Origin of the sequence: Arthrobacter rhizophilus, assembly GCF_026241105.1 — a bacterium.
In the GTDB taxonomy this organism is placed as follows: domain Bacteria; phylum Actinomycetota; class Actinomycetes; order Actinomycetales; family Micrococcaceae; genus Arthrobacter.
The window spans coordinates 1-55,538 of sequence record NZ_JAPFFT010000017.1 but is presented as its reverse complement, the minus strand read 5'-3'; the positions used below and the strand labels follow the sequence as shown (position 1 = coordinate 55,538).

The 55,538-nt window shown below is 64.3% G+C and carries 58 protein-coding genes and 2 riboswitches (1 of these 60 running past the window's edge); of the genes, 39 read left to right on the top strand and 19 right to left on the bottom strand.

Annotation, left to right across the window (positions count from 1 at the left end; translation table 11 throughout):
* The 7 genes in view from OOZ51_RS14705 to OOZ51_RS14675 are tightly spaced (at most 46 nt apart) and all read left to right on the top strand, a layout consistent with a single transcriptional unit that may run on beyond the window.
* On the top strand, positions 1-102 hold the 3' end of the coding sequence (locus tag OOZ51_RS14705) for a FliH/SctL family protein (protein WP_265980491.1). The gene continues 519 nt to the left of window position 1, outside the view; the window shows 102 of its 621 coding nt (coding positions 520-621); its start codon lies beyond the left edge, outside the window; the stop codon is at positions 100-102.
* Positions 99-1,430, top strand: a complete 1,332-nt coding sequence (locus tag OOZ51_RS14700; protein ID WP_265980489.1) for a FliI/YscN family ATPase — start codon at positions 99-101, stop codon at positions 1,428-1,430. The genes OOZ51_RS14705 and OOZ51_RS14700 overlap by 4 nt, the downstream gene beginning before the upstream one ends.
* The gene (fliJ, locus tag OOZ51_RS14695; RefSeq protein WP_265980487.1) at positions 1,427-1,903 is read left to right on the top strand and encodes a flagellar export protein FliJ; all 477 of its coding nucleotides are present in this window, start codon (positions 1,427-1,429) and stop codon (positions 1,901-1,903) included. Before OOZ51_RS14700 ends, fliJ begins: the two co-directional genes overlap by 4 nt.
* Complete coding sequence (locus OOZ51_RS22405) at positions 1,900-2,568, top strand: C40 family peptidase (RefSeq protein ID WP_323054760.1); 669 nt, start codon at positions 1,900-1,902, stop codon at positions 2,566-2,568. Before fliJ ends, OOZ51_RS22405 begins: the two co-directional genes overlap by 4 nt.
* Positions 2,568-4,088 (top strand): flagellar hook-length control protein FliK, encoded by a 1,521-nt coding sequence (locus OOZ51_RS14685; RefSeq protein ID WP_265980486.1) that lies wholly within the window; start codon positions 2,568-2,570, stop codon positions 4,086-4,088. The genes OOZ51_RS22405 and OOZ51_RS14685 overlap by 1 nt, the downstream gene beginning before the upstream one ends.
* Positions 4,089-4,104: 16 nt before the next feature.
* Complete coding sequence (locus OOZ51_RS14680) at positions 4,105-4,581, top strand: flagellar hook assembly protein FlgD (protein ID WP_265980485.1); 477 nt, start codon at positions 4,105-4,107, stop codon at positions 4,579-4,581.
* 46 nt (positions 4,582-4,627) lie between these two features.
* The gene (locus OOZ51_RS14675; protein ID WP_265980484.1) at positions 4,628-5,800 is read left to right on the top strand and encodes a flagellar hook protein FlgE; all 1,173 of its coding nucleotides are present in this window, start codon (positions 4,628-4,630) and stop codon (positions 5,798-5,800) included.
* Between the two features lie 38 nt (positions 5,801-5,838).
* On the opposite strand, the gene OOZ51_RS14670 is transcribed toward OOZ51_RS14675, so the two are convergent.
* Positions 5,839-7,113 carry a type II toxin-antitoxin system HipA family toxin gene (locus tag OOZ51_RS14670; protein WP_265980482.1) on the bottom strand — a complete coding sequence of 425 codons (1,275 nt, stop codon included), beginning with the start codon at positions 7,111-7,113 and terminating at the stop codon, positions 5,839-5,841.
* Positions 7,110-7,358, bottom strand: a complete 249-nt coding sequence (locus OOZ51_RS14665) for a helix-turn-helix transcriptional regulator (RefSeq protein WP_265980480.1) — start codon at positions 7,356-7,358, stop codon at positions 7,110-7,112. Before OOZ51_RS14665 ends, OOZ51_RS14670 begins: the two co-directional genes overlap by 4 nt.
* A 407-nt stretch (positions 7,359-7,765) precedes the next feature.
* Between OOZ51_RS14665 and OOZ51_RS14660 the strand changes: the two genes are divergently transcribed.
* Positions 7,766-9,247: an arylsulfotransferase family protein gene (locus OOZ51_RS14660; RefSeq protein ID WP_265980479.1), complete on the top strand. Its 1,482-nt coding sequence runs from the start codon at positions 7,766-7,768 to the stop codon at positions 9,245-9,247.
* Between the two features lie 27 nt (positions 9,248-9,274).
* Here OOZ51_RS14660 and OOZ51_RS14655 read toward each other — a convergent pair whose 3' ends face one another.
* The 4 genes from OOZ51_RS14655 to OOZ51_RS14640 all read right to left on the bottom strand — a co-directional run bounded on the left by OOZ51_RS14655 (position 9,275) and on the right by OOZ51_RS14640 (position 13,941).
* On the bottom strand, positions 9,275-10,726 hold the full coding sequence (locus OOZ51_RS14655) for a purine-cytosine permease family protein (protein WP_265980478.1): 1,452 nt from the start codon (positions 10,724-10,726) through the stop codon (positions 9,275-9,277).
* 147 nt (positions 10,727-10,873) lie between these two features.
* Positions 10,874-11,674: a carbon-nitrogen hydrolase family protein gene (locus OOZ51_RS14650; protein ID WP_265980477.1), complete on the bottom strand. Its 801-nt coding sequence runs from the start codon at positions 11,672-11,674 to the stop codon at positions 10,874-10,876.
* Between the two features lie 28 nt (positions 11,675-11,702).
* Positions 11,703-13,052, bottom strand: coding sequence for an APC family permease (locus OOZ51_RS14645; RefSeq protein ID WP_265980476.1), 1,350 nt, complete (start codon positions 13,050-13,052; stop codon positions 11,703-11,705).
* 10 nt (positions 13,053-13,062) lie between these two features.
* Positions 13,063-13,941, bottom strand: a complete 879-nt coding sequence (locus OOZ51_RS14640) for a carbon-nitrogen hydrolase family protein (protein ID WP_265980475.1) — start codon at positions 13,939-13,941, stop codon at positions 13,063-13,065.
* Positions 13,942-14,035: 94 nt separating this feature from the next.
* Here OOZ51_RS14640 and OOZ51_RS14635 point away from each other — a divergent pair, with 94 nt between their 5' ends.
* Both OOZ51_RS14635 and OOZ51_RS14630 read left to right on the top strand, forming a co-directional pair.
* Complete coding sequence (locus tag OOZ51_RS14635; protein ID WP_265980474.1) at positions 14,036-14,797, top strand: FadR/GntR family transcriptional regulator; 762 nt, start codon at positions 14,036-14,038, stop codon at positions 14,795-14,797.
* 135 nt (positions 14,798-14,932) lie between these two features.
* Positions 14,933-16,414, top strand: a complete 1,482-nt coding sequence (locus tag OOZ51_RS14630; RefSeq protein WP_265980472.1) for a purine-cytosine permease family protein — start codon at positions 14,933-14,935, stop codon at positions 16,412-16,414.
* A 178-nt stretch (positions 16,415-16,592) separates the two neighbouring features.
* Here OOZ51_RS14630 and OOZ51_RS14625 read toward each other — a convergent pair whose 3' ends face one another.
* Genes OOZ51_RS14625 through OOZ51_RS14615 form a run of 3 tightly spaced genes read right to left on the bottom strand, consistent with a single transcriptional unit; the run spans position 16,593 to position 19,170 of the window.
* Positions 16,593-17,435 carry an IclR family transcriptional regulator gene (locus OOZ51_RS14625; protein ID WP_265980470.1) on the bottom strand — a complete coding sequence of 281 codons (843 nt, stop codon included), beginning with the start codon at positions 17,433-17,435 and terminating at the stop codon, positions 16,593-16,595.
* A 54-nt stretch (positions 17,436-17,489) separates the two neighbouring features.
* Positions 17,490-18,440, bottom strand: a complete 951-nt coding sequence (locus tag OOZ51_RS14620) for a coiled-coil domain-containing protein (protein ID WP_265980469.1) — start codon at positions 18,438-18,440, stop codon at positions 17,490-17,492.
* A complete protein-coding gene (locus OOZ51_RS14615; protein WP_265980468.1) occupies positions 18,385-19,170 on the bottom strand; it encodes an alpha/beta fold hydrolase in 786 nt (261 codons plus the stop codon). Before OOZ51_RS14615 ends, OOZ51_RS14620 begins: the two co-directional genes overlap by 56 nt.
* A gap of 171 nt (positions 19,171-19,341) precedes the next feature.
* On the opposite strand from OOZ51_RS14615, the gene OOZ51_RS14610 reads away from it, so the two are divergent.
* The 4 genes from OOZ51_RS14610 to OOZ51_RS14595 are packed head-to-tail and all read left to right on the top strand — an operon-like array spanning position 19,342 to position 22,512.
* The gene (locus OOZ51_RS14610; RefSeq protein ID WP_265980467.1) at positions 19,342-20,154 is read left to right on the top strand and encodes a phosphatase PAP2 family protein; all 813 of its coding nucleotides are present in this window, start codon (positions 19,342-19,344) and stop codon (positions 20,152-20,154) included.
* 9 nt (positions 20,155-20,163) lie between these two features.
* Positions 20,164-20,817, top strand: a complete 654-nt coding sequence (locus OOZ51_RS14605) for a DedA family protein (RefSeq protein WP_265980465.1) — start codon at positions 20,164-20,166, stop codon at positions 20,815-20,817.
* 5 nt (positions 20,818-20,822) lie between these two features.
* On the top strand, positions 20,823-21,497 hold the full coding sequence (locus OOZ51_RS14600; RefSeq protein WP_265980464.1) for a response regulator transcription factor: 675 nt from the start codon (positions 20,823-20,825) through the stop codon (positions 21,495-21,497).
* Entirely contained in the window at positions 21,490-22,512 is a 1,023-nt protein-coding gene (locus tag OOZ51_RS14595; RefSeq protein WP_265980463.1) for a sensor histidine kinase, read from the top strand. Before OOZ51_RS14600 ends, OOZ51_RS14595 begins: the two co-directional genes overlap by 8 nt.
* A gap of 87 nt (positions 22,513-22,599) precedes the next feature.
* Here OOZ51_RS14595 and OOZ51_RS14590 read toward each other — a convergent pair whose 3' ends face one another.
* Complete coding sequence (locus tag OOZ51_RS14590) at positions 22,600-24,252, bottom strand: HNH endonuclease (RefSeq protein ID WP_265980461.1); 1,653 nt, start codon at positions 24,250-24,252, stop codon at positions 22,600-22,602.
* 263 nt (positions 24,253-24,515) lie between these two features.
* Between OOZ51_RS14590 and OOZ51_RS14585 the strand changes: the two genes are divergently transcribed.
* Positions 24,516-25,790, top strand: a complete 1,275-nt coding sequence (locus tag OOZ51_RS14585; protein WP_265980590.1) for an MFS transporter — start codon at positions 24,516-24,518, stop codon at positions 25,788-25,790.
* An 8-nt stretch (positions 25,791-25,798) separates the two neighbouring features.
* Here the strand turns inward: OOZ51_RS14585 and OOZ51_RS14580 are convergent, their stop codons facing one another.
* Entirely contained in the window at positions 25,799-26,371 is a 573-nt protein-coding gene (locus OOZ51_RS14580; protein ID WP_265980459.1) for an MOSC domain-containing protein, read from the bottom strand.
* A gap of 177 nt (positions 26,372-26,548) precedes the next feature.
* Here OOZ51_RS14580 and OOZ51_RS14575 point away from each other — a divergent pair, with 177 nt between their 5' ends.
* A complete protein-coding gene (locus OOZ51_RS14575) occupies positions 26,549-27,778 on the top strand; it encodes a S53 family peptidase (RefSeq protein WP_265980457.1) in 1,230 nt (409 codons plus the stop codon).
* A gap of 108 nt (positions 27,779-27,886) precedes the next feature.
* On the opposite strand, the gene OOZ51_RS14570 is transcribed toward OOZ51_RS14575, so the two are convergent.
* From OOZ51_RS14570 to OOZ51_RS14555, 4 genes are all read right to left on the bottom strand, one after another.
* Positions 27,887-29,041, bottom strand: coding sequence for an ABC transporter ATP-binding protein (locus OOZ51_RS14570; protein ID WP_265980456.1), 1,155 nt, complete (start codon positions 29,039-29,041; stop codon positions 27,887-27,889).
* Complete coding sequence (locus OOZ51_RS14565; protein ID WP_265980454.1) at positions 29,038-30,639, bottom strand: ABC transporter permease; 1,602 nt, start codon at positions 30,637-30,639, stop codon at positions 29,038-29,040. Before OOZ51_RS14565 ends, OOZ51_RS14570 begins: the two co-directional genes overlap by 4 nt.
* A 4-nt stretch (positions 30,640-30,643) precedes the next feature.
* Complete coding sequence (locus OOZ51_RS14560; RefSeq protein WP_265980452.1) at positions 30,644-31,714, bottom strand: iron ABC transporter substrate-binding protein; 1,071 nt, start codon at positions 31,712-31,714, stop codon at positions 30,644-30,646.
* Between the two features lie 178 nt (positions 31,715-31,892).
* Positions 31,893-32,465, bottom strand: a complete 573-nt coding sequence (locus tag OOZ51_RS14555; RefSeq protein WP_265980451.1) for a Chromate resistance protein ChrB — start codon at positions 32,463-32,465, stop codon at positions 31,893-31,895.
* 192 nt (positions 32,466-32,657) lie between these two features.
* Here OOZ51_RS14555 and OOZ51_RS14550 point away from each other — a divergent pair, with 192 nt between their 5' ends.
* The 8 genes from OOZ51_RS14550 to OOZ51_RS14515 all read left to right on the top strand — a co-directional run bounded on the left by OOZ51_RS14550 (position 32,658) and on the right by OOZ51_RS14515 (position 38,351).
* The gene (locus OOZ51_RS14550) at positions 32,658-33,767 is read left to right on the top strand and encodes a COG4280 domain-containing protein (protein ID WP_265980450.1); all 1,110 of its coding nucleotides are present in this window, start codon (positions 32,658-32,660) and stop codon (positions 33,765-33,767) included.
* Positions 33,768-33,908: 141 nt separating this feature from the next.
* Positions 33,909-34,163, top strand: coding sequence for a flagellar FlbD family protein (locus OOZ51_RS14545; protein ID WP_265980448.1), 255 nt, complete (start codon positions 33,909-33,911; stop codon positions 34,161-34,163).
* A 3-nt stretch (positions 34,164-34,166) separates the two neighbouring features.
* Positions 34,167-34,994, top strand: a complete 828-nt coding sequence (locus OOZ51_RS14540; protein WP_265980447.1) for a motility protein A — start codon at positions 34,167-34,169, stop codon at positions 34,992-34,994.
* Positions 34,995-35,050: 56 nt separating this feature from the next.
* The gene (locus tag OOZ51_RS14535; protein WP_416346387.1) at positions 35,051-35,785 is read left to right on the top strand and encodes an OmpA/MotB family protein; all 735 of its coding nucleotides are present in this window, start codon (positions 35,051-35,053) and stop codon (positions 35,783-35,785) included.
* Between the two features lie 71 nt (positions 35,786-35,856).
* Positions 35,857-36,315 (top strand): helix-turn-helix transcriptional regulator, encoded by a 459-nt coding sequence (locus OOZ51_RS14530; RefSeq protein WP_265980444.1) that lies wholly within the window; start codon positions 35,857-35,859, stop codon positions 36,313-36,315.
* A 10-nt stretch (positions 36,316-36,325) separates the two neighbouring features.
* The gene (locus OOZ51_RS14525; RefSeq protein WP_265980443.1) at positions 36,326-36,736 is read left to right on the top strand and encodes a VOC family protein; all 411 of its coding nucleotides are present in this window, start codon (positions 36,326-36,328) and stop codon (positions 36,734-36,736) included.
* Positions 36,737-36,875: 139 nt separating this feature from the next.
* On the top strand, positions 36,876-37,628 hold the full coding sequence (locus OOZ51_RS14520) for a GAF and ANTAR domain-containing protein (RefSeq protein ID WP_323054759.1): 753 nt from the start codon (positions 36,876-36,878) through the stop codon (positions 37,626-37,628).
* A gap of 9 nt (positions 37,629-37,637) precedes the next feature.
* Positions 37,638-38,351 (top strand): GAF and ANTAR domain-containing protein, encoded by a 714-nt coding sequence (locus OOZ51_RS14515; RefSeq protein WP_265980441.1) that lies wholly within the window; start codon positions 37,638-37,640, stop codon positions 38,349-38,351.
* Between the two features lie 55 nt (positions 38,352-38,406).
* Here OOZ51_RS14515 and OOZ51_RS14510 read toward each other — a convergent pair whose 3' ends face one another.
* The gene (locus tag OOZ51_RS14510) at positions 38,407-38,667 is read right to left on the bottom strand and encodes a hypothetical protein (RefSeq protein ID WP_265980440.1); all 261 of its coding nucleotides are present in this window, start codon (positions 38,665-38,667) and stop codon (positions 38,407-38,409) included.
* Entirely contained in the window at positions 38,664-39,086 is a 423-nt protein-coding gene (locus OOZ51_RS14505) for a hypothetical protein (protein WP_265980439.1), read from the bottom strand. Before OOZ51_RS14505 ends, OOZ51_RS14510 begins: the two co-directional genes overlap by 4 nt.
* A gap of 150 nt (positions 39,087-39,236) precedes the next feature.
* Between OOZ51_RS14505 and OOZ51_RS14500 the strand changes: the two genes are divergently transcribed.
* The 10 genes from OOZ51_RS14500 to csrA are packed head-to-tail and all read left to right on the top strand — an operon-like array spanning position 39,237 to position 47,801.
* Positions 39,237-40,133, top strand: a complete 897-nt coding sequence (locus tag OOZ51_RS14500) for a flagellar motor switch protein FliM (protein WP_265980438.1) — start codon at positions 39,237-39,239, stop codon at positions 40,131-40,133.
* A complete protein-coding gene (fliN, locus tag OOZ51_RS14495) occupies positions 40,130-40,876 on the top strand; it encodes a flagellar motor switch protein FliN (protein WP_265980437.1) in 747 nt (248 codons plus the stop codon). Before OOZ51_RS14500 ends, fliN begins: the two co-directional genes overlap by 4 nt.
* Positions 40,877-41,449, top strand: a complete 573-nt coding sequence (gene fliO / locus OOZ51_RS14490) for a flagellar biosynthetic protein FliO (protein ID WP_265980435.1) — start codon at positions 40,877-40,879, stop codon at positions 41,447-41,449.
* Between the two features lie 32 nt (positions 41,450-41,481).
* Positions 41,482-42,291 carry a flagellar type III secretion system pore protein FliP gene (fliP, locus tag OOZ51_RS14485; protein WP_265980434.1) on the top strand — a complete coding sequence of 270 codons (810 nt, stop codon included), beginning with the start codon at positions 41,482-41,484 and terminating at the stop codon, positions 42,289-42,291.
* Positions 42,291-42,566 carry a flagellar biosynthesis protein FliQ gene (gene fliQ, locus OOZ51_RS14480; protein ID WP_265980433.1) on the top strand — a complete coding sequence of 92 codons (276 nt, stop codon included), beginning with the start codon at positions 42,291-42,293 and terminating at the stop codon, positions 42,564-42,566. The genes fliP and fliQ overlap by 1 nt, the downstream gene beginning before the upstream one ends.
* Before the next feature lies 1 nt (position 42,567).
* Positions 42,568-43,326, top strand: a complete 759-nt coding sequence (locus OOZ51_RS14475) for a flagellar biosynthetic protein FliR (RefSeq protein WP_265980432.1) — start codon at positions 42,568-42,570, stop codon at positions 43,324-43,326.
* On the top strand, positions 43,326-44,441 hold the full coding sequence (locus OOZ51_RS14470; RefSeq protein WP_265980431.1) for an EscU/YscU/HrcU family type III secretion system export apparatus switch protein: 1,116 nt from the start codon (positions 43,326-43,328) through the stop codon (positions 44,439-44,441). The genes OOZ51_RS14475 and OOZ51_RS14470 overlap by 1 nt, the downstream gene beginning before the upstream one ends.
* Before the next feature lie 55 nt (positions 44,442-44,496).
* Positions 44,497-46,545 (top strand): flagellar biosynthesis protein FlhA, encoded by a 2,049-nt coding sequence (locus OOZ51_RS14465; protein ID WP_265980429.1) that lies wholly within the window; start codon positions 44,497-44,499, stop codon positions 46,543-46,545.
* Positions 46,523-47,548, top strand: coding sequence for a hypothetical protein (locus OOZ51_RS14460; protein ID WP_265980428.1), 1,026 nt, complete (start codon positions 46,523-46,525; stop codon positions 47,546-47,548). Before OOZ51_RS14465 ends, OOZ51_RS14460 begins: the two co-directional genes overlap by 23 nt.
* 4 nt (positions 47,549-47,552) lie before the next feature.
* Positions 47,553-47,801 carry a carbon storage regulator CsrA gene (gene csrA / locus OOZ51_RS14455; RefSeq protein WP_265980427.1) on the top strand — a complete coding sequence of 83 codons (249 nt, stop codon included), beginning with the start codon at positions 47,553-47,555 and terminating at the stop codon, positions 47,799-47,801.
* 194 nt (positions 47,802-47,995) lie between these two features.
* Here the strand turns inward: csrA and OOZ51_RS14450 are convergent, their stop codons facing one another.
* The gene (locus OOZ51_RS14450) at positions 47,996-48,559 is read right to left on the bottom strand and encodes a flagellar protein FlgN (protein WP_265980426.1); all 564 of its coding nucleotides are present in this window, start codon (positions 48,557-48,559) and stop codon (positions 47,996-47,998) included.
* A gap of 224 nt (positions 48,560-48,783) precedes the next feature.
* Between OOZ51_RS14450 and OOZ51_RS14445 the strand changes: the two genes are divergently transcribed.
* The 3 genes from OOZ51_RS14445 (at position 48,784) to OOZ51_RS14435 (ending at position 50,489) form a co-directional block, all read left to right on the top strand.
* Positions 48,784-49,602, top strand: coding sequence for a sigma-70 family RNA polymerase sigma factor (locus OOZ51_RS14445; RefSeq protein WP_416346388.1), 819 nt, complete (start codon positions 48,784-48,786; stop codon positions 49,600-49,602).
* A gap of 72 nt (positions 49,603-49,674) precedes the next feature.
* Positions 49,675-50,022 carry an ArsR/SmtB family transcription factor gene (locus OOZ51_RS14440; protein ID WP_265980423.1) on the top strand — a complete coding sequence of 116 codons (348 nt, stop codon included), beginning with the start codon at positions 49,675-49,677 and terminating at the stop codon, positions 50,020-50,022.
* 8 nt (positions 50,023-50,030) lie between these two features.
* A complete protein-coding gene (locus tag OOZ51_RS14435; protein WP_265980421.1) occupies positions 50,031-50,489 on the top strand; it encodes an SRPBCC family protein in 459 nt (152 codons plus the stop codon).
* A 4-nt stretch (positions 50,490-50,493) separates the two neighbouring features.
* On the opposite strand, the gene OOZ51_RS14430 is transcribed toward OOZ51_RS14435, so the two are convergent.
* Complete coding sequence (locus OOZ51_RS14430) at positions 50,494-52,035, bottom strand: MFS transporter (protein ID WP_265980420.1); 1,542 nt, start codon at positions 52,033-52,035, stop codon at positions 50,494-50,496.
* Positions 52,036-52,118: 83 nt separating this feature from the next.
* Between OOZ51_RS14430 and OOZ51_RS14425 the strand changes: the two genes are divergently transcribed.
* Positions 52,119-52,658, top strand: coding sequence for a TetR/AcrR family transcriptional regulator (locus OOZ51_RS14425; protein ID WP_265980419.1), 540 nt, complete (start codon positions 52,119-52,121; stop codon positions 52,656-52,658).
* 189 nt (positions 52,659-52,847) lie between these two features.
* Positions 52,848-52,945, top strand: a riboswitch (glycine riboswitch).
* A gap of 1 nt (position 52,946) precedes the next feature.
* Positions 52,947-53,082, top strand: a riboswitch (glycine riboswitch).
* Between the two features lie 51 nt (positions 53,083-53,133).
* A partial coding sequence (gcvP, locus tag OOZ51_RS14420) for an aminomethyl-transferring glycine dehydrogenase (RefSeq protein ID WP_265980417.1) occupies positions 53,134-55,538 on the top strand: 2,405 nt, incomplete at its 3' end.

Genomic DNA, 55,538 nt, shown 5'->3' with positions numbered 1-55,538 from the left:
CCCGGAGACGCGATCGCGGAATATCCGCAGGGCTGGATCGACGCCCGGCTCAACACCGCTTTGGACAGGGCCAAAGCGGCCCTGCGGGGGAACGACGCATGAGCCTCACGGCGTACCGGCCGCACGCTGGCCGGTTCGGCGCAGCCCTCGCCGCCGCGGCCCCACAGCGCGTGGGCACGGTGACATCCGTGCTTGGCCTCGGCCTGGAAGTTTCCGGCTTGGACTGTGCCGTGGGAGATCTGGTGACCGTGGGCGAGGCCCCCGGGCTCGACGCCGAAGTGGTCGCCTCGCTCAGCGGCGCCGTGCGCTGCATGCCGCTGGGACGGTTGACCGGAGTGGCCGCGGGAGACGCGGCACGTGCCAAGGGCAGCCCGATCCTGGTCCCGACCGGACGCGGTCTGTTCGGACGCGTGCTGGATGCGCTGGGGCGTCCGATCGACGGCAAAGCCCCGTTGCCTGCCAGTCCCATGGTCCCCTTGGACAACGAGGCGCCGTCAGCCATGCACCGCGCGCGGGTAGACACCCCGCTGCAGACCGGCGTCCGCGTCCTGGACACCATGGCCACGCTTGGCCGCGGACAGCGCATGGGGTTGTTCGCAGGCTCGGGCGTTGGCAAGTCCTCGCTGCTGTCCATGATCGCCCGCGGCACGGATGCCGAAGTCTCCGTGATTGCCTTGGTGGGGGAGCGTGGCCGTGAAGTTCGCGAATTCCTGGAGGACGACCTTGGCCCGGAAGGCCTGGCACGTTCCGTGGTTGTTGTTGCGACGTCCGACGAGCCCGCCCTCATGCGCTTGCGCGCCGCCGTCACGGCCACCAGGATCGCCGAATCGTTCCGTGAAGCCGGCCAGGACGTGGTGCTCATGATGGATTCGCTCACCCGCGTTGCCATGGCCCAGCGCGAAATCGGCCTCTCTGCCGGTGAGCCGCCCGCCACGCGCGGCTACCCGCCGTCGACCTTTTCCGTGCTGGCCCGGCTCTTGGAACGTTCCGGCACTGCCGAAACCGGCTCCGTGACCGGTATCTACACGGTGCTGGTGGACGGCGACGACCACAACGAACCGATCGCCGACGCAGCCCGCTCCATCCTGGACGGACACGTGGTTTTGGACAGGAAGCTCGCCGTCACGGGGCACTTCCCGTCAGTGGACGTGCTCGGTTCCGTGTCCCGTGTAGCCTCCAAGGTCAACACGGCCGATCGCACGGCGCTCGCAGCATCCTTGCGCAGGGTCCTCGCCGCGCGGCGCAGCGCCCAGGACCTGATCGACGTCGGCGCCTACCACCGTGGCAGCAATCCCTTGGTTGATGCGGCGCTGGACCACGAAGCCGCCATCAACGGGTTCCTGCAGCAACGCATGGACGAATCCACCCCATACAGCGAGTCCTGGCCGGAACTCTTCCGACTCTCAGCAAGCCTCGAAGGAGCCGTGTGAACCGTCAATTCTCCTTGGCCGGGCTTCTGCGCCTGCGCCAGACCCAGCAGGACGCCGCCGCCAGTGGACTGGCCCGTGCCAACGCCCGGTCCGCATCCCTGCGGTCCCGCCGGGCCACTGCGCGCGAGGAACTAGCTGAGTCCACCGGAAATGCCGGCAGCTCCGCCGCATTGTTGGCGATCGCCGCCGCTCGTGCTTCTGCGCAAAGCATGTTGGCCGAACTTGACGCCTTGGCCGCCAGCGCGGAGGCGGAAGCAGCCGAGGCTCGCGAGGAATACACCGAAGCCAAGCGCCGAGCGGTGGGACTTGAGAAGCTCGAAGACCGTCACGGAGCCGCCTTCGAGGCTTCCGCGCTGCGCGCTGAACAAGGCGTGCTGGACGAGATTGCTTCTTCCGCGTGGCACCGCAGTTCGGCGCAGCCGGCTCCAGTCCATCCCGCTGCGGCTCCTGCAGCGCGGAAGGCTGGCTCATGAGCATGACCGAGGCCATCGGGCGCATCCAGAGCATCGAGTCGATGCTGCAGTCACTGACTCACGGTGTACGCCCGCAGTCCTCCACGGGGACGGCCGCCGCCTCAGCCAGTGCGGTTTCTTCCGGGGACGCGGCATCTTTCGCGCAGGCGCTGAGCACGGCCGTCGGGGGCTCGACGGCGCCGGACATGAGCCAACTCGCTTCGTCCCTGGGGCTCGGGAGCGCTGCAGGCCTCAGCGGTGTAGCGGGAGCGCGTGCGCTTTCGGGCGTCGGCACCGGAATAGCCACTGTCGGAGTCACGGGCGACGCCGTGGTGGCCGCCGCCAAGAAGTACGTCGGCGTGCCCTATGTCTGGGGCGGCACGAACCCCGCGGTAGGCATGGATTGTTCTGGCTTTGTGCAACGCGTCTTCAAGGACCTGGGCGTCGACCTGCCCCGCGTGGTCAGCGACCAAATGCAGAAGGGCACCCCGGTGGCGTCCTTGGCCCAAGCCAAACCCGGCGACCTCCTGGTGAGTTTCGGCGGCGAACACATCTCCATCTATCTAGGCAACGGCAAAGCGATCGACGCCCCCGTCCCCGGACAGACCATCCAGATCCGTGATGCGTGGGAGCAGCAGTCCAATCTGACCGCGATCCGCCGCATTGTGCCCGCGGGAGGTTCGTGATGCAGTTGCCTCCCGCCACTGCAGCTCCCCGTCTGCCGTCTTCTGGAACTGCGTCGGCTCCGCATTCCGGCTCGGCCGCCGGTTTTGATTCCGTGATGGGCGGTGTGCTGGCGTCCGGCGCGACCGCTTCCGGCGGAAAGCCGTCCGGGGCGAAGGACCAGCCAGCGTCCGACGACGGCGGGCCGGGAAAGCCTGCCGCCGACGGTTCCGGGACGGTTGCGCGCTCTCTTGAGTCCCACCTGGTTGAACCCCGCCCTGTTGAACCCCGCCCTGATAAACAGGGAGAAGCGAAGGACGCCCAATGTACGGCCGATCCCGCGAATGCGGCGGCCGCTGCGGGAGCTTGTGCTCCCAGCGGACTCGCGATTTCCGGCCTCGCGTCCGGAAGTGCTGCGGCGCAAGGACTTGCATCGGGCCTCGGGCAGGGCCTCGCGCCGGGCAAAGAGGGTGTTTCTCCCGCCGCCGGTCCGCTCGAGTCGGTCGCGGGCACCGTGGCAACAGGCAATGTTGCGGCTGTGGCCGGGGGATCGGCTTCTGGCGGGCTCAGCTCGGCCATGCGGCCGGCTACGCTGCCGGTGAATGCGACAGTTCCTTCGGGGCCGGATGGTGTTGCGATAATTGCGGGGAACTTGCAGTCTTTGGGAAGCACCCTGCCTTCGGGGAACACTGCCCCTTGGAAGACCCCGGCTGCTTCCGTCCCTGCCTCTCCGGCGCCGGCAGCGCTCCCGGCCGGAAACCGGGGCCCAAGTACGGTCGAGCCGCGCGCAATTCTGCCGGGTCCTGTCCAGCCAATAGCTGCTTCAGCCGCCGGCCCTGCCCCCGCCAGCCCTGCGCCCGCCGGCCCGGCCCTCGCCAGCCCCGAAGCTGCCGCCAGCACCACCGCAGCCTTGGCAGGGGCGGCAGGCACCGCCGTCGTACTTCCTTCCGGGAAACCGGGGACGCAACAGGACCCGAAACTGCTCGGCGGCCAAGGTACTCCTGCCACGGCAGGCATTCCGGCCGGAATTCCGGCTGTCCTGCAGCCAGCGGCGCCCCTCCAACAGGTTCCTTCGGCCGCTACTCCGGGCGTGGCCACGACGGCACCGCAGGCAGATCCAGCCAAGCTGCTTCCCCAGGTAAGCGGACCGCTGTTCTCCCTTGCAGCGGGGGAGCCGGGAAGGCACGTGATGACGCTGAGGTTGTCCCCGGAAGACCTGGGTCCGCTGACTGTTCGGGCCCACATAGACGGCGCGGGTGTGCGGATCGAATTGTTCGCCCCCGGGGAAGCCGGCCGGGAGGCAGTGCGCAGCATCCTGCCGGAACTACGGCGCGGGCTCGGGGAATCCGGTTTCGGCGCCAGCCTCGACTTGTCCGAACACAACGCCCCGGCCGATTCCGGCGCGGGCTCGGATACACGCGACAGGCGTCCGGCGGAAAGCCCGGCCTTCCCACGGGGCAGCGACGGCGAGCCCGTTCGCTTGCCGCGCACCGCCGTCGTACTTCCCCGAAGCAGTACCAGCAGCCTGGACATTCTCGTCTGATGAAGGAGAACCAATAGTGACCATCCAAGCCATCGCGGCAAACAGCGGAGTCCAGCCTGCAACCGCAGCGCCTGCAACCGCAGCGCCTGGAACCGCAGCTTCTGGAACCACCGCGCCCAAACCGGCGCAGACCATGGACTCGAGCATGTTCATGTCCCTTCTGGTGACACAACTTAAGAACCAGGACCCTAGCGCGCCCATGGACACCAACCAGATGATGGGCCAGACCATCCAGCTGTCCATGATGGAGAAAATGACCGAGCTCTCCACGGGCGCGAAGGAGAGTTTCTCGCTTCAGATGCGGACTGCTGCGGCACAGATCATCGGCCACAACATCAGCTACGCGCTCGCCGACGGAACCAAGGGATCCGGCGTGGCGGGCTCGGTTTCCTTCGCCGGGGGAGTCCCCACCGTGGCGGTCGGCGGAGTGAACATTCCGCTCGATTCCATCAGCGGGATCACCGCTGCAGCCTCGCCCGCACCCACCGCCTGACGCTCCACAAACTTCCGCCCCGAACCACCCGAAGAAAGGCCACACCATGCTTCGTTCGCTGTACTCCGGAATCTCCGGCCTCCGAGCCCACCAGGCCATGCTGGACGTCACGGGCAACAACATCGCCAACGTGAACACGGCCGGTTTCAAGGCTTCTTCCACCCAGTTCCAGGACACGCTCTCCCAGATGACGCAGGGAGCCGGCGCTCCGCAGACCGAAACCGGCGGCACCAACCCGGCCCAGATCGGTTTGGGTGTGCGCGTGGCGGCGGTCAGCACCAACTTCAGCCAGGGTTCATCGCAGAACACCGGGCGTGCCACGGACATGATGATCTCCGGCGACGGATTCTTCATCACCAGCAAGGGCGGCCAGCAGCTCTACACGCGCGCCGGCGCCTTCGACATGGACGCCGCCGGCCGCCTTGTGAGCCCCGACGGCGGCATTCTCCAGGGGTGGTCCGCGGCCAACGGCGCCGTGAACGTGGGAGGTCCGGTCGGGCCCATCGCGCTCTCGCCCAACACCACGGCAGCCGCCGTCGCCACCACCAAGACTTCGCTGGACGGCAACCTGCCGTCCGACGCCGCCGTCGGGGCCAGTGTGGAGCGCCAGGTCAAGGTGTACGACGCCGACGGCGCCTCCCGCAGCCTGAAGCTGACGTTCAGCCGCTCTGCGGCCGGCTGGGATGTGGCCGGGTCAGACGCCAACGGCGCCGCAGGAAATTCGACGCTCGCGTTCACGAACGGTGCCCTGACCTCGGGCGGCACCATGACGGTCGGCGGGGTAACGGTGGACATGTCCACCGTTACCGGCTTCGCCGCCATGAGCACGCTCACCGTCGGCAGCCAGAACGGCTCCGAGGCCGGAAAGCTCGAGTCCTTCACCCTGGGCGGGGACGGCTCGCTCATCGGTTCGTTCAGCAACGGCAGCAAGCAGGTCCTTGCACGTGTGGCACTTGCCCGCTTCACCAACCCCGGTGGCCTCGAGAAAGCGGGCAACTCCACCTACGTGGCCAGCGCCAACTCCGGCACGGCCCAGTTGGGCGCACCGGGCGACGCCGGAATCGGCACCCTGACTGCCGGCTCACTAGAGATGTCCAACGTGGACCTGTCCCAGGAATTCACCAACCTGATCGTGGCCCAGCGCGGCTTCCAGGCCAACGCCCGCATCATCACTACTTCGGACGAGGTACTACAGGAGCTGAGCAACTTGAAGCGGTAATCCCGGCCGCCCTCAGCGCGCGGTCCGTGTCCGAAACGTCAGGTGGCCGCCGGCGTCTGACCGGCAAGGGCGCGGCGGGCCGTCCCGCCCTCAAGCAGTTCGCCGGCCCGCGCTGCGATGAGTTCGCCCAGGAAGCCAATCTCCTCCGGTGCGGGCACCTTGGCCGCCGCCGTGGCCGCCGACTCCAGCACGGCAACCGCCGTCGCCCGCGCATCCCCGGCGTCCATGCCCCACGCAACGCCTTCGCGGATGACGTGGTCCAGGGTGAGGTAGTTGAGCCTGGACTGGCCGCCCACGACATGGCCGGCGTTGTTGCTCGGGGCATAGAGCAGCAGGGTGGGGGCGATGTCGTAAAGCGGGGCGAGCATCACTTCGCCGCCGTCCCGGAGCAGCAACGAATAATTTTTCGAGTGCGCGTCCCCGTTGCCGATCACGAGGTTGAAGGTGATGGCCCGCAGCAGTCCGCGCCGGAACTCCCGGTCGTCCCTGGTGTGTGGTGCCGCGGCTCGCGCGAGCTGGGTCAGGCGGGACGGCGGGGCAGCGGAGGTTTCATATTTGGAGGTGCTGGCCAGCGCCAGAGCCTGGGTGAAGTCTTCCTGGTGCAGCCGGCCACCGTCCGGAGTCCGGTCGTACCGGGTCACGACGATTGCCTGGCGGGACCCGAAAGTCTCCAGATGTGCTTGTGCGGCGGGCAGTCCGGCGGCAGCGGCCACCTTCAGCGCCCAGTCTTCCGAGGCGAGCAGGTGCGGCACCGGCGAATCGAGCGGCTCCGGTTTGAAGATGTGGGTGGACACTGCCCCGCGGCCCGGCCACGCCCAGCCGTCACCGTGCCGGCTTAACAGCACCTTGGACTGAATGCCGCCCAGCGAAGCGGTAATCGCGAAGTCGTCGGGCAGATCCCAGGTCGGCAGCGCCTCGACGACGCCGACGACCTCCTCGACAGTCATCAGCTGGAAGTCGGCCGGGTCATCAGGGGACGTACCTGCCGGGAGCGCCTGGACGGCGCCGGCGCAGTCGGCGCCCAGGATGGCGAGCAGCCCCAAGGCATCCGGCGTCGAGAGTCTGTTCTCCGACGCGAGGTGGGAACGGACCTGGCCCTCGGGCAGGAGCCCGTCAAAGAAGTTGTACACCGCGGTGCCGTCGATCTTCTTCCGATCCACCGGCAGCGAGAGGGATAGCAGGATGGAAGAGGCGCCGTACTCGGCGACGACGTCCGGGTCGTACCGGAAGGACATCCTCAGGCCGCTTCCGGTCAGGACCCCGATGTGTTCCCCGTGCAGGAACACTTCCAGGCTATTATTCCGCGGGCTCACGGCTTGACCTGCAGCTTCGCGAACCGGGGGATCAGGGCGACGTCGCGGCCTAGCACCCGGATGGCGTCCATGGCGACGACGACGGAGACCGCTTCGCCGTGCTCGAGCCTGACTATGGTCCGGCGGGCGGTGCCGAGCCGGTCCGCCAGCTCCTGTTGGGTCAGGGACGCTTCCTTTCGGGCATCGCTGATGGCCCGCCCCAGGGAGACTGCGTCGACAGCCCGGTAAAACGGAGTTTGTGACATATATTGATCATACGCGCCTCACCTCCATTTGTGCCAGATATGGCCCATTTGCCCACAATGGTGATTTGTGACAGATCTGGCATACGCGCTGGACCGTGTCACGCGAGGCAACTTCTTGGCACCGCGACCTCGCTCAAACCCCGGAATCCCGGGCTCGCGGTCGATGAGAATCAACAAAAACCTGCTCTGCGTGACGCCGCGACAGCCTGCCCCACACACCCGAGTTCCCGCCCTGCCCTCTTACGGCAAACTTGCAGCTAACGCCCGGTTCCCGCACTGTGTTCCGGTTCTATCCTGAGGGGGTGGAGCGGAATACGGTGTCTGGGAGCGGCGACCGACCTGCCCCGCGGGAAGACAGCGAGACCCGCTTCAGGATGAGCCGTCGTAGGTTTCTTTCAGGGGCAGGGATGGCAGGCGCGGGCGTGGTTGCGGGGCTGGGCATCGCCAGGACAGGCGTGCTGCCGGGAGCCCCGGCCTCGGTCACAGCTCCCCGGCCTACCCCAGTAGCGTCACCGTCGCCGTCTTCGACCACGACGGCGTCCCCGCCTGTGATCCGCAGCTTCGTCTCTACTGCATTAACGGCTCCGCACGTTGCCAGTTGGTTTACCGGACCCACGGGTGCGGGCCTGTTGTTCATCGGGCCGATGGGCCACGGCGCCAACGGCCTGATCATGGACAACCGTGGGGAGCCTGTGTGGATGGAACCGACGGGCTCTGGAGTGACTGACCTTCGGGTGCAGGTCTTCGAGGGCCAAGCGGTGTTGAGCTATTGGACTGGCACCGGAACCGGGGGACACGGTGAAGGAAAGGGCATCATCAAGGACACCCGCTACCGCACCGTAGCCGAAGTCAATGCAGGCAACGGGCTGCAAGCGGATCTCCATGAGTTCACGATCACTCCTGCCGGGACGGCCTTGATGATCTCCTACCCAACCGTCGGGCGGGACCTGACGTCGGTGGGCGGACCCGCGCAGGGCTACATATTTGATTGCCATGTCCAGGAAATCGGCATCCGCTCCGGCGCCGTCCTCTTCGATTGGACTGCCTCAGACCACGTCGACGTGAGCGAGTCGTACCTGCGCCCGTCAGACAATCCAAAGGCCGATGGCTCCAGCGCCGCGAAAGCGTTCGATCCCTTCCACCTCAACTCCGTGGATGAGAGCGGGGACGCACTTCTCGTGTCGTCCCGCCACACGCACACCGCCTACTTGGTAGGCCGCCCGGACGGGGATATCCGGTGGCGTTTGGGCGGAAAACGCAGTGATTTCGCGATGACTCCGGAGTCTGTCTTCGCCTGGCAGCACGATGTTCGACGCCGGCCCAACGGCATCATCAGCATGTTTGACAACCATTACAACCAGGGCAACACAGGGACGTCCCGCGGGCTACTGCTCGCAGTCGACGAAAAGGCGCGCACCGCCGTCGTAATGCAAGAGTTCAGCAGGGGTGGCCACCGGGGTGACGCCGAAGGAAACCTGCAATTCCTGGACAACGGACACGTCTTGGTGGGTTGGGGAGCGGACCCTGCCGCCACCGAATTCACTCCAGATGGAAACGCGGTATTCGAGGCCACCGGGCTGGGCGATGCTTCCTATCGCACCTACCGCTCGCCATGGACCGGCCGGCCCGGCACCGTCCCCGATATCGCCGCAATTCCGGGCAACGGATCCACGATGCAGCTCTACGCGAGCTGGAATGGTGCAACCGAGGTTGCCAAGTGGAGGTTCCTGACCGGAACCGGCCCCGGCTCGATGTCCGAAGCCGTGACTGTTCCGCGCCGCGGCTTTGAAACGTCGACGGCGGTTGCCGCCGCGCCGAGGGCGGCCGTGGAGGCTTTGGACAAGTCCGGCGCTGTTTTGGCGAGTTCCGCGGTCATCGCGACGGCGTGACTCCCGCCGTCGTAACTCCCGACGGCGTTACGGCAGGATGTGTTCGTGCGCGGCAGCCTCCAAGGCGTCTGCCTCCGCCTTGGCCAAGCGGGTCTCGGCGTCGACGTCGATACGCCGGGTCATCAGCCAGTACAGCCCAGCGGAGACGGGGAGTCCGATGAACAGGGAGATGTCGGCGCCGTCGATGGCGTGGGCTATGAACCCGACGAAGAGCTTCCCGGCGGAGAAGAACGGAATCATCACCACAAAGCCGACGAGGTAGGAAATGATGCCGGCCCAACCCCACCGGCCGTAGATTCCATCGGGCTTGAAGATCTCCGCGATGGCGTAGTGGCCCTTGCGCACAATGAAGTAGTCGGTGAGGTTCACTGCCGTCCACGGAATGAAGAAGTACAGCACCAGTAGCAGGAAGTCGTTGAAGTTGGCCAGGAAGTCGGCCGAGGCAAGGTTCGCCAGGACCACGGAAATCAGGGCGGTGATGGAGATCGTGATGATCCGGAGCCTCAGCGTCGGCCGGATCTGCCGCACGCTGTCGATGGACGATATCAGGGTCAGCGAACCGCCGTACATGTTCAAGGCAGTCACGGAAAGCAAGCCCAAGGCGGCGACGAACAACGCGATGCCACCGAATCCGCCGAAGAGTTGGTCGGCAGTGGATTTGATTGAGCCGATGGTTTCGAAGTTCTCCCCGGCTGCGGCGCCAATGTACGCGCCCAGGAACATCACCCAAATACCACCGAGGGCGCTGCCCCAGAACGTCCATCGGAAGGTGCCGCGACCACTGGCTGGCGGGAGGTAGCGGGAGTAGTCCGAGACGTAGATGGCCCAGGAGATCTGGTAGCCGGCCGCGACGCCCAGTTGGCCAAGGAACGGCACCAGATGGAAGTCGGCCAGGTTGTATGCGCCGGCAGGTATGGCCAGCTTTACGGCTGCAATCGTGAGCAGGGCCAGCATGACGATGGTGAGGTACGTCAGGTAGCGCTCGAAGGCATGGATGAGGTCGTAGCCGAACAAGGCGATGACGACGGCCACAATGGTCACCACCCAGAACCAGAGGTTTTGGGATCCGAAGTTCACTGATTCCGAGATGGCCTGGCCGGCCAGGATGGTGTTGAAGATGTTGAATCCGGCGTACTGAAGGTAGGCAAAGAGCCAAACCAGCAGGGCGCCGATATAGCCGAATTGCGGCCGGGACTGGATCATCTGGGGCAGGCCGAGCTGGGGACCTTGCGAGGAGTGCGCGGCCATGAACAGTGTGCCGACCAGGACGCCGATGGCGATCGCCAGCAGCGACCAGATGAGGTTTCCGCCGGTGGTGATGCTGATCAGGCCCACGGCCAGGGTAGCGATCTGGGCGTTGCTGACGAACCACAGCGGTCCGATGTGGGAGACCTTGCCGTGCCGCTCATTTAGCGGAACGTAGTCGATCGACCGGATCTCCAGCCCGCGGCCCGATCCTTTATCCGTGGTTGTGCTCATGGCGTTTCTCCTTCGATGCGTGGGTGCATCTTGACTTTGGTTTAGCACAGTGTGCGGCCGCCCAAAAGAGCAGCGAGATTCGTGTTTGGACGGATCAGGGAGTCCCGCTGCGACAGCGGGCCGCACTTCAGAGGAGCGGGCTGCACTTCAGAGGAGCCGGTGGTGCTTCAAGGTGGGGAACTGCTCCCGGGCTTCCTGGACCGCATCCGGTGAAAGGTCCAGCGTTGCAATGGCGGGCCCGGTGCCGAGGTTCTGCAGCACGGTGCCCAGCGGATCGACGAACATGCTGTGGCCGATAGACACGGGCGGAGTTTGGGAGACAGCAGCCACGTACATGCCGTTCTCTATCGCCCGGGCCTTGGCCAAGGTGGCCCATTGCTCGGTCTTTGCCGTGCCCGGAACCCATGACGAGCAGACGAGGAGCACCTGGGCCCCTGCCTCGGCCAGGATGCGCGCCAACTCGGGGAAGCGCAAGTCGTAGCAGGTCATCAATCCGAACGTCATTCCGCCACAGGAAAAGGTGACGGGTACGGGTTCCGGCGCCGGTTTGATGTACTCCGACTCGCGGAATCCCTGGCAGTCAAACAGATGGATCTTCCGGTAGCTGGCAAGGCGTGTGCCGTCTGGACCGATGGCCACCAGAGTGTTGAAGGCCCGGTCCTGTGCCTCGGGTGCCTCCGGTTCCTCGGAAGCTTCGAGGAGGCCCGCGACGACGGTGATCCCGTGACGTGCCGCCGTCGCGTAGAGCTTTGTGGCCACCGGACCGTCAAGGGGTTCGGCCATGTCCACGAAGCTCCGGTCCACCCGGTTCTTCTCATACGTCGAGTACTCCGGGAACACAATGAGGTCGGACCCTTCTTGGGCGGCCCGGGCACAGTAGTCCTCGATGAGCTCGAGGTTGCGGTCGACGTCCGTGCCGGAATCGATCTGGGCTAGGGTGATGCGCACTGCACTCCTTCTTCTCAGTGATCCGCCATCACACCAGGGCGGCTTCTTTTTCCTCCATCACCATCTCCGGGGGTGCCTTCCGGAATCCCTTGGTGATGATTCCCAGGACCACGACGCCGACGCAGAGCCAGATCAGCCCAAGGGTGATGGCGTTCGAATCCAACTGGGAGAGCAGGAAACCGTCGATGATGGCTCCCACCGCCGGCATGACCACGTAGAACAATACGCTGAGCCGGTTCCTCGAGCGCCGTTGGCGCAGGTAGTAGGCAATAACCGAGACATTGACCAGGGTAAAGGCCGTAAAGGCGCCGAAGTTGATGAACGACGTCGAGGTGGCAACGTCCAGGAACATGGCGATGAGTCCAACTGCGCCGGTAATGACCAGGTTGAATACCGGCGTGTGGAAGGACTTGTTCAGCGCTCCGAAGACCTTCCTGGGCAGGACGGAATCCCGGCCCATGGCGTAGAGCAGGCGTGAGGCGCTGGCTTGTGCCGCGAGCCCGGAGGCAAACTGCGATACGACCAGTCCCGCCAGGAAAACGGCACCGAAGAGCTGCCCGCCGATCTTCAAGGCAATGTCCGAAGCCGCCGATGCCGAATCGTCGAAGACCCCGCCGGGATGGATCAGCTGCGTGGTGTAGGAAACGACGACGAAGATCGCGCCGCCGATAAGTGCCACCAGCATGATCGCCTTCGGGACGGTCTTCTTCGGCTCGATGGTCTCCTCGGTGAGGGTGGATACCGCGTCAAAGCCGAGGAACGAGTACGCGGCGATGGCGGCTCCGGCGGTGATCTTGTCGAAACTCGACGTGTCGTTGAAGAAGGGAGCTGTGCTGACCAGGGCGCTCGCACCGGAGGTTGAAAGCAGGGTTCCAACAGACAGGGCAACGAACAGTACGATCACCAGAAGCTGGAACGCCATCAGCAGGTAGTTGGCCTTGTCCGCCACCTTGACGCCAACCACGTTGAGCAGCGTGGTGATGGCGATGAACGCGACAATCCAGACCCCGATGGGGATATCGGGGAACTGCGCTGTGAGGTAGGAGCCCCCGATCAGCCAGATGACCATCGGCAGGAACAGGTAGTCCAGCAGGACAGCCCAACCTGCCAGGAATCCGATCCGGGAATCGATGGAGCGCCGGATATAGGTGTACGCGGAGCCGGCCACCGGATAGGCAACGGCCATGCGTCCATAGCTTTGGGCGGTGAAGAGCATGGCGACCATAGCCACCAGATACGCCGACGGCGATGCTCCGCCGGTAGTTTCGGCGATCACTCCGAATATCGCCAGCACGATCAGCGGGGTCAGATAAGCCAACCCGAACAGGACCAGGGAGGGCAGTTTGAGGGCGCGCGTGAGGCTCGGTTGCGTTGTCACCGGTGGTTCCTTAAAGGTTGGAGGACCGCGGGGTCCAGGTGGCCGGGTCGATGCGGCCTTGGTAGATGGGCAGGTCGATGGCGGGCTCGCCGGGGCGGAATTGGGACCAGGGGCGATTGAGGGTTTCGGTCCCGTGAGTGCGGACATGCTCGACGGCGGAAAGGTCCAGTTCCGCGGTGAGCAGGGTCGGCGCGTCGTCGTCGGCCTCGGCTATGGTGTTTCCCTCGGGGTCGACAATCAGGCTCAGGCCTTTGCCGGTCGGCCCCGCGCAGTTGACGCTGACCATGAAGACCTGGTTCACAATCGCGTTTGCCTTGGCGAGGACGAGTTCCTGCTTGCGGTCCGGCGTCGTGGTCTTGACGACGTTAAGGATGACTTCGGCGCCCATCCACGCCAGCTGACGGGATACCTCGGGGAACCAGGCGTCGTAGCAAATGTTCAGGCCCACCCTGCCGATCCCCTTCAGGTCAACAGTGCTGAATCGGTCGCCCGGGTCGTAGGGCTCAAAAGGGCGCCACGGGAAGACCTTGCGGTAGTAGCCGGCAAGCTCGCCTTCCGGGGAGAGGACCAACTGGGTATTGAACAACTGCCCCTCCGGGCCGCGCTCGCACACGCTGCCCGGAACCAGCCAGATACCTAGGTCTGCCGCCAGCCGCCGCAGTTCGCTGACTCGCGGACCGTCGAGCGGCTCTGCGGAGTCTTGCAGCACCTCCGTGCGCTGCTGGTCCGGGTAGGAATCCCCGAAAAGGTGCAGCTCCGGGAAGACCACAAGCTTGCTTTGCGGTTGGGTCGCGACGGCGGCGGCGACCTCGGCGGCGAAGGCTTGGATTGGCTCACCGATCAATCGCGGCGGCGCTTGTGCGGCGATGAGGGGAAGGATGCGTTGCACTGTTTTTCTCCACGTTGTCGTTGTGACTCGCCTCATATTAGATCATAATGATCAAATAAAAGGAAGATGGATTTTGCCCCGTAAAGTAGCGGATATGACCAGCCAGCTCGAGGACACCACCGGCGAATCACCCATCGGAGCCGCGCCGTTGCTCGGAATCGACCGCAGGAGCGCAATCGACGCCGTGCGGCTGCGAATCGGCATGGCAATTTCCCTTGGGCTGCTCCAGCCAGGGGAACGGCTGCCGGACCAACAGGACGTCGCGCTGGGTCTCTCCGTTAGTCCGATCACCGCACGCAGGGCCTTGGCAAGCCTCGCCGATCAGGGTGTAGTGGTCCGCCGTCGCGGACGCGGTGGCGGAACGTTTGTCGCAGACGAGCCGCCGCGAACTGTCCTGGATGAGCTTGCCGCGTCGCCCGCCGAATCCCGCGCCGTGAACCGGCTGGTGGACCGGCGGCTGCTGTTCGAATGCGCGGTCACGCATTTCGCCGTGGTCAATGCCACTGCCGAGCAACTCGACGAGCTGGAGCGGCTTACCCATGAAATGGCCGGATCGACCAACTGGTCCGAGTATCACCAGGCCGACGAGCGGTTTCACCAGCTGGTTGCGGTGTCCTCGGGATTGGGTCCGGCGGTGGACGCTTACAACGAGACATTGGCGGAGCTCTATGCCTATTTCATCCCGTACCCGATCGAGCTCCTGCACAAATCCAACCAGGACCACATTGCGCTCGTGAACGCGCTGCGGGCGCGGGACGATCGCGGTGCGGTGGAGGTGTCGCGGCGGCACGTAGACGTGTTGCACAAGACGATGTTCATGGGTCTGGCCGGCGAGGACGGCCGCCAAACGGGGTAAATCACAACTATGGCCTTAGCGTCCGGTATATCGGACTAAACATGCCCGCCTTTCGGTGATAGCCGTCACTTCGCATGCTCTGATTGATTCTCAGTTGGGGACATCGGACTTCGGTTGTCAAAGTGAGGAACAGGCATGCAGGCCACAGGAAAAGCGGGAACGGTTGGGCCGCGCGTTGAGCGTCGTTCCATTGACTTTGTCCCGGAAAATGAACGCCATGGTTCGCCTGGCCAGCAGTTCACGCTCTGGTTCGGCGCGAACATGCAGATTACGGCCATTGTCGACGGCGCCTTGGCCGTACTGTTCGGCGCGGATGCGTTGTGGGCGATCATCGGGCTCCTCATCGGAAACCTCGTGGGCGGCGCTGTCATGGCGCTTCATGCGGCCCAGGGGCCGAAGCTCGGCTTGCCGCAGATGATTTCCAGCCGGGCGCAGTTCGGAATCTTCGGGGCGGTGATTCCCTTGGTGCTGGTGGTCGTCATGTACCTCGGCTTCGCAGCAACCGGTACCGTCCTTTCCGGGCAGGCGATCAGCCTCATCCTCCACACGGGCACCCCGGCCGTGGGCATGATCGTCTTCGGGGTGCTGACCATCGTCGTGGCGACCCTGGGCTACAAGTACATCCACATGTTGGGCCGGATTGCGACCGTCGTGGGTATCCTCGGCTTCACTTACTTGGGCATCAGGCTGTTGACCAGCCAGGACGTGGGTGCACTCTTGGGAGCCGGCGGCTTCGAGTTTCCGACCTTCCTGCTCGCCATTTCGCTCGGCGCCGGATGGCAGCTGACGTACGGTCCGTACGTGGCCGACTACTCCCGGTACCTGCCTTCCAGCACCCCCGTACGCAAGACCTTCATGTCGGCATACTTCGGGACGGTGCTTGGTTCCCAATGGTCCATGACCCTCGGCGCGCTCTTCGCTGCCCTTGCCTTGCCTAAGGGTGCGAGGTTCCTGGACGGCCAAGTCGCCTTCCTCGGGAATTTGAGCGGCGGCGGACTGATCGCCGTGGTCATCTACCTAGTCGTCGTGACCGGAAAGCTGACCGTCAACACGCTGAACGCCTACGGCGGCTACATGACCATGCTTACTTCGGTCACGGCGTTCACTCGTAAGTCGGCAGTAGCCTCATGGACCCGGTTCGCCTATGTGATCGGCTTTATCGGACTCTCGGTACTCATCGCCGTGCTGGCTTCGCCTGATTTCATTGCCAACTTCAAGAACTTCGTCCTTCTCCTGCTGATGGTATTCATCCCGTGGAGCTCGATTAACCTCGTGGACTATTACCTGGTTTCCAAGGAAAAGGTTGACATTCCGGCCCTTTACGACGTGAACGGTCGCTATGGACGTTGGAACAAGACTGCGTTGTTCAGCTACGCGATCGGCATCGTCGTCCAGATCCCGTTCCTGGCCCAGACCCTCTACACGGGTCCGATGACCGAGCTGCTAGGCGGGGCGGATATCTCCTGGCTCGTAGGCCTCGTGGTCACGGCAATCGTGTTCTACCCGCTGGCGAAGAGGAATTCGAATGCTCCGGCCGAGATGGTCTATCCGACGGAACCCGGCTCGGAGGCAGTAGTTCCGCTGGCCGGCTCAGTGCCGAACACCGCAGTAGTTTAGCCACCTGAAGTAAGGAGACCCCTGACCGCAAGAGCGGCCGGGGGCTTCCTCAGACGCTCGCTCACTTATGGGGTGTTTTCGGCGATCGCTCGTTCACTTGAGGTGAGCGAGCGTCCTGGTATTTGGCGGCATATGTGAGCGAGCGTCCCCTCCGCTACCAGACGGAACGACGTCGGGATCAGGCTTGGGTGCCCAACCGGCGGGAAATTTCCCTGGCACATCTGGTCACTTCCGGAATCCACTCCCGGGCGACGTCTTCGATGCGGACGGCCCTTTCCTCGGCGGTCTCGGCGTCCTTGCCCCGGTGCCTGGCGCTTCCGCCAGGAAACGCCCGGTTCGACACCGTCAACGTCACGCTGGCCACCGGATAGCGCTGCCGGTCGAGGACAGCGACGGCAACAGAGGAAAACCCCTCCGTGACCTCGTCCTGCTCCCATGCATATCCGAGCGACCGTGCCCGCGCCAAGAGATCCTGCAACGCCGGCAAGGACTGTGGGCCGTTGCTGTGGCGCTCCGCGAAAGCCTCCGGTCCCGGGAAAAGCGCAGCCACCTGGGCGGAGTCCATCTGTGCCATCATCGCCCTCCCGCTGGCCGTCAGGTGGGCCGGAAGCCGGACCCCGGTGTCCGTGACCAAGGGCCGTTGCCGCGGCGCCCGCTCCTCGATCACGTAAACGACGTCTCGCCCGTGCATCACGGCAAGATGGGCAGTCCGGCGGGTTCGGGCGACGAGCCGGGACAGCGGGAACCGGGCAATCCGCTGGATCGGAGCTTGCCGCGAATACCCCGTCCCCAACTCATGGGCGGTCACACCCAAGGCATATTTGCGCTCCTCCGGAAGATGGACCAAAAAGCCGTCATCGATCAGGGAGGCTATGAGCTGATACGTGGTGGACCGAGGCAATCCAACATCGCGCGCAATGATGGACGCGCTAACCGGGCCGGCTTGTCCGGCGACGTATCTGAGAACCGCCAACACCTGGGCTGCAGCCGGCGCCTTGGGCCGCACGGAATGACTGTTCATTGTCCAAGAATACGCCCCCGATTGTCCGGTATATCGGACGCTTTGGTTGCCTGCCTAGCCCAACCCCTCCAACCGGGCCCGCGCCGTTTCCGCAGTCCGGCGTTCCCGGGCGGCTAGCCGGGTGGCCAGTTTGCGGTTCCGCTCGGCCAGGGTGATCGCCCACTCCGTGGCGGCAAGCTCCTGCTGCAACGCAGCCAGCTTGTCTTTGGCAGCTTTGACTTCGACGGCGAGTTGCTGGCTCCGGTGCACGGCCTCGGTCTTTTCACGCTCGGCCTTGGCGAGTTCCATGTCGGCCCTGTCCGCGTTCTGCTGTGCTTCGAGCAATGCAGTTTGGGCTTTCTCGCGTTCACGCTGTGAGTCTGCCCGCCCGCGCCGCCGTCCGCCGTCGTCGGGCCCTTCTTGGATGGTACCCACCGCGGGAAGTGCGCCTGCAACCGCCACTGCGCCCGAGAGGTCCACGGGTTCCAATCCGTTTGTGGCGAGCGAACGCACCAGCTGCCCGCTGCGGAGCGCCTCAGCGGCGGCGGGATCCGTCATGGCTGCCCTCAGCGTGGCCTCGATCTCCAGCGCGGCGGCGCCGCTCACTTTGACACCTAGGCTTTCGGCCACGGCACGGGCCTGCTCGACGGCGGCAGCCAGCACCCGCGGGCGCTGCTGGCCGAGCGTACGGAGACGGTCGTGATCCTGCTGCTCCTGGGCCCTCCCGAGTGATGCCCCAAGCTCCAGCACACCGGCGAATTCCTTGGTGCCGTGCCGCACAAGCATGTTGACCGCCCACGCCGCCGTCGACGGCTTGGGCAGCTGGGCGATCTGTTTCGCAAGCTCAGCGTCCCCGCTGGATTTCGCTTCCTTGGCCCGCGCAGTACGGGCCGCCGTGAACGCCGAGGGAACCAGTGTGTAGAGTTCGACGGCGATCCCGGCCAGGTCCATCGCGGAGGCCAGCGCCTTACTAACCGGCGAAGAACTCGGCCAGCGCGTCTGCCATGACTCCGGGTTCCCAGCCATGGTTGGCTCCTGGAATGGTGGCTTTGCGAGCACTCGGGATGTTGGCCACGATGGAGTCGGCCGCTTTCGGCATGATGGGTATGGTCTGCTCGCCGACGATCGCCAGGGTGGGCTGCGTGATGCCGGACCACAGTTCTGCCCTTGGCGCGGACTGGGTCCACGCGAGGGATTCGGCGTCGGCGGAAAGGCTGGGGCCCAGTTCGAGCATGATGGGCCATCCTGGACTGTTCTTGGCGCCGGCCAGCCATTCCGGCGGCATGTCCTTCATGTAGTACTCGATGGTGCTGGCCTTGTCCCCGGATGCGATCCGTTCCTGGAGCCCTGCGAAGAACTCGGCCCCGCCGGTACCGAGTTCATCGCTCAGGGGAGTCTCCCAGAGCGCCAGCTTCGTGACGGGTAGGCCTGCTGCCGCCGCTGCCAGGGAAATCGAGCCACCGGAAGAGCTCCCGAAGAGCGCAGCTTTGCCTCCTGCGATGTCGATCAGCGTGCCGAGATCGTCGATGTTGTCCTTCAGGGTGAATGACGGAGCGTCGGCGCTTTCCCCACGGCCGCGCCTGTCGAAGTTCAAGACCGTGAACCCCTTAGCGCCTAAGAGCTTGGCCATTTCCACCGTGTTGGGGTCGAAGCCCCTGAATTGCATCGCACCGCCAACCAAGATCACGGCGGGTCCTTCGCCGAGCTGGTCATACCCGATGCGGGTACCGTCTTTCGAGATCGCAAATTCGGACATCCCAGATCCTTCGATTTTGGCGGACAGTAGGTTCCTAACTCTGGGGCTCAGCCACCCACGGGTCAAGGGGCGAAGTACCCAAAAGCAGGAGTTCTTAAGAGCTTCTTAAATGCCCCGCGCGAGAGTGGAAACAGGCCGCACGACGGCCGCTACCCCCGAACCGGAGACACCATGCGATCACATGCCAAGCAGAACACTTCCGCGGAAGGCCGCAATTCCGCCGTCGTCCGTCACAGTGTGCCGTTGCTTCCGCAGCCCAGGTACTGGCTTCTGTGGGGCATTGCCCTCGCGGCAGTGGTCCTTGCCATTGGCTTCAGCGTGCAGTCGGTAACGGGCCTGACCAGCAGCGAACTTGGCGTTGACCAGGAACTCAGCCGCCACCACGTGGCAGGGTTGACGACGTTGGCCATGGCATTGAACTTTCTCTTCGCTCCTGTAGCAGGAGTCTGCATGGTCCTGGTGATCGGCTTGTACCAATTCCTGGTTCGCAAGTCCTTTGTGCGGGCTGTCATGTTTGTGCTCTTCGCATGCTCGGGCTGGGCTGCCAGCGAGGTATTCAAACTGATCGTTGCCCGCCATCGGCCTAACCCTGCGCTTCTTTTCGATCCGCTCTCCCCGGAAACGGGTTCCAACAGCTTTCCTAGCGGCCACACGGCCTTCGCCGTAGCGTTCGCGTTCGCCTTGTACCTCCTGGTCCGGGGCACCCGATGGGGCGTCATCACCGCGTGGGCCGGGGCAGCCCTGGCCGTAGTGGTTGCGTGGTCCCGGATCTATATCGGAGTCCATTACCCCAGCGATGTGGTGGCGTCTTTCCTGGCCACCAGCGCCGCGGTAATAGTCTTGGCCGGGCTCTGGAACCGGTACGCGCCGCGAATCATGGAGCGGCTCTCGCACCGAACGGTGTCAGAAGCGGTCGTTTCAGGAGCCGCCGCGTCAGAAGCAGCCACCTCGGAAGCACCCGCAACACAAGCACACGGATCCTGAGGAGGACCAATGCACGTACTTTCTGCCATGCCGTCATTCCTTGACCCCACCACCCTGCTCCAGGGCTTGGGCCCTGCAGCGTTGGGCGTCGTAGCCCTGATCGTGTTCATCGAATCTGGTCTCCTTTTCCCCTTCCTGCCTGGTGACTCCTTGCTGTTCACCACCGGACTGCTGCACCAGCAACTTCAGCTTGAATTGCCGGTGCTGATCGCCGTCGTATCGGCTGCTGCCATCGCCGGAGACCAGATCGGCTACATGCTTGGGCGCAAGTTCGGACGGCGCTGGTTCAAGGACGATGCCCGGGTCTTGAAGACCGCGCATCTGGACAAGGCCGAGGAATTCTTCAAACGCCGCGGCGGCCCCGCGATTGTCTTGGCCCGCTTCGTGCCCATTGTGCGGACATTTGCACCGCTGAGCGCAGGCATTGCCCGCTACAACTACAAATCCTTCACCCTGTGGAACATCGCCGGCGCCGTCATCTGGGGAACCTCCGTGACGCTCCTGGGTTCCTGGTTGGGACACTACGAGTTCATCGCAAACAATATTGACGCCATCGCCGTCATCATGGTTTTGGTCTCCGTGCTGCCCTGGGGAGTCGAGTTGCTCAAGAAGCGCCGCAAGGTCAAAGTAGGCGCCACGAATGGGCACGCCGGGGAAGAATAGACAGCATGACAACAGCTGAGCGGCCGGCCCTTCTCCTGGTCGAAGACGATGCCGCCCTGGGTCCGCTCATCAGCGAGCTCCTGGAGCCGGACTTCTCCGTCCGCTTGGCTGTCAATGGGCGCGACGGCCTCCACCTCGGCTTGACCCAGAGTTGGGACGCGATGGTCATTGACCGGGGGCTGCCCGTGATGGACGGCATTGCCCTGATCAAGGCCCTTCGCTCCAAAGGAATTGCCACCCCGATCCTCATCCTCACCGCGCTTGGTGCCACCGATGAGAAGATCCTGGGCCTCGACGCCGGGGCGAACGACTACATGAGCAAACCGTTCGACGCCATGGAGCTCGCCGCTCGCTTGCGAGCCCTCACCCGGACGTACGCCCAGCCGCCCACAACTCTGGGAATCGGGGATTGGGAGTTCGACGCCGGTGCCCGGTCCGTGCGCTCCGTGTACGGTTCTGTGGTCACGCTGACGGCGAAGGAAGCCGGACTCCTCGAGACCCTGGCCGGGGAACCGGAACGGGTCTTCACCCGTGAAGACCTCATCAGCGCCCTGTTCCACCCCACGGACCAACCGGGCGTGATCGACACCTACGTCCACCACCTGCGCCGTAAGATCTCCAAAACGGTGATCCGGACGGTCCACGGCCTCGGATACCAGATCGGCAATCCCCATGACTGATAACCCGGACCAGGCGACACTCCGCAGAGCCTCCCTGAAGATCGCAGTTCGGATCAGCGCGGCCTGCGCAGTTTTGGTGCTGTTCCTCCTGGCGGCCGCTGCGATCTACCTTTTCAACCAGGCGCGGCAGCCAGGACTCCCTGGACCAAGCGAGACTGACTCTGTCTACGCCTACCTGGATACCAAGGACCTCCTGAAGGCCATGATCGTTGCCGGCGTTGTGGGGATCCTCTTGGCCGGCGGCATTGGTTGGCTCAGCGCGCGGAGCGCCATCAGGCCGCTGGGAGACGCGCTCGCCTTGCAGCGACGGTTTGTACAGGACGCCAGCCATGAATTGCGCACACCCCTCGCCATCTTGGATGCCCGAGTCCAGCTTGCCCAACGCGATGCCGTCCCTGACTCGAAAACCGGGCAGGCACTCGCCCGTATCCGCAATGACACCGCGACCCTCACCGGCATCGTCAACGAATTGCTCGTGGCAGCCACCGGCTCGCCCTCGGATGCCACCGCGGAGGCGAGCGATCTCGCGAAAGTCGCGGCCGCCGTCGTCGAAAGCTTGCAGCAGCTCGCGGGTGAGAAGGACGTCCGCGTCACGTTGACTGAAAAGGATCACCCCTTCGCACTCATTGACGGCAATGGATTCCGCCGCGCGCTCCTTGCCTTGGCCGACAACGCGCTGGCACACACGCCCGCTGGCGGCCAGGTCGGGATCACGACGGCGGTGCTCGGCAGCCGTGCGGTGGTCACCGTCTCGGATTCCGGGGCCGGGATCAAGGGAGTGGACCAGACGAGGATCTTTGACCGCTTCGTGAGGACACAGAACCCGGAAAGGGCAATGGGCCAGCGCAGCTTCGGAATCGGCTTGGCGTTGGTCCGTGAAATCATCACGGGAGCTGGCGGCACGGTTGGGGTCGAGCGCAGCGGTCCGCGGGGAACCGTCATGAAGATCACGCTGCCGCTTGCTCCGAAAAGCCCCAACCCGAAGGCCGTAGGCTCCGGAAACGCGTCGAGCTAGGCCGCTGAAGCTTCGCCGCGTCTCATGCAGGATTGCCCGGCATGGCTTCCGCCAAGGATTGCCGCCGCCCGGATCGCCGTTCAATACTCAGGCAGCCCGCAGTTTGGCGGGGTGGGCGTATTTGAGGACCTTGGCTTGGTGTCGTAGCTTGCGTCGGTGGCGTATGGAATGCGGTGCCATAGTGGTCTTGGGCAGCCCGGTTCCTGCCAGCGTGGTTCCTGCCTGCGTGGTTCCTGCGAGCCCGGTTCCTGCCAGCGTGGTTCCGGGCGGGGGCGGTGCTGTTGATTGGTAGTGGTGTCCGGTGGGGGTGCGGATGTCGAAGTTGTGCCGTCTTCCGGGGCCGGTTTTTGCTGTAGGGGTTCGTGCTGTCCAGCCGGGGAGTTCTTTGGTGTGGTTGCAGGCTTCGCACAGGCCCGCCCCGTTGGTCAGGCTCGTGGGGCCGCCGGCGTGCCAGGGGATGATGTGGTCCAAATGCCTGATCGGTGCGTCGCAGTATGGGGTGCGGCAGGTGTCGTCGCGGGCTTGGATGAATCGCCGCAAACCTGCGGGGAAAAGGCGCGACCGGGAATCCACGGCGACAAGCTCCCCGGTTCCGGGGGCGGTGTAGAGGCGCCGGAGCCAGACCCTGAAGGCCGGCGTCTCTTCAGTTTGGCGGTGCCCGGGCTGGAGCGGTGCAGCTTGGCCGGGTTCGGCTTGGCCGGGCTGGCCGGGTGCGGCTTGATTGTGGTTTCCCGTGAGCATTGTCCTGGCCCAGGCGGCGGGGACGATGCCGTACTCGGGCAGGCGTGCGGGTTCGCTGTCGCCTTGGAAGAGCGTGCGGTCGGTCATGACGAGCTGGACTTCGATGCCCGTGATCCCGCCGGGGGTGCCGGTGGTGCGTTCGATGAGGGTGTCGGCCATGATCTGGTCCCGGCTGCGTGTCTCGCCGGCGGAGCGGAGGGTGTCGGCGTGCCGGCTCAGGGCCGTGTGCACGGCCACGCCTTGGGCGACGGGGAGAAGGGCGGTCAGGTAGGTCATGGTGTCCGGTGCCGGGCGGAGGCTGACGTGCCGGTCGGTGGCGGCGTGGCTGGCGCGTTGCGTGACGGAGCGGGGGTCCCGCCGGTAGGCTGCGGTCCGGGCCGCGGCGGTGATGGCCCGGTTTCCGGCGCCGTCGAAGGTTCCGGTGTTGGCGGCGAGCTCTTCGTCCACGGCGCGGCGGTCTTCGGCGGCGAGGCAGGCTGTTTCCTTCACGAGCAGGGTGGCGCGCCATTCGTTGAGCTGGCCGGTGTCCAGGGCGGCGAGGGTGCGGGGCATTTCGGTCACGAGGGCTTTCGCGAGTCCGAGGAGCCGGGATCCGCGGGCGGGGGATTCCCGGCGGGCCAAAGCAATTTGAGCTCCGACGCCGCGTCCCTGCTCGTCGGCCGGGACGCCCAGATCTTTCTCGGCGCTGCGCTGGGCGGCGTCGAACGCGACGGCGATCCGGGCCTGGGTACCGGCGATCGCGGACTTGAGATCCTCTAGACCGCGCAACTGGTTTATCAGTTCGGCGCTGTCAGGCAATTCCGCGATGCCGGCCGATCCCGTGACGCTGGAGACTTCTGGCCGAAGCGAGTTCACGGCATGGATTAGATCTCGCACCCGGGCATCTGTGTCCGGCACTTGAGCATCAGGGATCAGGGGACGCGCGGCAGCCGCATCTGGAACGGCACGGCGAGGTGGCGCGCCCGCTCCGACCAGCCGATCTCCTTGAATGCCTTCCATAACCAAAAGCATCCCAAAGGGGTACGACATTATTAGGCCGACGAAGCCCGTCCGGTCGAAAAGATCGAAAGTCGTCAGGACTCCGTAGCCCGGCGAACCTCGCTGGCCAGCGCGCGGACAGCCTTGCCGGCTCCCTACTTGGGTCACCGATGGCGTTTCGCGGGCAAGCGTGCGGCCAGCCTCGTCGGACTCTGGCGTGCGCAGCCGAAGGGGACGAGAATGGGCTCGTGCTTCCCCCTCAAGCCGGAGGGGACGGCGCCCCGATGAACGCCGCCGCCCGAAAGATTCAAAGTGTCTACCTCACGTTGACTCTGGGCAATACCCTTGCGGCCTCGTTCATCTGGGGGATCAACACCCTCTTCCTGCTGGACGCCGGGCTCAGCAACCTCGAGGCCTTTGCGGCGAACGCCTTCTTCACCGCCGGAATGGTGGTTTTCGAGGTGCCCACTGGGGTGGTTGCCGATGGCTGGGGGCGCCGCGTCTCGTTCCTGCTGGGCACGGTGACACTGGCCGGGTCCACCTACCTCTACTATCTGCTCTGGCAGCATTCCGCCCCGTTCTGGTTGTGGGCGGCGGTGTCGGTATTGCTCGGACTGGGCTTCACCTTCTTCTCGGGTGCCGTGGAGGCTTGGCTCGTCGACGCGTTGCGCTTCACCGGGTATGAAGGCGGACTGGAGACGGTGCTCGGGCGCGGACAGATGGTGGCCGGCGTCGCCATGCTGTTGGGCTCCGTGGCTGGAGGCGTGATCGCCCAGGCCACCAACCTGGGAGTGCCGTTCCTGGTGCGCGTGGGCGTGCTAGTGGCCATGTTCGTCGTGGCTTTCTTGCTCATGCGCGACGTCGGGTTCACCCCCGAACGCTCCACTCATCCCCTCCAGGCGACCCGTGCCGTCCTAAACGCCTCGATCGAGAACGGTTTGAAAAATCCACCCGTACGGTACGTGATGCTGGCAGCGCCGTTCAGCGCCGGCGTCGGGATCTATGTGTTCTATGCCCTGCAGCCGTTCCTGCTTCGGCTCTTCGGAGACCCACACGCGTACTCCGTGGCGGGTCTGGCAGCGGCGATCGTGGCCGGAGCCCAGGTGCTCGGCGGGTGGATTGCACCCCGCATACGGCGCCTCGTGCGCAAGCGCACCACGGTGTTGATCTTGAGTGGCGTCGTGGGCGCCTTGATTCTGGTGGTTCTCGGGATCACCCAAGTGTTCTGGGCGGCCCTGGTCCTCTTGACGCTCTGGGCCATGGTCGAATCGGCGGGCACCCCGGTGCGGCAGGCCTACTTGAACGACATGATCCCTTCGAAGCAGCGGGCAACAGTGCTCAGCTTCGACTCACTCATGGGATCAAGCGGTGGGGTTGTGGTGCAACCGCTCCTCGGCAGGGCAGCCGATGTGTACGGCTACTCCACCTCGTTGGCGATGAGCGGCGTGATCGAGTTGATTGCCGTGCCGTTCCTGTTGGCGAGCCGTCGGCGCGGCTCCTTGGCCGATCAGGCTAACGCCCCAACCGCCACATCGGACGCGGAACCCCAACAGTCGTAGGAATTGTCCTACGGAAGCCGTGAAGCCCGGAGAAGCGTGGCCTGGCCGGCCTTTTCGGGCTCGAGCGGTACCGGGCTAATTAACACGGCTGGGCCACGATGCAATGTGCCATCCGAAAGCGGTTGGCAGCGAACGCCGCCGCGCCCTCGCATGGCGGCATGCGCTCCCGGGGCCAGGACCCGGTCCATCCAGGCGCAAGGGTGGGCAGGTCGCCCCGCACGCAGTCGCACAAGGCCGCCAAGGGATTCCAATTCGAACTCCTCGCCCAACAGGGGAGCCAGGTGGGCTCCCCTGAGGACCACATTGCGGCGCGGCAAGAGCGGGTCGAAAGGTGCGACGCCCAGCTCCGCTGCCATGGCTTCGAGGGCCTCGATGGCGATCAAGGTGACTGCGGCATCCATGTGCGCGGCCTTGCCGAAAAACCGGTCACCGACGATGCCCTTGCCATTTACGACTTCCACGTGCCCGGCGTCGGCGGTGGGTACGTCGGCGGCACCATCACGTGCGCGGCCGAAGTAAGCGTGCCCCGGTGACACGAGCAGGTGCAGGATCTCCACGTCGTACCTGTAGCTTGGCGTCATGCCATAAGGCTATGCCCGCCGCGGGGTCTCGTCGCCCTGAGTCCCGATCCGCGGAGTCCCAAGAAACCGCGGGGACGGATGTGACGTGGGTGACAAGTGTGGTGTTTGGTGTAAAGCTTGTCGCGCTGCGTTGACTGTCTTGTCAGTGCGGATCCTATTGATCCTCTGGGAGGTTTCGTGAAGAAGATTCTTAGCGTTTCCGGGGCTTTATTGCTTTTGCTGAGCGCTCTCTCAGCGGCGGCACCGGCGGCAGTTGCCCAACCATCTCCGTCCGCCAATTGGCATGCGGAGAGGGCATGCCCCGATGTCCCTGCCGGTAATGCGTCGTGTTTTGCCCTCAAGTACGTCGATGATTCAACAGGCTCGACCAAAGCACTGACGCAGGGCGGACGAGTCACGCCCTCTTCGAGCGCGCCGCCTTCCACCGGTAAGACCCCTGCGGATATCCAGAGTGCCTACAACATCACGGGCCTTAAATCCGGGGGCCGGACCGTGGCAATCGTGGACGCCTACGGCTATCCGAACCTTGAACGCGATCTCGGCGTTTACCGTTCACAGTTCGGCCTCCCGGCATGCACGGTCAACAACGGCTGCCTCACCATCATGAACCAAAACGGCGGGAGCAAGCTTCCCAAGTTCAATTCGGGCTGGGCCGATGAAACCGCCCTCGACGTCGACGCAGTCTCGGCAGCGTGCCCAGACTGCAAGATCCTGGTGGTGCAGGCGACGACTCCCAGCATCGCCAATCTTGGTACAGCCGTGGCAACGGCAGCCAAACAGCCAGGAGTGGCCGCGATTTCCAACAGCTACGGCGGTGGGGATTCATCCGACTCCAGCTATGGCGCGTACTACAACCACCCGGGAATCGCAGTGACAGCCTCCACCGGGGACAACGGGTACAGCGGCTCGTCCTACCCAGCTTCCTCGAGTTATGTCACGGCGGTGGGTGGCACGTCATTGGTCAAGGACACCAGCACCCGTGGGTGGGGCGAATCGGCCTGGTCCGGCTCGGGATCCGGATGCTCAAGTGTCAATGCCGCGTTGCCAGCCGCTGCCACCTTTGGAACGGGGTGCAGCAAGCGCGCCTCAGCAGACCTCGCCGCCGTCGCAGATCCACAGACCGGATTGTCGGTATACGCGCCGAGCAACGGCACCACTTCATCGTGGGCACAGTACGGGGGAACGAGCCTGTCCTCACCCTTGGTCGCCGCAATGTACGCGCTTTCCGGGAACACTGGCAGCTCCTCGGCTCTGGCCAACTCCCTCCCTTACGCAAATGCAGGCAAATTCAATGATGTCGCCTCGGGCTCAACGGGCAGCTGCCCCACGAGCCAATGGTGCCTCGCCGGCACCGGGTGGGACGGGCCCACGGGCGTCGGCACTCCGAACGGGGTTGCCGGACTCTAATGCATGCGGCAATTGCCTAAAGGGTGGCTGGCCGTCCATGACGGCCGGCCACCCTTGGCTATGTCAAGCTTCATTGCCATAGAGGAGGTCGGGTCCTGGGCGGCCGGCCTAGTCCTCCGCCGGGAACGCCACGCCTTCGCCCACCACGCGGAGGCACAGTTCCGTGCCGGGCCTGGTGATCGAAGCGTTCCAGTGGCGGATGGTGATAACCTCGCCGCCGCCGGGGTAGACCGGGCCCGCGCCGTCCGTGGCGGCCCGCGGCGCGAGCTTGATCCGGACGGTGGTCTCGGGTCCGAAATAGTCGGTATCCACCACGACGCCGCGGATGGGGCCATCCGGGGCAATCCGGATCTGTTCCGGGCGAAGCATCAATTGCACAAGCCCTTGTGCCGGGGGACGGCGCACAGGAATTCCGCCCAGCGAACACGTGGCCAGGGAGCCTTCCATCCACGCATTCAGGATGACGGCGTCGCCCAGGAACTCGGCCGTCGCGCGATCGGCGGGACGGGTGTACACCACGAAGGGATTGCCGATCTGCGCGAGCTTCCCGCCACGCATGATGGCAACCTGGTCCGCGAAGGAAAGGGCCTCGGCTTGATCGTGTGTCACCAGGATGGTGGTGACCCCAGCTTCGTTCAGGACCTTGGCCACGGCGCGCCGGGTGGCAACGCGGAGGCCGGCGTCGAGGGCGGAGAATGGCTCATCGAGCAGCATGAGCTCCGGTTCGCGGGCCAAAGCGCGGGCAAGCGCCACCCGTTGCTGCTGGCCTCCCGAGAGCTGGTGGGGCCGCCTCTTGGCCATGTCCCCATCGAGGGAAACCATCTCCAGCAGCTCCTGGACCCGCGCCTTCACACCGCGCCTGCCGCCGTCGAGCGCTGATTTGTCCAGCCCGAAGGCGATGTTCTGTCCCACCGTAAGGTGCGGGAAGAGCGCGCCATCCTGGGCGACATAGCCAATGTGGCGCTTGTGCGCAGGCAGCCAGACGCCGTTCCCCGCCACTTTGTTGCCATTGAGGCTGATGGAGCCGGTGGCCGGGTGTTCAAAGCCGGCGATCAGGCGAAGCAGGGTGGTCTTGCCGGATCCGGAGGGCCCCACGATGGCAGTGGTTCCGCCCTTCGCCACGGACAGGTTCACGCCCTTCAGCACAGCCTGGGAACCGAAGTTCTTGGTGACCTCGGCGATGTCCAGGTGCGTGTTGGTGGTTGGGGCCACCGAAGCCGCGACGCGGGGTGCCGGAAGCCTGGAGGGAGATTGTTCGGTCACTGTCCGGCTACTTTCTTGGACTGTTGGAAAAGCAGGTACGTCATGGGGGCAGACAACAGGATCATGAGCAGGGCGTAGGGGGCCGCGCCCGAGTAGTCGATCTCGCTGCTCTTGCTCCAGAATTCGGTAGCCAAGGTGTGCGTGCCATTGGGCGATAGCAGCAGCGTGGCCGTCAGCTCATTGACGATGGCAAGGAACACCAGTGCGGCCCCGCCTGCGGCGGCCGGGGCCGTGAGACGCAGGGTGACTTTCAAGAAGGACACGAGAGGGGCCCTGCCGAGCGACTGCGCGGCTTCGTCGAGTTCCTTGGGAGCCTGGGCCAGTCCGGAGCGGATGTTGACCAGGGCGCGGGGCAGGAACAGGAGCACATAGGCGGCAATCAGCACACCGGAGGTCTGGTAGATTCCCGGGAACATCCGGATACTCACGGTCACGAAGGCGAGGCCCACCACGATCCCGGGCAGGGAGCTGGTGACGTAGTTGGAGAGCTCCAGCATCTTGCTGAACCAGCTGGGGTGCCGCACCGCCAGATACGCCATGGGGAAGCCGACGACGATTGTCACCGCGGCGCCTACGGTGCCATAAGCGAGGGTTTGGAGCAGCGCCGGAAGGAACTCGTTGGCGGACCAGACGCGGGCGCCTCCCGCAACCACCCAGCGCAGGACGAACCAGATCGGCAATCCGAAGGCCAACACCGTGAGGGCCAGCAGGGCGAGCTGGGAGGGAATCTGGTAGTGGCCAAGCGGCAACCGGATCGGCTTGGCTTGGGCGCCGGAACCGACTCGGGCGTAGCGCGCGGTGCCGCGGCTCCTGACTTCCACCAGGAGCAGGATGAGGCAGAAGAACACCAGGACGCTTGCCAACATGTTACCGGCTGTGCCGTTGAACGTGGATTGGAACTGGGTCATGATCGCCGTGGTGAACGTGTCGAAACGGATCATCGCGAATGCACCGTATTCGGCCAGCAGGTGCAAGGACACCAAGAGAGCGCCACCTGTCATCGCGATCCGCAGTTGCGGCAGGACAACCCGGAAAAAGACGGCCCACGGTCCCAAGCCAAGGGATTCCGCGGACTGCTCAATGGCCGGGTCAAGGCGCCCCAGCGTTGCCGCCGCCGGAATGTAGACAAGGGGGAAGTATGACAGCGTGGCAATGAGCACTCCGGACCAGATGCCCTCGAGCGACGGGACCGCGGATACCCACGAATAGCTGTTGACGAAGGCCGGGATGGCCAAGGGGGCTGCCAGGGCCACGGCCCACCAGCGATGCCCCCGCAGTTTGGTGCGTTCCACGAGCCACGCGCCGCCAACTCCCAACACCAGGCAAATGGGCACTGTAAAGACCACGAGCATGATGGTGTTCAGGAGCAGCTCGCCGACGCGCGGCCTGAAGATGAGCCCGACGGCGGTGTTCCAGCCGGTCGCAGCCGTCATGTAAGCGACGTACCCCAGCGGGATGAGCGAAAACAGCGCGATCAGCACCGCCAGCAGGGATATTGCGGAAACGCCGAGAGGCGGGCGGGGGCGCTTGCCCCTGCCCGCCGTCGTCGCGCTCTCCGAATTCGTCGGAAGTGCGGGAGCCGATAGATCAGTGGTCACAGAATTACAGCAGTCCTGCCTTGGTCATCAGGTCGGTAACCTTCGCGGAGTTCAATTTGGCCGGTTCCACGGTGGGAGCCTGCAGATCCTTGATGGGAACGAGCTTAGCGTTGGAGTCCACCTTGGAAGCAACGGCGTACTCGAAGGAGGTGCCGTTCTTGAGGACTTCCTGGCCCTGCTTGCCGGTGATGAACTTGATGAAGGCCTGGGCAGCCGCAGCGTTCTTGGAGGACTTCAGCACGCCGCCGCCGGACACGGACAGGAAAGCGCCCGGGTCCTGGTTCTTGAAGAAGTACGGGGTGACCTTGTTGGAGTTCTCGCCGGTTTTGGCTTGGTCGCCGTAGTAGTAGTAGTGGTAGATCAGCGCGGCGTCGACTTCGCCGGCGTTGACTGCCTTCATGGCGGTGCTGTTGCCCTTGTACGCCTTGAAGTTGTCCTTCATGCCCTTGAGCCACTCGGTGGTGGCTGCCTCGCCCTTTTGTTCGAGGAGGGCGGCAACAATGGCCTGGAAGTCAGCGCCGGACGGGGAAGCCGCCCACCTGCCCTTCCACTCCGGCTTGGCCAGATCCAACATGGACTTGGGCAGCTTGTCGTCGCTGATCTTGTTCTTGTCGTAGACCAGAACGGTGGAGCGGGCTGCGATGCCGGTCCACTTGTTGGTTGAAGGGCGGTACTCAGCCGGAACCTGGTCCACAGTGGCCTTGTCGATGTCGGCGAAGAGGCCGGCGTTCTCAACCTGGGCCATGGCGGGGGAGTTCTCCGTGAGGAAGACGTCGGCCGGGGATGCCGCGCCTTCCTGGACGATCTGGTTGGAGAGCTCGGTGTCGGAACCCTGGCGGATGGTGACCTTGACGCCGGTCTCCTTGGTGAACGCGTCAACCCATTCCTTGGTCAGGGTGTCGTGCTGGGCGTTGTAGACCGTGATTTCGCCAGTCACTTTAGTGGCAGTAGCAGCGTCAGTGGAAGCAGAGCCGGTGGCTGCGGAGGATGCGGTGCCGTTGCCGCATGCGGCCAGGCTGAGGGCTGCGGTGGCGGCGAGTGCGATGCCGGCCAGCGCATTTGCGCGAATCTTCATGAGGGCTTCTTTCTGCGAGCAAATCCTGGGGAGCCCGGGGGAAGAAAGTGCGGGCTCACAGGTTGAAACTTTAGGTTAGCCATACCTAAATTTCCATCCAGATCGCCTGATCGTGACGGGAATCACATGTATTACGCAAGATTTACATGACCTAATACACGACCGGTGGATGGGCCGCTTAGTGGGCCTCGGATTCTTCTGAGTAGACCCTGCTTGCGTAGTCCTCCAAGGCCTGTGCGCATTGGGCCAAGGAAGCATCCGCCTCGGTGGAGCCGGGCGCCTGGAAAGTGTCGCGTGCGCGGATCTTGGCGAGCCAGTTGACGAGTTTTGTGTAGTCCACCTCGTTCTCTTCGAGCTCGGCATACGTGAAGTGGTTGGCCTGGTATTCCTTCTCGATACCCGCGAGAAAATCCTTGCAACGGTCAACGATCTCGTCGTACTCATCGGTGCGGGCCGATTGATAGAGGCTCAGGATGTGGGAATCGCCTGCGATGACGGTGGAAGACATGAGGATGGCCGTGCCGGGCATATCAAGGATTTCGTGGCGCAGTTTCTGCAGTGCGCGTTCCGCGGCGGGAGCCTTGGGTAGAGCGGCGATGGAGTTTTGCAAGTAGACGGCGCCCAGTCCTTTGAGTCGCCGCCACACCGCTGCGCGCAGCCGGGTGGGCTCGGAGGGGACGCGGTAAACGAGGATCAGCCATTCGGCTGCCCCGCCCGCGTCCGGATTGTCGGTCGATTCGGCAGGGCGCATGTTCGGATTCTATCTGCCGCCTCTCCAAGGTCCTCGTTTGCCTACGAGGAGGGGCGCGGTGGGCAAGCTGTTGAAAGCCCTTAACTTTTCATTCACCAGAACAGTAAACTCTGTTATGTGCGTAGAGTCACCATCAACAGGTTGATGATCTAACAGCGGTTACATTTACGTCTCCGAAAGAGAGCGACACCCTTGAATACCACTGCATTGCTCCTGTCCGTCTTCCTGGCCTGCTTGGTCGAAGCCGTGGAAGCCGCCACCATCGTTCTGGCCGCAGGGACTGCCCGCAACTGGCGCTCGGCCCTCTCCGGCGTCGGCGCCGGCTTGGTGGTGCTGGCCGCCGTCGTCATCGTTTTCGGACCGGCGATCGCCCTGATTCCCTTGGATTTCCTGCGCGTCATTGTCGGGGGGCTCCTGCTTGTCTTCGGGCTTCAGTGGATGCGCAAGGCCATCCTGCGCGCCAGCGGCCACAAGGCCCTGCACGACGAGGACGAGATCTATCGGCGTGAATTTGCCGCGGCACAGTCCGCGACCGGGGTGTCCCGCTTTGGGGTCAGCGACTGGTACGCCTTCACTCTTTCCTTCAAGGGCGTACTGCTCGAAGGACTGGAAGTTGCGTTCATCGTGGTCACCTTCGGCAACATCCAGGGCCAACTGGGCCTGGCGGCGTGGGCAGCGGCAGCGGCAGTTGTCCTCGTAGCCGTTGCGGCGATCATCGTTCGCGGACCCCTTTCCCGGGTGCCCGAGAACACCATGAAGTTCATCGTGGGCATCATGCTGACAAGCTTCGGCATCTTTTGGGGCGCCGAGGGTGCCGGGGCCGTTTGGCCTGTAGCTGATATTTCGCTCCTGGTCATCATTCCAGGGCTTGCCGTCATTGCCTTGGCCATCGTGGCGCTGCTTCGGCGCCGTCCTTTGAGGTCCACGGTTGCTACGGTGTCCATGCCAAACCAGTCCGCCCTGGGATTCGCTGGTGGTATTCCCTTCGGTGGTTTTCCGGCGGGAGCATCCTTGGAAACCGGTGACCCAGAAACAGCCCAAACCCGCACGGTGGCCGCCGCGGCGACTGCCCTCGACGGTCCGCGCAAAACCTCAGCGGTGGAATCGCTGAAACGCTTCGGCTTGTTCTGGTACGACTTCATCATTGGCGATGACTGGAGGGTGGCCCTTGCCGTAGCCGCATCCTTCGCAGTCACTGCCGCACTGAGCGCCGCAGGCGCCGGAGGCATCTGGTGGATCGTTCCCGCCGTCGCCGTTTTGACTCTTCCCATGGCGCTTTCCCGCTTGGTCCGAAAGTCCTGACCGAGGATGGTGGACTTGGGCTGATGGGGTGACTGGAGCGACGCAGTTCGGCGGCAAGCTAACGCGAGCGGGCCTCCGGCCGACAGTAGGAACTGAACCACCCTCCCTACAGCGCCTTCCTAGCTAAAGCAGAAACGGCCCATGATCGTTGTCACCCGCCTGAACGGCACCCGCTTTGCCGTGAACCCGGACATCATTGAACGGATCCACGAAAGCCCGGACACCCACCTGGTGACCCTCGACGGCGCTGCTTACGTAGTGCAGGAGAGCCTCGCCGAGGTGGTGGAGCTGATTGCGAATTACCGCTCCTACATCCTCCGGCGGGCACAAGATCTCCCCACTGTGACGGGCTATCCCTTGAGCCTCGTGCGGACACCGGACCCGGACGGAAGGTAGGCCATGGATCCCTCAACTATTATCGGCCTGTTCCTGGCCTTCGGCTCCGTGGTCGCCATGGTGACCCTTGAAGACGCCAACCTCATGGCGCTCCTGCTTCCCGCGCCCATGGTCTTGGTTTTCGGTGCCACCTTGGCCGTAGGCCTGGCCGGGAACACGTTCCGCGACACCATCCGGGCGTTCAAGGACTTGCCCAAGGCTTTCAAGGGGAGGACCGACAAGCCGCAGGACAGCATCGACCAGCTGATCGGCTTTGCCGAGAAGGCCCGCAGCGAAGGGCTGCTCTCCCTGGAAGAGGCAGCTGCCCAGGAAAAGGATCCGTTCCTGGCCAGGGCCCTCCAGAACATCGCCGACGGCACCGATGCCGAAGAGTTGCGCATCCTCATGGAAGACGAGATCGACACCAAGATGCGCAGCGACCACGTCTCTGCCAAATTCTTCGCCAGCCTGGGTGGATACGCACCCACCATCGGCATCATTGGCACGGTGGTGTCCTTGACCCACGTCTTGGAGAACCTTTCCTCGCCCGACCACCTGGGACCCATGATCGCCTCGGCATTCGTGGCTACCCTCTGGGGATTGTTGTCAGCGAACTTCATCTGGCTGCCGTTCAGCTCGCGGCTCAAGCGCCTGTCCGAGTTGGAAATCGAACGCATGACGCTGCTGATGGAAGGCATGCTGGCAGTGCAGAACGGGACCCAACCGCTACTGCTCGCCGAGCGGCTCCGTGCCATGGTCCCCGCCGACAGGCTCGGCAAGGCGAAATCCGCAAAGAAGAGCACCGACGACGACGGCCGCCCCGGCAAATTCGCTTCGTCCAAGGCCGCATGAGGTCCCGGCGCCGCCGCAGTTCACCTCCGGCGGAGGAGCATGTCGACGAACGCTGGATGGCTTCCTACATGGACATGGTCACGGTGCTCATGTGCATGTTCATCGTCCTGTTCGCCATGTCCACCGTGGACCAGACCAAATTCGATAAACTCCGCAATTCGCTGGCCACAGGTTTCGGCACCGTGGCCAGCCAGAAGGTGGACACAGCCACCGGCACCGTGGTTCCGCCTGAGTTCACCCACGCCGACGCCCAAGGATTCTCTTCCCTGGACCTGGCTCTCAAAGAAGTGGACCGGCTCACCGCTTTGCGCGACGACATGAAGTCAAAGCTCGACGCCGCGGGGCTGGGGGCCAATGTGCAGTTCCAGATCGGCGAACGCGGACTCACCGTAAAACTCGTGGGATCACAGACCTTCTTCGAACCCGACCGGCCGGAGCTCACTGCCCGCGCCAGCCAGGTCCTTGGCACCATTGCACCCGCCATGGTCAGCGCCGGCCTTGAGGTCATGGTGGAAGGCCACGCCGCCAACGGAATCACCTCCTACCCCTCGACGTGGGAGCTTTCCTCCGCGCGTTCCGTCAATGTCCTCAGGTACCTCGTGGACCATGGGGGGATCCCGGCAGGCCACATTGGGGCGGTCGCGTTCGGCTCGGCCAGGCAGGTCAACGACGACTCCACCGAGGCGCTGATGGAGCTCAACCGCCGCGTCGACGTCGTCGTACTTTCGGACAAACCCGAAGTGGTCCGTGCCCTGATTCCGGAGGCACTCAAGGCGAGAGCGGGCCAGTAGGCCTGCGCGCCTGTAGCGGGACGACACCGCGCTCCGTGGAAATGACCAGCGCGCCGAGGTACGCTCGTGGCATGACCCCGGAGGATCTTGCCAGGCTCACATACCTGCGCAGGGCGCGTGACCTGATCGACCGTGAGTACGCAAAGCCCCTCGACGTGCCGACCATGGCCAGCCATGCCTACATGTCACCCGCGCACTTCTCGCGGCAATTCCGGGCCGCTTATGGCGAGACCCCCTACAACTACCTGATGACCCGCCGGATCGAGCGCGCGATGGCGCTCCTGCGCGGCGGAATGAACGTCACCGACGCGTGCATGGAAGTCGGATGTACCTCACTTGGCTCCTTCAGTTCAAGGTTCACTGAACTGGTAGGGGTGACTCCCAGCACCTACCGCGCGCGGGAGCACCTCGCAGTGGCCGCAATGCCCGCCTGCGTGGCTAAGATCCGCACCCGTCCCAGACGGGACGAGCAACCTGGCCGGAAAGAAGAGAGCAGGATTCGAGAAGCGCTCGCCGCCGTCGCGGACTAGCGTCGTTGCCATGACTATTTCATTGCAGTACTCACACATCACTGTCAACGATCCCGACGAAGCTCTCACCTTCTACCGGGACGCCCTCGGCCTTGAGGTGCTCAACGACGTCGCACAGGGCGGATTCCGCTGGGTCACGCTCGGCAGCACGGACCAGCCGGGTGTCGAAATCGTGCTCTCTGAGCCGCACGCTGGCCGTTCCAAGGCCGACGGCGATTCCCTCCAGGAGCTGCTCACCAAGGGCGTCCTGGGGCCAATTGTCTTTCGCTCAGACGACGTCGATACGCTCTTCGAGAAGGTCAGGACGTCCGGCGCGGAGGTCATGCAGGAGCCAATCGACCAGCCATGGGGTCCCCGCGACTGCGCCTTCCGGGATCCTTCGGGCAACATGGTCAGGATTTCGCAGGCACCAGCAGCTTAGGCAACCGCTCGACCAATGCCTGACCATCATGCCCAGGCATGATGGGTCTATTCTTAGCGGTGAAGAGCAGCTGTTCCGGTTCCGCGCGAAACCGGGTGCTGCCGCACAGGATGAATCGGGGATCTGAGGCTCACCATGGATGCTGCACACGCCGCCCTGGAACTCTCCGAGTTCCACCGAAGTGTGTTCCATGGTTGACTTCGGCGTTGGACCGGGAGCTTCCGGTGACGCTGAGCTATGTACACCGTTTCTGAGTCAGCTACCAGTGAGCGGTGCTGCCGTGTCCATGTTCGGCGGGGCCGCGTCGGAGACCCTTGTGTGCGCGAGCAATAGGCTGGCGGCCAGGCTTGATGAGCTGCAGTTTGATTTGGGGGAAGGTCCCAGGTGGGAAGCCTTGCACACAAAGCTCCCCGTTCTGGTCCCCGATGTCCGATACTCACATCCGTACTCGTGGCCGGTTTTTAGCAAAGCAATCCTGGAGACCGAAGCTGCGGCGCTCTTTGTGTTCCCGCTGACCGTCGGCGCTTTGGATCTGGGGGTTGTGGAGCTCCACCATACGAAACCGGGGAGCCTGAGCTACGCCGATTTCGCGACAGCGTCGGTGCTCGCCGGCCAGACGGCGTGGCATTTGTTGCGACGGGTCCTGATGGTGAACTCGCCCGACACGGACCCCGCCGTGGAAACCGCGTTGATGTCCCGGCGGGAAATCCACCAGGCCACGGGAATGGTCCTGGCACAATCAGGGAGTTCCGCTGCGGACGCACTTTTGTTGATGCGCGCCCACGCATTCGCGCATGCGCTGTCATTGCGTCAAACTGCCGATGCAGTGCTGCAGGGACGCTTGAGTTTTGTTCCGGGGAATGACCCCCACGGCGGTCCTGGTCTGCAGTAATATGGCGATATGGTGACGATAAGCCGCGCCGAGCGCGTCAGCGCGGCCTTCGTAAGGATCACGAACACGTTGGTTGCACACTACGACGTGCTGGACTTGCTCCACGCGCTTGTCGAGGCATCCGTGGATCTGCTCGATGCCGCCGCCGCGGGGTTGTTGCTTGCCGATCCCCACGGCGAGCTGCAGGTTCTTGCCTCCACCAGCGAACGAAGCCAGCTTGTTGAAATACTTCAGCTGCAGGCGGGCTCCGGTCCTTGTGTTGAGTGCTACCGGACAGGAACACTGGTGATCGTGGAGGACATACGCGCCTTGAGCGGCCAATGGCCAGAATTCCAGGCGGCCGCCCTGTCACAGGGATTCCGTTCCGTCCACGCGGTACCGATGCGCGTTCAAGGCAGAACCATCGGAGCCATGGGCCTTTTCGGCGAACATTCGGGCGCCCTGACCCCGGAGGACGTTGCCATTGGCCAAGCGCTGGCAGACGTTGCGACCATCAGCATCCTGCAGGAACGCACCATCCGCGAATCGGCGGTGATCAACGAACAGCTGCAGCGCGCCCTGAACAGCCGAGTCCTCATCGAACAGGCCAAGGGGGTCATTGCCTACACTGCTGGAGTGGACATGCAAGAGGCATTCCGCCGGCTACGCACTTTTGCTCGCGCCAACAACCAGAGTCTGCATGACACGGCGGCGAGCGTCATCGAACGGACCCTGATTCTATAGGCGGCAAGGCCGTCCGACGTTGTAGCGGGCCGACGTTTTAGCAGGGCCCGGCGTTCTAGGAGGGCCCGGAGTTTTCCGCTTTTCCCGGGCTCCAGGCGGGCCCGTTCTCTTCCATCGTCTCTCCGTAAGGGACTTTGCTGCTGACGGCGACGGTGAAGCTCGAGTGCCCGTGCCGGGTCACCAAAATCCCATGCCTGCCATCTTGCATGGCGTGCATGAGCGCTGCGTCCACTGCGGCGTTCAGATCGTGTTCGATCTCTAGCGGGTTATTGGCCTCGACAAAAAACGTCCGGCCGGCCTCAATGGTGCTGATCATGCTGCAGTTCCTGACTCCTTGTTGGTTCCCGGTACGTTAAGGTCCGGTCTTGCGACCGAACGAATCCGTAGAAATTCTTGGTGGGACGCTAATTCGATGCCCAGCGCCGCCGCCGAGATATCCTCAAGGGCGTCATTCATCGATTCAAAGGCATCCGCGTTTCCGGGTTCCGAGGCCTCATCCGCGAGTTGGATCGACCGGAACAACGCAAAGCGGGCCACCTTCCTTTTCAACTCCGCGATGAGCTCCTCGATCTCTGCCAACGGATAATCTCGCCAAATTCCGGAGTCCGGTGCGGTGGAGGGGTGCCTGGCGGGAGAGGGGCGGGGGTACTGGCCCGGCGCAGGGGTGACTGCGGCCGGCATGGAGGGGCGATGCCCCTCCATAGAGGCGGTACGGGTGCTGGGCTCGCCTGGCATGATTTGCAATGTCCTCCTGGAGCGCGCACCGAAAAATGGCGCTGCCAGGGTCTGGGGCAACACACCAAGCTTATCCGACATCTAACCACTCGGAAAGGCTCCAATAATTGGTCCCTTACGCCCGCCCTTTCCTTGCCGATAGTGGCAACCGTGAGTGAACAGGAAGATCAATCGGCGGGACGGCAGCGCACCGTGGACGTCTACGACTTCCGCAGGCCCACCACGTTGCCGCGCCAGCACAGCCGCGTCCTGGAAGTTGCTTTCGAGACTTTTGCCCGCCAATGGGGAACCCAGCTCACGGCCAAGGTCCGCGTGAAATCCACCGCGACCCTGGAACAGCTCATCATGCAGAGCTATGACGAATACGCGGCTTCCCTGCCTTCCGTTACCTCGATGGTGTTGTGCCGCATTGAAGGCAGCGAATCGCGGCTCGTCATGCAGTTTCCAGCCACGGCGGCCCTCTCCTGGGTGATCCGCATGTTGGGCGGAGGCGCCGAGACGGCCGTTCCGGATCGGAAATTCACCCAGATCGAGCAGGCGCTCATCAGCCGCATGGTGGAAGACGGACTCGAGGACCTGAGCTATTCCCTGGGCGCCCTTCTGACTACCCCGGTGCGCATGGACGTCATCCAGTACAACTCCCAGTTCGCCCAGGCCGCGGCCCCGGCGGAGCTGATGATCGTGGCCTCGTTCACCGTCAAGGTGGGCGAAGGCCTGGCCGCCGCCAGCCTTGCGATTCCCGCCGACGTCCTCCTTTCAGGACTCGGCGACGTGAATCCGACTGTCCACAGCCGCGACGCCGAGGCATTGGTCCGCGCCCAAGTAACCCAGGTGCCGGTAGACATTGCTGTCCAGTTGAGCCCCACTCCGGTGACGCCGGCGCAGATCCTGGGCCTCGCCGTCGGGGACGTCATTCCGCTGCCGCACCTAGAGAACCGGCCGTTCGACGTCGCCATCAACGGCACCCGGCTTGCCACTGCCGCCCCGGCCCGCAACGGCTCACGTGCAGCCGCCGTCATCGTCACAATCGAGGAGCACCAGCGATGAGCATCACCCTGACCCTGCACGAGTCGGCAGCGGAGCGACTGGCCGCCCAGCTGCCGACTCCTGCCGCGCTGCACGTCTCCGGCATTGTCCCGTCGCAGGCAGCCGCGCCGTACGCACCACTCGCCATCACGGCCACCTTCGTGGGCGCCATGACTGCGGACTTCGCGCTCATCCTCGTGGACCGTTCCTTCCTTGCCGCGGCAGGCGGTGCCCTCCGAGGTGCCTTGCCCGGCGGAGCGGTCTCCGCCGTCGACGTCCTGCGCCCTGCCATGGAACAAGCAGCCGAGGCGTTCGACGCCGGAGTGCTCGGAGAGTTGCGCGAAGAAGATGCCGCGGGGCTGCTCTCCGACTCCCACACTGCCGTTTTTGAACTGCGGCAGTCCCTGGCCGGCGACGGCGGGCAGACGTTCGGCTGGTTCGCCGTGCGGGTCCGTGAACACGGAACCGTGCAGGACATTCCGGCCGCACGTGCCGGCCAGACCAGTACCGTTTCTTCCCGTCTCGGGCTGATCAGCAACGTCGAAATGGCCCTCACCGTCGAGATCGGCCGCACCCGCATGTCCGTGCGCGACGCCCTCGCCTTGGAACCGGGCAAAGTGATCGAACTGGACCGCTCGGCCGGCGCACCCGCGGATGTTCTCCTCAATGGCCGATTGATCGCCCACGGAGAAGTTGTTGTCGTGGACCAGGACTACGCTGTGCGCATCACGCGGATCCTCGACGTCGCCGAGGGAATCTACTAGATGGATTCGCTTATCCTCGGGCTGCGTGTGCTCGTTGCCCTGGGTGCGGTGCTGGGCCTCATATGGTTCCTGCAGCGCCGCCTTCTCAAGGGCAAGGGCAAAGGCCGACGCCGGGCCAACACCACCCTGACGGTGGTCAGCCGGCAGACCGTCGGTCAAAAGGCCTCCGTGGTGGTGGTCGACGCCGGCGACAAACGATTCCTTTTGGGCGTCACCGAGCACGCCATCAATGTCCTGCACACCAGCGACGTCCCGGTCGAGCTTCCGGAAATTACGACGGCGGAGGCTCCGTTTCCGGGGCCGGCCCCGGTCCCTGCCGAGCGCCAGGAACGGGTGCCGGAGCGCTCTCCGGCACCCGAGAGCTTCGCCGACATCTTCCGCGACGCCGGCGGCGCGCAACTTGCGGACAACAGGCCCCAAGCCACTGACCCCCAGGCCAACGGACTCACGCGCCGCAGCGAGATCCATCGCCGCAGTGAGCTGAACAAGGAACCACAACCCCTGCACGGATCCATTCTTGCCGGTTCAACCTGGCGGCAGGCCGCCGAGGCCATCAGGGGACGCCGCAATTGATCCTGAATTTTGGGACTGTCGATGGCCGCCGCATGGCCAAAATGTTGCTCGCAGTTCTCTGCGTGCTGCTGCTGACGGCCCTGTTCCTGTGGTTGGGCGTGTCCGCCGGACACGCGGCACCAATCGCCCCGACGCCACCCACCGCGCCCACGGCCCCGGCCCAGCCGTCCGGCGGCAACGTCAGCATCGACATCAACGGACTGGACGGTAAGCCTTCCACCGCCGTGGTGACGCTGATCGGGGTCACGTTGCTCTCCGTCGCCCCGGCCCTGCTGCTGATGATGACCTCGTTCACGAAGATCTTCGTGGTGCTGGCCATGACCCGCAATGCCTTGTCCCTGCCATCCGTCCCGCCCAATCAGGTCCTGGCGGGCTTGGCGCTCTTCCTGTCCCTGTTTGTCATGTGGCCCGTGATCTCGGAGATCAACAACGTCGGAATCCAGCCCTACCTGAACGGGACGTTGGACTTCAACGGCGCCGTTTCTGCCGGGTCTGCACCGCTTCAGCACTTCATGGTGGCCCACACCCGGCAGGAAGACATCGCGCTGATGACCCGCGCGGCCAAATTGGCTAATCCTGCCAACCCGGAGTCCGTCCCGCTGCAAACCCTCATCCCGGCGTTCATGATCTCCGAGCTCCGGGCCGCGTTCATCATCGGCTTCGTCATCTTCATCCCGTTCCTCGTGATCGACCTGGTGGTCTCGGCTGTGCTGATGTCCATGGGCATGATGATGCTTCCGCCGGTGATGATCTCCCTGCCCTTCAAAATCCTGCTGTTCATCCTGGTGGACGGTTGGGGCCTGGTGATTACCGCCCTGATCCAGAGCTATTCGAGCGGCTGATGAATACCAACGCAGTCCTGGACATATGCCTCCAGGCCATGATCGTGGCCGCAAAGCTTGCCGCGCCAGCCCTGGTCACCGCGCTGGTGGTGGGACTGGCCATTTCCCTCCTGCAGTCCATCACCCAACTACAGGAAGCAACTCTGTCCTTCGTGCCCAAAGCCGTGGCCGTGGCCGTGGCCTTGGTGGTGTGCGGGCATTGGATGATCACGGAGATGGTCTCCTTCACCAACGAGCTCTTCGCCCGGATCCCCGGGCTGATCGGGGGAGCGTGAAGTGGAGCTCCCCATCACCCAATCCGGGCTGGAGGTCCTCCTGCTGGCCTCCATCCGGATGACCGCTTTTCTCCTGGTGGCTCCTCCTTTCTCCCACCACTCCATACCGGCACGCATCAAGGCCATGCTGGGCCTCGGCCTGGGACTGGCCGTGTCCCAGCGGCTCTCGGTGGGCTACACCCCCAAGGACACCGCCGGATTCATCACCGGTGTGGTCCTGGAGCTCGTGACCGGACTGGTCCTGGGCTTCCTCGTTTCCCTGGTCTTTGCGGCTATCCAGTCGGCAGGCAGCCTGCTGGACCTTTTCAGCGGCTTCCAGATGGCCCAGGGCTTCGATCCGCAGATGATGGTCAATGGCGCCCAATTCACCAGGTTGATGCAAATGGCCGCGCTCGCGCTCCTCTTTGCCTCTGACGGTTACCAATTGGTGATCGGCGGCCTGACAGGGAGCTTCACTGCGTTGCCGCTGGCCGGAGGAGTGGACCTGGCACAGCCCGTGCAAGCCATGGTCTCCGCTGTCACGGGAATGTTCCTTTCGGCAGTGCAGATCGCCGGGCCCCTGTTGGTTGTCCTGGTGCTCGCCGACATCGGACTAGGCCTCCTCACTCGCGTTGCCCCGGCCCTCAACGCCTTCTCCCTGGGTTTCCCGCTCAAGATTTTCATCACCCTGGCGCTCGCCGGGTTCCTCTTCCTGGCCCTGCCACGACTCGTGGCCATGCTCGCCGAACAAACGGCAAGTACGCTGATGGGGGTGGGCTGATGTCGGACTCACAGGAAAAGACCGAGCAAGCGACTGACAAACGAATGCGGGAAGTCCGTTCCAAGGGGCAGCTTTCCCGTTCGCAGGACCTCACCGCCTGGCTGGCCGTCGGTTCGGCCGCGGCGATGATTCCATCGACTATCGAGCGGGCCTCCAACGCAGCGGCGGACCAGTTGTTCAGCGTCCGCGGCGCGATTGCCCACCCCGAGCCCGCCAAGGCCGTCGCAGCCCTTGAAGCCGGGTTCGGTTCGTTGGCCCAAGTGTTGGGGCCATTGTTCGTGGTTGTCATAGTGGTGGTCCTGGCGGGATCAGCGCTGCAGGGCGGCATCCACTTCAAGAAGTTCCGGGCAGAGTTTGAGCACTTCAACTTGGTGAGTGGCGTCAAACGGATCTTCGGCGGCCAGGCAATGTGGGGCGGCCTCAAAGCGCTGCTGAAGACCGCCGTCGTCGGGCTTGTCTTGTACGCGGTGGTACAGGGCCTCATCCCCGTGCTGCTCACCGCCGGGGGCCTGCCGGTGTCCGGCGTCCTTTCCGCGGCGGCAGGCGGCATCGGGTCCCTGGTCCAGTTCGCCGTGTTGGCGGGCCTGACCCTGGCGGCCGTGGATATCTTCGTCGTCATGCGCCGCAACCGCAAGAAGACGCGCATGTCCAAGAAGGAAATCAAGGACGAAAACAAGAACAGCGACGGCGATCCCCTCATCAAGTCGCAGCGCCGCTCGCGCCAACTGACCATGAGCCGGAACCGCATGATCGGCGCCATCGCAGACGCCGACGTCGTTCTCGTCAACCCGACGCACGTCGCCGTTGCGCTGAAGTACGACGCCGGCAAGGCGGCACCGCGCGTTGTGGCCAAGGGAGCGGGGGTCATCGCTGCCCGCATCAGGGAAGAGGCGGAAGCCAAATCGATTCCGATGGTCCAGGACATCCCGCTGGCAAGGGCGCTGCACTCGGCCTGTGAGCTGGGCCAGGAAATCCCCGTGGAGCTGTACCGCGCCGTGGCGGGAGTCCTGGCGTTCGTGATGTCGCTCAAGGCAAGGGGAGCGGCACGCGGAATGCACCGTATGCCGGGCGTTGCCGGAGCTGCTCCAGGCGTACCGGCCGGAGCCCCCGCATGAGCCACAGCATCCAAGCCAAGACCAGCAGCCACTCCACCCGGGACAGGACACAGCAATGAACAACAGATTCGCCAGGCTCACCGTGCCGGTGGGAATCGTAGGCATCGTGCTGCTGCTGGTGGTTCCCGTGCCCGCGCCGCTGCTCGATTTCCTGATCGTCTGCAACATCCTGCTTGCCCTGCTGATCCTGCTCACCAGCATGTTCGTCAAGAAGCCGCTGGACTTCTCGGTGTTCCCGTCCTTGCTGCTGGTGGCCACGCTGTTCCGGCTGGGACTCAACGTCGCCTCCACCCGGCTGGTCCTGGGGCAGGGCTTCGCCGGACAAGTGATCGACGCCTTCGGCAAGGTCACCGTGGGCGGTTCCATGATCATCGGCGCAGTGGTGTTCCTGATCCTGGTGGTCATCCAGTTCGTGGTGGTCACCAAGGGTGCCGAACGCGTGGCCGAGGTGGGGGCAAGATTCACCCTCGACGCCATGCCCGGCAAGCAGATGGCCATCGACGCGGACCTCAACGCCGGCCTCATCACGGATTCCCAGGCCCGCAAGCGCCGCGCCGAGGTGTCCGCCGAGGCCGATTTCTACGGTGCCATGGACGGCGCCTCGAAGTTCGTCAAGGGCGATGCCATCGCGGGCATCATCATTATCATCATCAACTTCGTGGGCGGCATCGCCATCGGTGTGCTGCAGCGCGGCATGAACGTGGGCGACGCACTGAACTCCTACGGCCTGCTGACCATGGGCGACGGGCTCGTCACGCAGATCCCGGCCCTCCTCATGGCTGTGTCCACGGGCATGATCGTCACCCGCTCCAATGCCGAGGAGGACATGGGCCGTACGGCGTCCTCGCAGCTCATGCAGTCACCCAACGCGATGCTCATCGCAGGACTGGCCGCCGTGGCCATGGCGCTCATCCCCGGCATGCCCATCCTGCCGTTCCTGTTGGTGGGTGCCTTCCTGCTGTTCGCTTCCCGGCGCTTGGCAGCGCAGCAAAAGAAGCAACTCGAGGAGCAGGACGCCGAGGAAGCAGCCAGCCTGAGCTCCGAAGAAGACCCCAACGAGCGGCTCATGCAGGACATGCGCATCCACCCCGTGGAGATCCTGTTGGCTCCGGACCTTGTGGACATGGTCTCCGGTGCCTCGGACGATCTCCTGGCCCGCGTGCGCTCACTGCGCCACAAGATCGCCATGGAGTTGGGGATCGTGATTCCGCCCGTCCGCACGCGCGACAACGTGGAGCTGCCACCGGCGAACTACGCCATCCGCATTGCCGGCGTCGAAGCAGGACGCGGCACGGCGCCGTCGGGCAAGTTACTCGCCCTCGGCGACTACCTTGATGCCCTGCCGGGCATCTCCACCGTGGAACCGGTCTTCGGGCTGGCAGGAAAGTGGATCCCCACGGAAATGCGGCACAGCGCCGAAATGACCGGGGCAACCGTGATCGACCGGGTTTCCGTGTTGGTGACCCATTTGTCATCGATCGTCTCCGCCAACGCAGCAAGGCTTCTCACGCGCGAGGACGTCCGCGTGCTGACCGAAGGCGTGCGCAAGCAGAGCCCTGCCGCCGTCGAGGAACTCATCCCCGGACTGATGTCCCTTGCCGAAGTGCAGCGGGTATTGCAAGGCCTCCTCGAAGAACAGGTTCCCATCAACGACCTTCCGCGGATTTACGAGGCACTCGCCCTGCGCGCCAAGGTTTCCACCGAACCCGAGGCATTAGTGGAAGCCGCCCGGCAATCCCTGGGACCCGCGCTCGCAGCCAAGTTCCTGGACGGCTCGGTGCTCAATGTGATCATGATCGATCCGCTCTTGGAACAGTCCATGCTCGAAGACATGCGTCCGGCGGAAGGGGGCACCCAGATCGTCATGAGCCAAGCGCGCCTGGACGCCGTCCTGGCCTCCGTGAAGAGTTCCGTGGAAACGGCGGCGGCCGCCGGACGGCAAGCCGTTTTGGTCTGTGCGCCGGCGTTGCGTCCCGCTGTCCGGCGCCTCGTGGCGGCTCCCGACGGCGGCGTCCCCGTGCTGTCCTACCGCGAAGTGTCTTCCGCAAATATCCAGATCGAAACCGTGGGGGTGGTCCGCCATGCCGAAGCAATACAAGCTTAAAGGTGCATCCCTGGAGGTCATCCGGGAGAAGGCCGAGCAGCAGTACGGGCCCGGGGCGCGGATCGTCTCCGCCGAGAAAGTCACCAACCCGGGAATCGCCGGGCTCTTCGCCGCCAATCGCTACGAGGCCACCATCGAGGTTCCGGCAGAGGGTTCCACCCAACTAGCTAGCAATAGTTGTCGTTCTGACGGCTCAGAACGACAACAACTGCGAGTTACTTGGGATGCCCACTCCGGCGGGGAGGCGCACGCGCTGCAGGGGCCCGCAATCGCCGCGCTGCTTGAGCAGGCCGATGCGGCTGAAGCGGACCTCCACCGGCCCGCGGCAGCCGTTTCGACCGACTCGCCGGATTTCGCAGGACTCTTGGAGCAGCTGGGAAAGGAGTTCCAGGCACCGGCAACTGAACCGAGGCCCCAAGGGATGCTGACCGCATTGCCGGCCGCCGTCGTCGGGCACGCTGTCGCGGCGCTAGTACCCGCGCCGGTGCCAGTACCGGTCCCATTAACCGGCAGCGGCAACCTCATCGTCCTGCTGGGCCTCAGTGACGACGCCTTGGGCCCCGCGCTGGAGATGTCGATCTCGGAGGGCGGCTCCGACGTCCGGACGGCGGGTGAGTTGACCGCGTTCGGGCACCTCCACGTGGAGGGGCGTCAGAGCGCGACGGCGGCCCGCGCCCAAGCGGTGCTCACCGGCCAAACCGTGCTCGTGGCGTATGGACTCGGCCGGCCAAGCGAAGCCGTGACACACGCGGCGCACATCGCCGGCCTCGCCGCAGACCAGCTGTGGCTGGTCGCCGACGCCACCCGGAAGGCGGATGACACACAGGGCTGGGTGCAGGCACTTTCCGCAGCTTTGGCCGCCGAGCGGTCTTCGCTCGATGCGCTGGCCGTTTTCGGTGCGGCGGAGACCGCGAGTCCGGAGACGGTCAATGGCCTCGGCCTTCCCGTTGGCTGGGTGGACGGCAAGCCCGCCCGCGTCGCGGTGTTTGGAAAGGTAGATTGAGAGCATGCTGGTACTGACACGCAAGCCGGGCGAACAGATCATGATTGGTGATGACATTGTCATCACCGTCATGGAGGGCCGCGGCGACGGCGTGCGGATCGGGATCGAGGCGCCCCGTGGGGTGTCCATCCAGCGTCGCGAAGTGGTTGAGGCGATCGCAGCTGCCAATCTCGCAGCAGCGAACGCCGGACCCGAGGCCGAGGAGCTCCTTGCCGGGCTGCGACCGCCGGCATCACGACGAAAGCCAGATTAGTACCCTGCCAGTCCCGACCCTCGCTCACATATGAGCCCTCACCACCCGACCCTCGCTCACCTTTAAGGCAAAAACCACCGATCCTCCTGCATATCTGCAGGAGGGTTCGCTCACGTACCGCTTTATCTGCAGGAGCGTCGGCTGAAAAAGGGTCAAAGGTGAGCGAGCGTCCTAGGGCGGCCACGTGTGAAGCACTAAGCCAAGCCGAGGAATTCTTCGAGGAGTGGCAGCGAACAATCCCTGGTCACGGCCAGGGCCCGCTCGATATTGGCGTTTTCCGCCAGCAGCATCACATCATCCGCGGCGTTGGCTGCGTCGGACGTGGCCTCCGGGGCCAAAACGTCCCCGGGCTGCCCGGCCGTAAGCCGCACGTCCCCAGCCCCGATTGGCCCCGACAGGAGCGCCTCGACGTTCGCGGCGACGGCAGACTCGACTTGCTCAAGCAGCAGCACCATGGCGTGGTGGTGCTCCTGAAGCAATTCCGGCCAGATTCCGGGAGGCGCTACGGAAGAGATCATAGGCAGGGTTGCGTTCGCAGGCACACGCCATTCGATAGCGACCGCTGAAGACTCGATGTTCCGGGCAAGGGTGTCGAACCGAAGGTTTTCCAGGACCTTTTCCACGTCAGCAGCAGTGAATTTCAGCCAATGCCAGCTGCCTGCCCGGACGTGCAGCAGCTGTGTTTCGAGCCGGAACAACAGAAGTTCCAGCTGCCTCCGCTCGCGCCACAGCATCGCTGACAGCTCATCCGCCCCCACGGTTCCCCATTCCCTGGTTTGGCCTGCGGAACATATTCCCGCGGCCGGTTTTGCATCTTTTTCTTGAGCGTACACGCATTGTTATTTGGCAGATGGTATGTTCACTGAATACGTGCCTTTTCCAGGTAATCTTCGGCCTGCTTCCTCGTCTCAGCAGCTCGCCGGAGGATCCTTGGAATCAGGCTTTTGCAACTCAATATTCCGGTCTCATGGGGGGACTAATTTTGAATCGCGAGGAACGCAACGAGTTGGTGCTGCAGCATTTACCGCTCGTTGGCTACTTGGTATCTGAGCTCTGTGCGAGAGCTTCTCATTTGTCGCGCGACGATTTCGCGTCCGTAGGGTCCGTGGCGTTGATAACGTCCGCCGATTCCTTCGATCCGAGCCTCGGAGTCCCCTTTGGCGCATTTGCGCGCCGCCGGATCGTTGGAGCGTTTGCGGACGAGATGCGGGCCAGCGACTGGGCTACCCGCTCGGCACGCAAACGCATCAAGGAGACAATGTCCGTCCAGGAAACCCTGTCCGGCGTCCTTGGGCGTACACCTACGGTGGCGGAAACCGCGTCAGCCCTCGGTGTCGAGCGCAGCGTCGTGGAGGCTGCCCTCGCCGATGCCGCCCGGACGCTGTCGCCGCTGGACGACGTCGTCGTGGACACCGTCGCCGCGGACACTGTCTCTCCGGAACACTCTGTCCTGGCCGATGAACGCCTCAAGTACCTCCGCGCCGCCGTCGAGGCCCTGCCGGAAAAGATGCGCTACGTCGTCGAGGAGATCTACTTCGCCGGGAGGACCGTCAAGGAGCTCGCCGAAGAGCTTGGCTCCACGCACGCTGCAGTGTCCCAACAGCGCGCCGAAGGTATCCGGCTCATGCGTGATGGACTCTCTGCGCACTACGCTGATGACCCCGAGCAAGTCTTCGAGCCGCAGTCGCGGATTACTGCCCGACGCCGGCACGACTACCTCTCGACGCTCGCCACCGCGACGCTCGGCGGAATTACGCGTGGTTTCAATTCGCATGATGCTGCGTTGAACCGCGCCGTCTAGTTTGCGGGCGGTCTAACTTCGCTGAGGTCCCTGCCTCTTGACTTTGAAAGACTTAAGCGAATACTTAAGCATGTGCTTAACAATCAAGGCGCCGCGGATCTCGATTCTGTTTTCCACGCCCTTGCCGACCCCACTCGCAGGGCCATCGTGGCCCGGCTGTGCGAGGGCCCGGCGTCGGTCTCGGAATTGGCGAAGCCCTTCGCCATGAGCCTCCCGGCGATTGTCCAGCACCTCCAGGTCCTGGAACACAGCGGGCTGGTGCGCAGCGAGAAGATCGGCCGGGTCCGCAGCTGCAGCATCGTCCCCGGAACGGTCCGCGAGGCGGAGGCCTGGCTCGGGCTGCGTCGGACATCGGCCGAGCGCCGGCTGGACCGCCTGGAGGGTTTCCTCAATCAAAACCACCCCGCCAAACCAATATAGGAGTAGCCATGAGCACGCCAATTACGCATGCAAGCTTCACCCTCGAACGCAAACTCAATGCCCCGGTGTCGCGTGTCTGGTCAGCATTTTCGGACTACGGCAACAAGAAGAAATGGTTCGTCGGCCCGGAAGAGTGGACGCAGGGCGAATCCCGCCTCGACTTCCGCGAAGGTGGCACCGAGACGGACACCGGCGGCCCTGAAGGTGGCTTCGTCTCCAGCATGAAGGCCGTCTATCACGACATCGTCGAGAACGAGCGGATCGTCTACACCTACGAAATGTATCTCAACGGCCAGCGGACGTCCGTCTCGCTATCCACCATCGAAATGGAGCCCGACGGCGAAGGAACCCGCCTCGCCCTGACCGAGCAAGGAGCCTACTTCACCGACGAAGACCATGTGGACGGCCGCAAAGAGGGCACCGAGGGTCTCCTCGATGCCCTCAAGGCCTTCGTCGAAGGCAACTGACGGCCTACTTCGCAGTCGGCACGCGGCGGAGTACGACGGCGGCAAGGACTGCCGCTCCCGCCATCAGTACCAGCCCGATCGCCGCGGTGATGTGGACGCCCGATTCGAAGGCGGCACGCGCCGCGGCGGTCAAAGCGCCAGCCAGCGGCTGGGGTAGTGACGCTGCGGTGTCTACCGCTCCGGCGAGCGTCTCCCGGGAGCGTTCGGCAGCATGGCCGGACAATTCAACAGGAAGAAGCAGGTGGTGCTGGTAGGACGCCGTCAGGATCGAGCCAAGCACTGCCGTGCCCAGCAATGAGCCGAGTTCGTAGCCTGTCTCGGAGATCGCCGAGGCCGCGCCGGCCTTGTCGGCAGGAACGGCCCCCAGGATGAGGTCGTTGGAGATGGTCTCCGCCGATCCAACCCCGATGGCCAGCAGCAAGAGTGCCGTCAAAAGGTACCCGGGGCCCTGGCCATGGTTGCCAAGGGCAGCCACGAGATAACCCACGGCGCTCAACGTCAGGCCGAATGCCACCACCAGTCCCGGGCGGATCCGCTTGACCAGGGGAACTACCACCATGCCCGCCACGATGGTGGCCAGCAGTGCCGGAACCATGGCGATTCCTGCCTCCATGGGGGACTGGCCCTCCACAAGCTGCAAGTGCTGCGCGAAGAAGTAGATGAAGCCCGTCATGGAAAACAGGGACAGGACGTTGGCAATGATGGCTGTGCTGAACACCTTGTTCCCAAAAAGCCGCACGTCCAGCATGGGCGATGCCAAGGAGCGCTGCCTGCGGACAAAGATGATTCCCATGGCCAGGCCGAACGCCATGAAGGCTGCCGCGGCAGGGCCGAAGCCGTGCACAGCGACCTCCTTGATGCCATAAACCACCGGTGCCATGGTCAGGATGGACAGTGCGATGCTGGGAACGTCAGGCTTGCCCGGATTGCGATCCTTGGACTCGGGAATCAGGAACGGGCCGAAGGCAAGCAGGGGCAGCAACAGCGGCACGGCTACCAGGAACACGGCTCCCCACCGGAAGTGTTCCACGAGCCAGCCACCGAAGATCGGCCCGAGCGCGGCGCCGCCGGAGAATCCCGCGGCCCACACCGCAATGGCAAGCCGGCGGCGGTTCGGGTCCGGGAAGATGTTGCGGATCAAGGACAATGTGGACGGCATGAGCATGGCTCCGAAGATGCCCAGGCCGGCGCGTCCCGCAATGAGCCATTCGGCAGACGGTGCGAACGCGGTGGCTGCGGAAACGGCGGCGAAGCCCGTGCTGCCGATCAGGAGCAAGCGGCGGCGGCCGATCCTGTCTCCGAGGTTGCCCATGGATACAAGCAATGCCGCCAGCACCAGCGCATAGGCATCCACAATCCAAAGCAGCTGCAAGCCACCGACCTCCAGCGTCCGGGCGATTTCCGGTAGGGCAAATGTCAGCGCGGTATTGTCCACAGCCACCAGCAGCACAGGGAACATCAAGAGCGCCAGGGCAGTCCAATCGCGCCACGGGGCGGACTGGGTGGACGGGGTGCGGGGGTACTGGGTTGTGGACGGGCTGAACATGAAAATAACTGTACCGTCTGGACGGTATAGTTTCAACCTGTCGTATCGACACTGACGTATCCAACTAGGGGATGATGGACACCATGCCGCGAAAACCTATTGCCCGGGACGCTGTCCTGGATGCCTTTGAAGCCCTGCTGATCGAGGTGGGGGAGCGGGCTGCCACGCTCGATGCCGTCGCCAAACGCGCAGGGGTCTCCAAGGGTGGCCTGCTCTACCATTTCCCCAACAAGGAAGCCATGATCAGCGCCCTGCTGGAACGCATGGACGCGCTCGCCGCAATGGAGATCGAGGCGATGAAGGCGGCTCCCGAGGGGGCCGCCGCGTTTTTCATCAAGTCCTCGCTTTGGGCCGATACCCCCATGGACAGGGTGTTCGTCGCCGCAACGCGGCTCGCGGAGGTGGCGCATGAGGAAACCCGCAGGCGCTTCGCCGGGATCCAGCAACAATGGCTGGATGTGCTCGCCGAGGAAGTGGGTCCGGAGATGGCCAAGGCGGTCCGGTATATGGGCGATGGGCTCTACTTCAACGCAATGCTTGAAGGCGGCCCGGGAGCCAATGCGAGCGAAAGGAGCGCCGACGTCGGTGCGCTGCTGGCCGCCGTCGAACGCCTCCGTGACTGAGCGGTGCCCAACTGACTCGCAGTAGGTGTCGTTTAGAGGCTCCAAAACGACAACAAATGCCAGTCAGTTGGGAAATCCGGGCGAGACTGGTGACATTATTTGCGGACGCGAGCAGTCCATAGGACAATTGACAGTTGTGGCAGCCGTCACCGGCAACCACGATCCGATTCACACAACTGAATACGCCTTTGATCTGCGGCGGGAGAGTCCTGCAGGCAAGTGATGCAGGCGCCGTAGGAGCAAATCCTCCCCAGGAATCTCTCAGGCCCACGCACCGCCGCGGCAAGGCAACTCTGGAAAGCAGCACGCTGCCCTCTGGTGTCCTCGACACTGGAACACGCTGTGCTCACCGACGGTGCAAGCGAAACAGTGCCCATAAGCACGGATTCGCGGAAACTCTCAGGTCCAATACAGAGCGGGGAGGAACCCGATTAGCTGTGGCGTACCCACGCCGCCTTAGTAATGGAGTTCCTTCGTGACGGTTAGTTCAACCTCCACCACGTTCGTTGACCGGCATATCGGCGCCCGTCGCCAGGCCGACATCGACATCATGCTCAAGTCTGTTGGTTACGACAGTGTCGATTCGCTCGTGGACACCGCGGTTCCCAATGACATCCGCCAGGACGTCGCACTGACGCTCCAGAACGCCCTCAGTGAGGTGGAAGTTCTGGCTGAACTGCGCAAGCTGGCGGCCAAGAACAAGACTGCCGTGCAGATGATCGGCCAGGGCTACTACGACACCGTCACTCCGCCGGTGATCCGCCGTAACATCCTTGAGTCCCCGGCCTGGTACACGGCTTACACCCCGTACCAGCCGGAGATTTCCCAGGGCCGCCTCGAAGCCCTCCTGAACTTCCAGACCATGGTCCAGGATCTCGTGGGCCTGCCCATCGCCAACGCCTCGCTGCTGGACGAAGCCACGGCCGTTGCCGAGGCAGTCCTCATGATGCGCCGCGCCAACAAGAACAAGACGGCCCACGACGGCAAGACCGTCCTTGACGCCGACTGCCTGCCGCAGACCATCGCCATCGTGAGGGGCCGCGCCGAGGCGCTGGGCTTCGAGGTGGAGATCGCGGACTTGTCCCAGGGCCTGCCCGACGGCGACATCAACGGCATCGTGTTGCAGCAGCCGGGCGTTTCCGGCCGGGTGTTCGACCACTCTGCCGTGATCGCCGCCGCCAAGGAACGCGGTGCCCTTGTCACCGTTGCCGCCGACCTCCTCGCCCTCACGCTGATCACGCCTCCGGGCGAGCAGGGCGCCGATATCGCCGTCGGCTCCACCCAGCGCTTCGGCGTTCCGTTGTTCTTCGGTGGCCCGCACGCCGCCTACATGGCCGTTCAGAAGGGCCTCGAGCGCTCGATGCCTGGCCGCTTGGTGGGCGTTTCCAAGGACGACGCCGGCACTCCCGCCTACCGCCTGGCGCTGCAGACCCGTGAGCAGCACATCCGCCGCGAGAAGGCCACGTCAAACATCTGTACCGCGCAGGCCCTGTTGGCCATCGTCTCCTCGATGTACGCCGTCTACCACGGCCCCGAGGGCCTGAAGGCGATCGCCGAAACCGCCCACAACCACGCCCGCACGCTCGCGGCGTCCCTGAAGTCCGCGGGCCTTGAGGTCCTGCACGGCAGCTTCTTCGACACCGTCACGGTCCGCGTCCCGGGCAAGGCTGCCGAGATCGTGGCTGCCGCTGAGGCCAAGGGCATCAACCTGCGCGGCATCGATGCCGACACGGTGGGCATCTCTGTTGACGAGACGACAACAGAAGAAATCCTCGGCGGCGTCGTCGCCGCCTTCGGTGCCACTGTGTCCGGTGACGGCGAGGGCTTCGCCCTGGAGGCCGCCGTCGAGCGTTCTTCGGACTACCTTCAGCACCCCGTGTTCAACACGCACCGTTCCGAAACCCAGCTGCTGCGCTACATCCGCAGGCTTTCGGACCGCGACCTGGCGCTGGACCGCACCATGATCCCGCTGGGTTCGTGCACGATGAAGCTGAACGCCACGGCCGAGATGGAAGCCATCTCGTGGCCGGAATTCGCCTCGATCCACCCCTTCGCCCCGGATTCCCAGACCGCGGGCTGGCGTGAACTGATCGAAGATTTGGAAGCTGACCTCACGGAGATCACCGGTTACGACCAGGTCTCCATCCAGCCCAACGCCGGTTCCCAGGGCGAGCTCGCGGGCCTGCTGGCCATCCGCGGCTACCACCACTCCCGCGGCGAGGCCCAGCGCAACGTCTGCCTCATCCCGGCTTCGGCCCATGGCACCAACGCCGCCTCGGCAGTGCTGGCCGGCATGAAGGTGGTTGTGGTGGCCACCGCGGCGGACGGCACGATCGACCACGCGGACCTGCAGGCCAAGATCGACGCCACCGGCCGTGCCTTGTCCTGCATCATGATCACCTACCCGTCCACGCACGGCGTGTACGACGCTGATGTCCGCGAAATCTGCGACTCCGTGCATGCAGCCGGCGGCCAGGTGTACGTTGACGGTGCCAACCTCAACGCGCTCGTGGGCCTGGCCCAGCCGGGTAAGTTCGGCGGCGACGTGTCCCACCTGAACCTGCACAAGACCTTCTGCATCCCGCACGGCGGCGGCGGACCGGGCGTGGGCCCGGTCGCGGCCAAGGCGCACCTTGCACCCTTCATGCCCGGCGATGCCAACAAGGCAGCCCATGAAGACGGCGCTTCCGTGCCAGGGACTGGCGTGGCCATCTCCGCCTCGCGTTATGGCTCCGCGGGTGTGTTGCCGATTTCCTGGGCCTACGTGAAGCTCATGGGCGGCGAAGGCCTCACCGAGGCCACCAAGTCCGCGCTGCTTGCCGCGAACTACATCGCCTCCCGCCTCAACGAGTACTTCCCGGTTCTCTACACGGGCGAAGG

Bases quoted from the DNA above. Each gene is read 5' to 3' on its own strand.
- OOZ51_RS14470 (WP_265980431.1), top strand. From the start codon at position 43,326: ATGTCGGACTCACAGGAAAAGACCGAGCAAGCGACTGACAAACGAATG.
- OOZ51_RS14665 (WP_265980480.1), bottom strand. From the start codon at position 7,358: ATGTCACAAACTCCGTTTTACCGGGCTGTCGACGCAGTCTCCCTGGGG.
- OOZ51_RS14460 (WP_265980428.1), top strand. From the start codon at position 46,523: ATGCCGAAGCAATACAAGCTTAAAGGTGCATCCCTGGAGGTCATCCGG.
- OOZ51_RS14430 (WP_265980420.1), bottom strand. From the start codon at position 52,035: ATGTTCAGCCCGTCCACAACCCAGTACCCCCGCACCCCGTCCACCCAG.
- fliQ (WP_265980433.1), top strand. From the start codon at position 42,291: ATGAATACCAACGCAGTCCTGGACATATGCCTCCAGGCCATGATCGTG.
- fliP (WP_265980434.1), top strand. From the start codon at position 41,482: ATGGCCAAAATGTTGCTCGCAGTTCTCTGCGTGCTGCTGCTGACGGCC.
- OOZ51_RS14590 (WP_265980461.1), bottom strand. From the start codon at position 24,252: ATGGAAGGCATTCAAGGAGATCGGCTGGTCGGAGCGGGCGCGCCACCT.
- OOZ51_RS14600 (WP_265980464.1), top strand. From the start codon at position 20,823: ATGACAACAGCTGAGCGGCCGGCCCTTCTCCTGGTCGAAGACGATGCC.
- fliO (WP_265980435.1), top strand. From the start codon at position 40,877: ATGGATTCGCTTATCCTCGGGCTGCGTGTGCTCGTTGCCCTGGGTGCG.
- OOZ51_RS14515 (WP_265980441.1), top strand. From the start codon at position 37,638: ATGGTGACGATAAGCCGCGCCGAGCGCGTCAGCGCGGCCTTCGTAAGG.
- OOZ51_RS14625 (WP_265980470.1), bottom strand. From the start codon at position 17,435: ATGAACAGTCATTCCGTGCGGCCCAAGGCGCCGGCTGCAGCCCAGGTG.
- OOZ51_RS14555 (WP_265980451.1), bottom strand. From the start codon at position 32,465: ATGCGCCCTGCCGAATCGACCGACAATCCGGACGCGGGCGGGGCAGCC.
- OOZ51_RS14560 (WP_265980452.1), bottom strand. From the start codon at position 31,714: ATGAAGATTCGCGCAAATGCGCTGGCCGGCATCGCACTCGCCGCCACC.
- OOZ51_RS14660 (WP_265980479.1), top strand. From the start codon at position 7,766: ATGGCAGGCGCGGGCGTGGTTGCGGGGCTGGGCATCGCCAGGACAGGC.
- OOZ51_RS14620 (WP_265980469.1), bottom strand. From the start codon at position 18,440: ATGGCTGGGAACCCGGAGTCATGGCAGACGCGCTGGCCGAGTTCTTCG.
- OOZ51_RS14615 (WP_265980468.1), bottom strand. From the start codon at position 19,170: ATGTCCGAATTTGCGATCTCGAAAGACGGTACCCGCATCGGGTATGAC.
- OOZ51_RS14675 (WP_265980484.1), top strand. From the start codon at position 4,628: ATGCTTCGTTCGCTGTACTCCGGAATCTCCGGCCTCCGAGCCCACCAG.
- OOZ51_RS14465 (WP_265980429.1), top strand. From the start codon at position 44,497: ATGAACAACAGATTCGCCAGGCTCACCGTGCCGGTGGGAATCGTAGGC.
- OOZ51_RS14580 (WP_265980459.1), bottom strand. From the start codon at position 26,371: ATGACGCCAAGCTACAGGTACGACGTGGAGATCCTGCACCTGCTCGTG.
- OOZ51_RS14520 (WP_323054759.1), top strand. From the start codon at position 36,876: ATGCTGCACACGCCGCCCTGGAACTCTCCGAGTTCCACCGAAGTGTGT.
- OOZ51_RS14535 (WP_416346387.1), top strand. From the start codon at position 35,051: ATGGCTTCCTACATGGACATGGTCACGGTGCTCATGTGCATGTTCATC.
- OOZ51_RS14545 (WP_265980448.1), top strand. From the start codon at position 33,909: ATGATCGTTGTCACCCGCCTGAACGGCACCCGCTTTGCCGTGAACCCG.
- OOZ51_RS14540 (WP_265980447.1), top strand. From the start codon at position 34,167: ATGGATCCCTCAACTATTATCGGCCTGTTCCTGGCCTTCGGCTCCGTG.
- fliN (WP_265980437.1), top strand. From the start codon at position 40,130: ATGAGCATCACCCTGACCCTGCACGAGTCGGCAGCGGAGCGACTGGCC.
- OOZ51_RS14525 (WP_265980443.1), top strand. From the start codon at position 36,326: ATGACTATTTCATTGCAGTACTCACACATCACTGTCAACGATCCCGAC.
- OOZ51_RS14530 (WP_265980444.1), top strand. From the start codon at position 35,857: ATGACCCCGGAGGATCTTGCCAGGCTCACATACCTGCGCAGGGCGCGT.
- OOZ51_RS14435 (WP_265980421.1), top strand. From the start codon at position 50,031: ATGAGCACGCCAATTACGCATGCAAGCTTCACCCTCGAACGCAAACTC.
- OOZ51_RS14425 (WP_265980419.1), top strand. From the start codon at position 52,119: ATGCCGCGAAAACCTATTGCCCGGGACGCTGTCCTGGATGCCTTTGAA.
- OOZ51_RS14510 (WP_265980440.1), bottom strand. From the start codon at position 38,667: ATGATCAGCACCATTGAGGCCGGCCGGACGTTTTTTGTCGAGGCCAAT.
- OOZ51_RS22405 (WP_323054760.1), top strand. From the start codon at position 1,900: ATGAGCATGACCGAGGCCATCGGGCGCATCCAGAGCATCGAGTCGATG.
- OOZ51_RS14605 (WP_265980465.1), top strand. From the start codon at position 20,164: ATGCACGTACTTTCTGCCATGCCGTCATTCCTTGACCCCACCACCCTG.
- OOZ51_RS14700 (WP_265980489.1), top strand. From the start codon at position 99: ATGAGCCTCACGGCGTACCGGCCGCACGCTGGCCGGTTCGGCGCAGCC.
- OOZ51_RS14505 (WP_265980439.1), bottom strand. From the start codon at position 39,086: ATGCCAGGCGAGCCCAGCACCCGTACCGCCTCTATGGAGGGGCATCGC.
- OOZ51_RS14685 (WP_265980486.1), top strand. From the start codon at position 2,568: ATGCAGTTGCCTCCCGCCACTGCAGCTCCCCGTCTGCCGTCTTCTGGA.
- OOZ51_RS14585 (WP_265980590.1), top strand. From the start codon at position 24,516: ATGAACGCCGCCGCCCGAAAGATTCAAAGTGTCTACCTCACGTTGACT.
- OOZ51_RS14595 (WP_265980463.1), top strand. From the start codon at position 21,490: ATGACTGATAACCCGGACCAGGCGACACTCCGCAGAGCCTCCCTGAAG.
- OOZ51_RS14630 (WP_265980472.1), top strand. From the start codon at position 14,933: ATGCAGGCCACAGGAAAAGCGGGAACGGTTGGGCCGCGCGTTGAGCGT.
- OOZ51_RS14610 (WP_265980467.1), top strand. From the start codon at position 19,342: ATGCGATCACATGCCAAGCAGAACACTTCCGCGGAAGGCCGCAATTCC.
- OOZ51_RS14655 (WP_265980478.1), bottom strand. From the start codon at position 10,726: ATGAGCACAACCACGGATAAAGGATCGGGCCGCGGGCTGGAGATCCGG.
- csrA (WP_265980427.1), top strand. From the start codon at position 47,553: ATGCTGGTACTGACACGCAAGCCGGGCGAACAGATCATGATTGGTGAT.
- OOZ51_RS14635 (WP_265980474.1), top strand. From the start codon at position 14,036: ATGACCAGCCAGCTCGAGGACACCACCGGCGAATCACCCATCGGAGCC.